This window comes from Pseudomonas sp. S30_BP2TU TE3576 (assembly GCF_050436025.1).
Lineage (GTDB): Bacteria > Pseudomonadota > Gammaproteobacteria > Pseudomonadales > Pseudomonadaceae > Aquipseudomonas.
The window spans coordinates 3619644-3674994 of sequence record NZ_JBNDLK010000001.1; the positions used below are offsets into that span (position 1 = coordinate 3619644).

The 55351-nt window shown below is 60.9% G+C and carries 57 protein-coding genes (1 of these 57 running past the window's edge); 28 read left to right on the forward strand and 29 right to left on the reverse strand.

The features are described from left to right. Positions 1 to 109: 109 nt before the first annotated feature. A complete protein-coding gene (gene mtgA / locus ABIA48_RS16440) occupies positions 110 to 832 on the reverse strand; it encodes a monofunctional biosynthetic peptidoglycan transglycosylase (protein ID WP_429489987.1) in 723 nt (240 codons plus the stop codon). A gap of 74 nt (positions 833 to 906) precedes the next feature. Between mtgA and ABIA48_RS16445 the strand changes: the two genes are divergently transcribed. From ABIA48_RS16445 to trmB, 4 genes are all read left to right on the forward strand, one after another. Further along, on the forward strand, positions 907 to 1287 hold the full coding sequence (locus tag ABIA48_RS16445) for a DUF423 domain-containing protein (protein ID WP_429489988.1): 381 nt from the start codon (positions 907 to 909) through the stop codon (positions 1285 to 1287). Positions 1288 to 1358: 71 nt separating this feature from the next. Further along, a complete protein-coding gene (gene thiS, locus ABIA48_RS16450) occupies positions 1359 to 1559 on the forward strand; it encodes a sulfur carrier protein ThiS (protein WP_007953386.1) in 201 nt (66 codons plus the stop codon). 60 nt (positions 1560 to 1619) lie between these two features. Further along, entirely contained in the window at positions 1620 to 2414 is a 795-nt protein-coding gene (locus ABIA48_RS16455; protein ID WP_204929478.1) for a thiazole synthase, read from the forward strand. Positions 2415 to 2423: 9 nt separating this feature from the next. Next, positions 2424 to 3149: a tRNA (guanosine(46)-N7)-methyltransferase TrmB gene (gene trmB, locus ABIA48_RS16460; RefSeq protein WP_007987828.1), complete on the forward strand. Its 726-nt coding sequence runs from the start codon at positions 2424 to 2426 to the stop codon at positions 3147 to 3149. A gap of 131 nt (positions 3150 to 3280) precedes the next feature. On the opposite strand, the gene ABIA48_RS16465 is transcribed toward trmB, so the two are convergent. The 10 genes from ABIA48_RS16465 to ABIA48_RS16510 all read right to left on the reverse strand — a co-directional run bounded on the left by ABIA48_RS16465 (position 3281) and on the right by ABIA48_RS16510 (position 10267). Then, entirely contained in the window at positions 3281 to 3604 is a 324-nt protein-coding gene (locus ABIA48_RS16465) for a DUF3392 domain-containing protein (RefSeq protein ID WP_008019970.1), read from the reverse strand. A gap of 9 nt (positions 3605 to 3613) precedes the next feature. After that, a complete protein-coding gene (gene hemW, locus ABIA48_RS16470) occupies positions 3614 to 4819 on the reverse strand; it encodes a radical SAM family heme chaperone HemW (protein ID WP_429489991.1) in 1206 nt (401 codons plus the stop codon). Beyond that, positions 4816 to 5412, reverse strand: a complete 597-nt coding sequence (rdgB, locus tag ABIA48_RS16475) for an RdgB/HAM1 family non-canonical purine NTP pyrophosphatase (RefSeq protein WP_429489993.1) — start codon at positions 5410 to 5412, stop codon at positions 4816 to 4818. The genes hemW and rdgB overlap by 4 nt, the downstream gene beginning before the upstream one ends. Further along, the gene (locus tag ABIA48_RS16480; protein WP_429489995.1) at positions 5409 to 5843 is read right to left on the reverse strand and encodes a DUF4426 domain-containing protein; all 435 of its coding nucleotides are present in this window, start codon (positions 5841 to 5843) and stop codon (positions 5409 to 5411) included. Before ABIA48_RS16480 ends, rdgB begins: the two co-directional genes overlap by 4 nt. Positions 5844 to 5869: 26 nt before the next feature. After that, the gene (metW, locus tag ABIA48_RS16485) at positions 5870 to 6490 is read right to left on the reverse strand and encodes a methionine biosynthesis protein MetW (protein ID WP_007987819.1); all 621 of its coding nucleotides are present in this window, start codon (positions 6488 to 6490) and stop codon (positions 5870 to 5872) included. Positions 6491 to 6497: 7 nt separating this feature from the next. Continuing rightward, positions 6498 to 7637: a homoserine O-succinyltransferase MetX gene (metX, locus tag ABIA48_RS16490; RefSeq protein WP_429489998.1), complete on the reverse strand. Its 1140-nt coding sequence runs from the start codon at positions 7635 to 7637 to the stop codon at positions 6498 to 6500. A 184-nt stretch (positions 7638 to 7821) separates the two neighbouring features. Next, positions 7822 to 8115 carry a DUF167 domain-containing protein gene (locus ABIA48_RS16495; protein WP_277532692.1) on the reverse strand — a complete coding sequence of 98 codons (294 nt, stop codon included), beginning with the start codon at positions 8113 to 8115 and terminating at the stop codon, positions 7822 to 7824. Then, positions 8115 to 8702: a YggT family protein gene (locus tag ABIA48_RS16500; protein WP_429490000.1), complete on the reverse strand. Its 588-nt coding sequence runs from the start codon at positions 8700 to 8702 to the stop codon at positions 8115 to 8117. The genes ABIA48_RS16495 and ABIA48_RS16500 overlap by 1 nt, the downstream gene beginning before the upstream one ends. A gap of 24 nt (positions 8703 to 8726) precedes the next feature. Continuing rightward, positions 8727 to 9545 (reverse strand): pyrroline-5-carboxylate reductase, encoded by an 819-nt coding sequence (gene proC, locus ABIA48_RS16505; protein ID WP_429490002.1) that lies wholly within the window; start codon positions 9543 to 9545, stop codon positions 8727 to 8729. A gap of 35 nt (positions 9546 to 9580) precedes the next feature. Beyond that, positions 9581 to 10267 carry a YggS family pyridoxal phosphate-dependent enzyme gene (locus ABIA48_RS16510; protein WP_007987811.1) on the reverse strand — a complete coding sequence of 229 codons (687 nt, stop codon included), beginning with the start codon at positions 10265 to 10267 and terminating at the stop codon, positions 9581 to 9583. 56 nt (positions 10268 to 10323) lie between these two features. Between ABIA48_RS16510 and ABIA48_RS16515 the strand changes: the two genes are divergently transcribed. After that, positions 10324 to 11358, forward strand: coding sequence for a type IV pilus twitching motility protein PilT (locus ABIA48_RS16515; protein WP_204929474.1), 1035 nt, complete (start codon positions 10324 to 10326; stop codon positions 11356 to 11358). A gap of 131 nt (positions 11359 to 11489) precedes the next feature. Here ABIA48_RS16515 and ABIA48_RS16520 read toward each other — a convergent pair whose 3' ends face one another. Continuing rightward, on the reverse strand, positions 11490 to 12110 hold the full coding sequence (locus tag ABIA48_RS16520; RefSeq protein ID WP_429490005.1) for a C40 family peptidase: 621 nt from the start codon (positions 12108 to 12110) through the stop codon (positions 11490 to 11492). Positions 12111 to 12361: 251 nt separating this feature from the next. Between ABIA48_RS16520 and ABIA48_RS16525 the strand changes: the two genes are divergently transcribed. Beyond that, the gene (locus ABIA48_RS16525; RefSeq protein ID WP_310056093.1) at positions 12362 to 12781 is read left to right on the forward strand and encodes an NINE protein; all 420 of its coding nucleotides are present in this window, start codon (positions 12362 to 12364) and stop codon (positions 12779 to 12781) included. A gap of 94 nt (positions 12782 to 12875) precedes the next feature. Here ABIA48_RS16525 and ABIA48_RS16530 read toward each other — a convergent pair whose 3' ends face one another. The 8 genes from ABIA48_RS16530 to gshB all read right to left on the reverse strand — a co-directional run bounded on the left by ABIA48_RS16530 (position 12876) and on the right by gshB (position 19899). Continuing rightward, positions 12876 to 13280: a hypothetical protein gene (locus ABIA48_RS16530; protein ID WP_429490007.1), complete on the reverse strand. Its 405-nt coding sequence runs from the start codon at positions 13278 to 13280 to the stop codon at positions 12876 to 12878. A gap of 628 nt (positions 13281 to 13908) precedes the next feature. Beyond that, positions 13909 to 15180 (reverse strand): dihydroorotase, encoded by a 1272-nt coding sequence (locus ABIA48_RS16535; protein ID WP_429490009.1) that lies wholly within the window; start codon positions 15178 to 15180, stop codon positions 13909 to 13911. Further along, positions 15177 to 16181, reverse strand: coding sequence for an aspartate carbamoyltransferase catalytic subunit (locus tag ABIA48_RS16540; protein WP_223460556.1), 1005 nt, complete (start codon positions 16179 to 16181; stop codon positions 15177 to 15179). The genes ABIA48_RS16535 and ABIA48_RS16540 overlap by 4 nt, the downstream gene beginning before the upstream one ends. Positions 16182 to 16208: 27 nt before the next feature. After that, positions 16209 to 16712 (reverse strand): bifunctional pyr operon transcriptional regulator/uracil phosphoribosyltransferase PyrR, encoded by a 504-nt coding sequence (gene pyrR / locus ABIA48_RS16545; RefSeq protein ID WP_429490011.1) that lies wholly within the window; start codon positions 16710 to 16712, stop codon positions 16209 to 16211. A 79-nt stretch (positions 16713 to 16791) separates the two neighbouring features. Then, positions 16792 to 17229: a Holliday junction resolvase RuvX gene (gene ruvX, locus ABIA48_RS16550; RefSeq protein ID WP_110660097.1), complete on the reverse strand. Its 438-nt coding sequence runs from the start codon at positions 17227 to 17229 to the stop codon at positions 16792 to 16794. Further along, positions 17229 to 17801, reverse strand: coding sequence for a YqgE/AlgH family protein (locus ABIA48_RS16555; protein ID WP_429490014.1), 573 nt, complete (start codon positions 17799 to 17801; stop codon positions 17229 to 17231). The genes ruvX and ABIA48_RS16555 overlap by 1 nt, the downstream gene beginning before the upstream one ends. Positions 17802 to 17980: 179 nt before the next feature. Continuing rightward, positions 17981 to 18880, reverse strand: coding sequence for an energy transducer TonB (locus ABIA48_RS16560; protein WP_429490016.1), 900 nt, complete (start codon positions 18878 to 18880; stop codon positions 17981 to 17983). A gap of 65 nt (positions 18881 to 18945) precedes the next feature. Then, positions 18946 to 19899 (reverse strand): glutathione synthase, encoded by a 954-nt coding sequence (gene gshB, locus ABIA48_RS16565; RefSeq protein ID WP_057712924.1) that lies wholly within the window; start codon positions 19897 to 19899, stop codon positions 18946 to 18948. 235 nt (positions 19900 to 20134) lie between these two features. On the opposite strand from gshB, the gene pilG reads away from it, so the two are divergent. From pilG to madM, 15 genes are all read left to right on the forward strand, one after another. Continuing rightward, positions 20135 to 20539, forward strand: a complete 405-nt coding sequence (pilG, locus tag ABIA48_RS16570; RefSeq protein ID WP_007987791.1) for a twitching motility response regulator PilG — start codon at positions 20135 to 20137, stop codon at positions 20537 to 20539. Between the two features lie 57 nt (positions 20540 to 20596). Continuing rightward, on the forward strand, positions 20597 to 20962 hold the full coding sequence (gene pilH / locus ABIA48_RS16575; RefSeq protein ID WP_007987790.1) for a twitching motility response regulator PilH: 366 nt from the start codon (positions 20597 to 20599) through the stop codon (positions 20960 to 20962). Between the two features lie 10 nt (positions 20963 to 20972). Then, complete coding sequence (locus tag ABIA48_RS16580) at positions 20973 to 21512, forward strand: chemotaxis protein CheW (RefSeq protein ID WP_429490019.1); 540 nt, start codon at positions 20973 to 20975, stop codon at positions 21510 to 21512. A gap of 153 nt (positions 21513 to 21665) precedes the next feature. Continuing rightward, positions 21666 to 23726 carry a methyl-accepting chemotaxis protein gene (locus tag ABIA48_RS16585; RefSeq protein ID WP_429490021.1) on the forward strand — a complete coding sequence of 687 codons (2061 nt, stop codon included), beginning with the start codon at positions 21666 to 21668 and terminating at the stop codon, positions 23724 to 23726. 37 nt (positions 23727 to 23763) lie between these two features. After that, entirely contained in the window at positions 23764 to 29670 is a 5907-nt protein-coding gene (locus ABIA48_RS16590) for an Hpt domain-containing protein (RefSeq protein ID WP_429490023.1), read from the forward strand. After that, complete coding sequence (locus ABIA48_RS16595; RefSeq protein ID WP_429490025.1) at positions 29663 to 30124, forward strand: chemotaxis protein CheW; 462 nt, start codon at positions 29663 to 29665, stop codon at positions 30122 to 30124. The genes ABIA48_RS16590 and ABIA48_RS16595 overlap by 8 nt, the downstream gene beginning before the upstream one ends. 222 nt (positions 30125 to 30346) lie before the next feature. Then, positions 30347 to 32017, forward strand: a complete 1671-nt coding sequence (mdcA, locus tag ABIA48_RS16600; RefSeq protein ID WP_007987781.1) for a malonate decarboxylase subunit alpha — start codon at positions 30347 to 30349, stop codon at positions 32015 to 32017. Beyond that, positions 32017 to 32892: a triphosphoribosyl-dephospho-CoA synthase gene (locus tag ABIA48_RS16605; protein WP_429490027.1), complete on the forward strand. Its 876-nt coding sequence runs from the start codon at positions 32017 to 32019 to the stop codon at positions 32890 to 32892. The genes mdcA and ABIA48_RS16605 overlap by 1 nt, the downstream gene beginning before the upstream one ends. Continuing rightward, a complete protein-coding gene (locus ABIA48_RS16610; RefSeq protein ID WP_008001147.1) occupies positions 32892 to 33191 on the forward strand; it encodes a malonate decarboxylase subunit delta in 300 nt (99 codons plus the stop codon). Before ABIA48_RS16605 ends, ABIA48_RS16610 begins: the two co-directional genes overlap by 1 nt. Then, positions 33184 to 34035, forward strand: a complete 852-nt coding sequence (locus ABIA48_RS16615) for a biotin-independent malonate decarboxylase subunit beta (protein ID WP_429490029.1) — start codon at positions 33184 to 33186, stop codon at positions 34033 to 34035. The genes ABIA48_RS16610 and ABIA48_RS16615 overlap by 8 nt, the downstream gene beginning before the upstream one ends. Further along, positions 34032 to 34835, forward strand: a complete 804-nt coding sequence (gene mdcE, locus ABIA48_RS16620; protein WP_429490031.1) for a biotin-independent malonate decarboxylase subunit gamma — start codon at positions 34032 to 34034, stop codon at positions 34833 to 34835. Before ABIA48_RS16615 ends, mdcE begins: the two co-directional genes overlap by 4 nt. Continuing rightward, positions 34829 to 35449, forward strand: a complete 621-nt coding sequence (locus ABIA48_RS16625; protein ID WP_429490033.1) for a malonate decarboxylase holo-ACP synthase — start codon at positions 34829 to 34831, stop codon at positions 35447 to 35449. Before mdcE ends, ABIA48_RS16625 begins: the two co-directional genes overlap by 7 nt. Next, on the forward strand, positions 35446 to 36357 hold the full coding sequence (gene mdcH, locus ABIA48_RS16630; protein WP_429490035.1) for a malonate decarboxylase subunit epsilon: 912 nt from the start codon (positions 35446 to 35448) through the stop codon (positions 36355 to 36357). The genes ABIA48_RS16625 and mdcH overlap by 4 nt, the downstream gene beginning before the upstream one ends. A 57-nt stretch (positions 36358 to 36414) precedes the next feature. Beyond that, positions 36415 to 36831, forward strand: coding sequence for a malonate transporter subunit MadL (gene madL, locus ABIA48_RS16635; RefSeq protein ID WP_310056150.1), 417 nt, complete (start codon positions 36415 to 36417; stop codon positions 36829 to 36831). Position 36832: 1 nt separating this feature from the next. Then, positions 36833 to 37597, forward strand: a complete 765-nt coding sequence (gene madM, locus ABIA48_RS16640) for a malonate transporter subunit MadM (RefSeq protein WP_429490037.1) — start codon at positions 36833 to 36835, stop codon at positions 37595 to 37597. Positions 37598 to 37708: 111 nt separating this feature from the next. On the opposite strand, the gene ABIA48_RS16645 is transcribed toward madM, so the two are convergent. Continuing rightward, a complete protein-coding gene (locus tag ABIA48_RS16645; RefSeq protein WP_007987761.1) occupies positions 37709 to 38623 on the reverse strand; it encodes a LysR family transcriptional regulator in 915 nt (304 codons plus the stop codon). 131 nt (positions 38624 to 38754) lie between these two features. Here ABIA48_RS16645 and trhA point away from each other — a divergent pair, with 131 nt between their 5' ends. Further along, on the forward strand, positions 38755 to 39372 hold the full coding sequence (gene trhA, locus ABIA48_RS16650; RefSeq protein ID WP_007987759.1) for a PAQR family membrane homeostasis protein TrhA: 618 nt from the start codon (positions 38755 to 38757) through the stop codon (positions 39370 to 39372). A gap of 121 nt (positions 39373 to 39493) precedes the next feature. On the opposite strand, the gene ABIA48_RS16655 is transcribed toward trhA, so the two are convergent. After that, positions 39494 to 40411, reverse strand: a complete 918-nt coding sequence (locus ABIA48_RS16655) for a LysR family transcriptional regulator (protein WP_429490039.1) — start codon at positions 40409 to 40411, stop codon at positions 39494 to 39496. Positions 40412 to 40520: 109 nt separating this feature from the next. Here ABIA48_RS16655 and ABIA48_RS16660 point away from each other — a divergent pair, with 109 nt between their 5' ends. Genes ABIA48_RS16660 through ABIA48_RS16670 form a run of 3 tightly spaced genes read left to right on the forward strand, consistent with a single transcriptional unit; the run spans position 40521 to position 43072 of the window. Next, entirely contained in the window at positions 40521 to 41762 is a 1242-nt protein-coding gene (locus tag ABIA48_RS16660) for a D-amino acid dehydrogenase (protein WP_429490041.1), read from the forward strand. Positions 41763 to 41789: 27 nt separating this feature from the next. Next, entirely contained in the window at positions 41790 to 42140 is a 351-nt protein-coding gene (locus ABIA48_RS16665) for a RidA family protein (RefSeq protein ID WP_007987754.1), read from the forward strand. A 29-nt stretch (positions 42141 to 42169) separates the two neighbouring features. Next, positions 42170 to 43072, forward strand: coding sequence for a transporter substrate-binding domain-containing protein (locus tag ABIA48_RS16670; protein WP_429490044.1), 903 nt, complete (start codon positions 42170 to 42172; stop codon positions 43070 to 43072). Between the two features lie 101 nt (positions 43073 to 43173). On the opposite strand, the gene ABIA48_RS16675 is transcribed toward ABIA48_RS16670, so the two are convergent. Both ABIA48_RS16675 and ABIA48_RS16680 read right to left on the reverse strand, forming a co-directional pair. Continuing rightward, positions 43174 to 43893 carry a 16S rRNA (uracil(1498)-N(3))-methyltransferase gene (locus ABIA48_RS16675; protein WP_429490046.1) on the reverse strand — a complete coding sequence of 240 codons (720 nt, stop codon included), beginning with the start codon at positions 43891 to 43893 and terminating at the stop codon, positions 43174 to 43176. Between the two features lie 144 nt (positions 43894 to 44037). After that, entirely contained in the window at positions 44038 to 45444 is a 1407-nt protein-coding gene (locus ABIA48_RS16680) for an adenosylmethionine--8-amino-7-oxononanoate transaminase (RefSeq protein WP_429490048.1), read from the reverse strand. Between the two features lie 223 nt (positions 45445 to 45667). On the opposite strand from ABIA48_RS16680, the gene ABIA48_RS16685 reads away from it, so the two are divergent. Continuing rightward, positions 45668 to 47434 (forward strand): flavin monoamine oxidase family protein, encoded by a 1767-nt coding sequence (locus ABIA48_RS16685; protein WP_429490050.1) that lies wholly within the window; start codon positions 45668 to 45670, stop codon positions 47432 to 47434. Positions 47435 to 47812: 378 nt separating this feature from the next. Here ABIA48_RS16685 and ABIA48_RS16690 read toward each other — a convergent pair whose 3' ends face one another. Further along, on the reverse strand, positions 47813 to 48091 hold the full coding sequence (locus tag ABIA48_RS16690; RefSeq protein ID WP_429490051.1) for a hypothetical protein: 279 nt from the start codon (positions 48089 to 48091) through the stop codon (positions 47813 to 47815). A 770-nt stretch (positions 48092 to 48861) separates the two neighbouring features. On the opposite strand from ABIA48_RS16690, the gene ABIA48_RS16695 reads away from it, so the two are divergent. Next, positions 48862 to 49413 (forward strand): cytochrome b, encoded by a 552-nt coding sequence (locus ABIA48_RS16695; protein WP_007981670.1) that lies wholly within the window; start codon positions 48862 to 48864, stop codon positions 49411 to 49413. A gap of 32 nt (positions 49414 to 49445) precedes the next feature. Beyond that, complete coding sequence (locus ABIA48_RS16700; RefSeq protein WP_310056186.1) at positions 49446 to 50039, forward strand: YceI family protein; 594 nt, start codon at positions 49446 to 49448, stop codon at positions 50037 to 50039. Between the two features lie 232 nt (positions 50040 to 50271). Here ABIA48_RS16700 and ABIA48_RS16705 read toward each other — a convergent pair whose 3' ends face one another. From ABIA48_RS16705 to ahcY, 4 genes are all read right to left on the reverse strand, one after another. Next, a complete protein-coding gene (locus tag ABIA48_RS16705) occupies positions 50272 to 52137 on the reverse strand; it encodes a DEAD/DEAH box helicase (protein WP_429490054.1) in 1866 nt (621 codons plus the stop codon). A 222-nt stretch (positions 52138 to 52359) separates the two neighbouring features. After that, positions 52360 to 53175, reverse strand: a complete 816-nt coding sequence (locus tag ABIA48_RS16710) for a substrate-binding periplasmic protein (RefSeq protein ID WP_429490056.1) — start codon at positions 53173 to 53175, stop codon at positions 52360 to 52362. Positions 53176 to 53367: 192 nt separating this feature from the next. Further along, positions 53368 to 54213 (reverse strand): methylenetetrahydrofolate reductase [NAD(P)H], encoded by an 846-nt coding sequence (gene metF, locus ABIA48_RS16715; RefSeq protein WP_007981661.1) that lies wholly within the window; start codon positions 54211 to 54213, stop codon positions 53368 to 53370. 160 nt (positions 54214 to 54373) lie between these two features. Continuing rightward, a protein-coding gene (gene ahcY / locus ABIA48_RS16720) for an adenosylhomocysteinase (RefSeq protein WP_007981660.1) crosses the window boundary here: on the reverse strand, positions 54374 to 55351 show its 3' portion. The gene runs 432 nt beyond the window's last position; only the last 978 of its 1410 coding nucleotides appear in the window; the start codon falls outside the window, past its right edge; the stop codon is at positions 54374 to 54376.

Genomic DNA, 55351 nt, shown 5'->3' on the forward strand with positions numbered 1-55351 from the left:
TTGCTCGCGATGAGGCCCGAACATTCAATATAAAAGTTGAATGTCAGGCCGTCATCGCGGGCAAGCCCGCTCCCACAGTGGTTTTCAGGGGCTGAAGAATTATGATCAGTTATTCGGCCCAAGGCGCCCGGCGCGAGTCGTTCAGCCCGACCAGATAGCTGTCCCCGCCCAACTGACTCATCTGCTGCCTGATCCAGCCAGCCCGACGTGAAACGTAGGTGGTCGGATGGCTCGCACTCCAAACCCGCGGGTTGGGCAGTACGGCGGCAAGCAGGCTCGACTGCTGGCGGCTGAGGCCTTTAGCGCTCACGCCAAAGTGATGCCGGGCCGCCGCTTCAGCGCCAAACACGCCGTCATCCCACTCGACACTGTTGAGGTACACCTCAAGAATCCGCTGCTTGGGCCAGAGCACTTCGATCAGTCCGGTGAACCAGGCTTCCAGGCCTTTGCGCAGCCAGCTGCGGCCAGACCACAGGAACAGGTTTTTCGAGACTTGCTGGCTCAGGGTGCTGGCGCCATGGATCGAACCGCCACGCTCGTTATGGGCAAACGCCGCTTGAATCGCGCCGATATCGAAGCCCCAGTGCTCGGAGAACTTCTGGTCTTCCCCGGCAATCACCGCAACTTTCAGGTCATCGGAGATCTCGTCCCAGGGTTTCCAGGTGCGTTGAAGGTCAATGGGTTCGCCGTCGAACCAGGATTCGATCTTGCGCTCGACCATCAGCGCCGTCCCCGGTGGCGGCACCACGCGAAAGATCAGCACCAGCAATACGCTGCCACCCATGAACCAGAGCACGGCCTTGGTGAAACGACGAAAATAGATACGCAGCATAGAGATGGCTTGGCCGAACCCGTTGAGCGGGCCATTATACAGACCCTTTAGATCGAAACTGACTGGAGTTCTGCATGCTGCGTGGCTTTCTGATGCTGGCCGCTTTTTTCGGCTTCACCGGTGTCGGTCTCGGGGCCTTTGCCGCCCATGGCCTGAAAAGCCGCCTGAGCGCCGAGTACCTGGCGATCTTCCATACCGGCGTCACCTATCAACTGGTGCATGCCCTGGCGCTGCTCGGTGTCGCCGCGCTGGCCACGCAAATTCCCGGTCGACTCGCCACCTGGGCCTGCGCATCGTTTGCGATCGGTATCCTGCTGTTCTCCGGCAGTCTTTACGTGCTGACGCTGACGGGTATCAGCAAGCTCGGCATCATCACGCCTTTCGGCGGTCTTGCGTTCCTCGTGGGCTGGTTCTGCCTGGGACTCGCCGCCTGGCGCTTGCAACCTACCGCTTGACGCTTGTTGCTGACCTTTAGGTCATGATCAAGCTAGAATGCCTGCCCCAAAAAATGATGGCGGCATCCGGCATGCGCATTCAGTTGAACGGCGAATCCTTTGAACTGCCCGACGGTGAAACCGTTGCGGCCCTGCTGACCCGTCTGGACCTGACCGGACGCCGGGTGGCGGTCGAACTCAATCTGGATATCGTCCCGCGCAGTCAGCATGCAGACACCACGTTGAACGACGGCGACAACGTCGAAGTGGTGCACGCCATCGGTGGCGGCTAGTAGTCTCGGCCGAGTGGTCACAGAATTCTGCAAGTACCTCACCCCTACAGAGGATTTCCCATGAGCATCGTTCGCAGCGACAAGCCTTTCGTCCTGGCCGGTCGTACTTACCAGTCGCGTTTGCTGGTCGGTACCGGCAAGTACCGTGACATGGAAGAAACCCGCCTGGCCATCGAAGCCTCGGGTGCCGAGATCGTCACCTTCGCCGTGCGCCGCACCAACCTCGGTCAGATCGAGGGCGAGCCGAACCTGCTCGAAGTGCTGTCGCCGGATCGCTACACCTTCCTGCCGAACACCGCTGGTTGCTACGACGCCATCGAAGCCGTGCGTACCTGCCGCCTGGCCCGTGAGCTGCTCGACGGTCACAACCTGGTGAAGCTGGAAGTGCTGGCCGACCAGAAAACCCTGTTCCCCAACGTGATCGAAACCCTCAAGGCCGCCGAAACGCTGGTCAAGGAAGGCTTCGACGTGATGGTCTACACCAGCGATGACCCGATCGTCGCCCGGCAACTGGCGGAAATCGGCTGCATCGCGGTGATGCCGCTGGCTGGCCTGATCGGTTCCGGTCTGGGGATCTGCAATCCGTACAACCTGCAGATCATCCTCGAAGAAGCCAAAATTCCGGTGCTGGTGGATGCCGGTGTCGGTACCGCTTCCGACGCCACCATCGCCATGGAACTGGGTTGTGATGCCGTGCTGATGAACTCGGCCATCGCCCACGCCCAGCAGCCGGTCATGATGGCTGAAGCCATGAAACATGCGATCGTCGCGGGCCGCCTGGCCTACCTCGCCGGCCGTATGCCGAAAAAACTCTATGCCAGCGCCTCTTCGCCGCTGGATGGTCTGATCAAGTAAGAGCCATTGATGACTGAATCGAACGACACGCCTATCCAGACGGAAGAAGGCGACGAGCGCCAACACCGCCGCATCAAGAGTTTCGTGATGCGTGCCGGGCGCATGACCGAAGGCCAGCAACGCGGCCTGGAGCAGGGCGCGCCGCTGTACGTGCTGCCGCTGGCCGATGCGCCGGTGGACTTCGACCAGGTGTTCGGTCGCTCGGCACCGCGCTCGCTGGAAATCGGTTTTGGCATGGGCCACTCGCTGCTGGAAATGGCAGCGGCTGCGCCGGATCAGGATTTCATCGGCGTCGAGGTTCACCGTCCGGGTGTCGGGGCGCTGCTCAATGGCGTGCTGACCCAGGGTTTGACCAATCTGCGGGTCTACGATTGCGATGCCATCGAAGTGCTCAACCGCTGCGTGGCCGATAACAGCCTCGATCGCCTGATGCTGTTTTTCCCGGACCCGTGGCACAAGAGCCGTCACCACAAGCGCCGTATCGTTCAGGCGTCCTTCGCCGAACTGGTACGCAGCAAGTTGAAGGTCGGTGGCATTCTGCACATGGCCACCGACTGGGAACCGTACGCCGAATACATGCTGGAAGTGATGAACGTTGCGCCGGGTTACCGCAACCTCGCCGAAGACGGCAAGTGCGTACCGCGCCCGGCCGAACGGCCGATCACCAAGTTCGAACGCCGTGGCGAACGTCTTGGGCATGGTGTGTGGGATTTGAAGTTCGAGAAGCAGTCTTAAGACTTACACAGTAAACAATGTGGGAGCGGGCTTGCTCGCGAAGGCGTCGTGTCAGTCGACATTAATGTTGTCTGATACACCGCTTTCGCGAGCAAGCCCGCTCCCACATTTGTTTTGTGTGTGGCTCGGGATTAGCGGCGATCAGCGACCACGCCAATCAACACCAACACCACCAACAGCACCGGCGCCAGGCTGTAGTTGTTGAACTGGCTCAAGCCGCGCACGACCCATGGCGTGGCGTAGATCAGCGCCGCGCCGCTGCCGATCATGCACAGCAGGGACATCAGCGGCACGCGCAAGGCGCCGGCGATGCTGCCCAGACGCTGCTCGACCCAGCCTTTGAAATCCGCACCAAACAGCACCAACAGGCAGCCCACCAGGGCCAGGGCGATTTCCGAGAGGTTGCTGCGACTCCAGCGGGATACTGTGGCCAGCAGGTCGAGTATCAGATCCATTCGATTTCCTTATGTCAGAAAAGTCTGCAGCAAGTCATTGAGAAAGAGTTGTCCGCGCTCGGTGGCTGCCAGGCGTGACGGTTCGACCTGCAACAATCCGCTTTGTTCGGCTTCGCGGCGACCTTTGGCGAGGCTGTCCAGGCTGAGCCCGGTACGTTCCGGATACAGCCGCGATTCGACACCCTCGGTCAGGCGTAGCGCATTCATCAGAAACTCGAACGGCAGTTCTTCGTTGGTCAGCGCTTTCTCGCCGGCCTGGAAGCTTTTCGCCGGATTCAGGTAATCCTTCGGCAAGCGGGTTTTCCAGGTGCGAACAATGCGCCCGTCCGGGTGACTGAGCTTGCCGTGGGCGCCGGCACCGATGCCAATGAAGTCGCCAAAACTCCAGTAATTGAGGTTGTGTCGCGCCGGACGTCCGGGCAGGGCATAGGCCGAGACTTCGTACTGGGCGTAACCGTGTTCGGCCAGCAGCGCTTGCCCGGCTTCCTGAATGTCCCACAACGTGTCGTCTTCCGGCAGCGTCGGCGGCTGGTTCCAGAACACCGTGTTCGGTTCCAGGGTCAGTTGATACCACGACAGGTGTGTCGGTTTCAGGGCGATGGCTGTGCGCAGATCGGCCAAGGCATCGTCCAGTGACTGATTCGGCAAGCCATGCATCAAGTCCAGATTGAAGTTGTCGAACCCGGCCTGCCGCGCCATGCCGGCGGCACGTACGGCTTCGTCGCCGTTGTGAATCCGCCCCAAGGCTTCGAGCTTTTCTTGCTGAAAACTCTGGATGCCGATCGACAGGCGATTGATGCCCAGCTTCCGGTATGCCACGAACTTGTCTTGCTCGAACGTACCCGGATTGGCTTCCAGCGTGATTTCGATGTCGCTGGCAAAGGGGATGCGTTGTTCGACGCCTCTGAGCAAGCGACCCAGCGAATCGGCACTGAACAGGCTCGGCGTGCCGCCACCAAAGAAGATCGAGCTCAGTTCACGACCATAGACGGCGTGCAGGTCCTGATCGAGGTCGGCCAGCAATGCGTCGACGTACTCTTCTTCCGGCAGCACCGGGCTGGCAGTGTGGGAGTTGAAGTCGCAATAAGGGCATTTGCGTACACACCACGGAATGTGGATGTACAGCGCCAGGGGCGGCAGCACTGGCAGGGCCGCCCGAGGCGATTGAACGTCGCCGCCGAAGATCAGCGGCGACGCAGATGATTCACGGGTCATTTCAAGCCCAGACGCTGGCGCAGCAGATCCATTGCACGGGCGCGGTGGCTGATCTGGTTTTTGTCGCCCGGGCTCAACTCGGCGCTGGAGCAATCGCGCTCCGGCACCCAGAACAGCGGGTCGTAGCCAAAACCGTGTTCGCCGCTGGCCTGGGTCAGGATTCGCCCGTGCCACAAACCTTCGCAGAGGATCGGCAATGGATCATCGGCGTGACGCACCAACGCCAGCACGCAGACGAACTGCGCACCACGCTCGGCTTCAGGCACCTCTTTCAACACGTCGAGCAGCTTGGCGTTGTTCGCTGCATCGCCCTTGCCGTCGGCATAGCGCGCCGAATAAATGCCTGGCGCACCACCGAGGAAATCCACCGCCAGCCCGGAATCGTCAGCCAGCGCTGGCAGGCCGGAAATGCGCGCGGCATTGCGGGCCTTGAGGATGGCGTTCTCGACGAACGACAGACCGGTTTCTTCGGGTTCCACGCTGCTGAACTCGCCGATCGAGCGCAGATGCACTGATTCGCCGAGCATGGCCTGAAGTTCCTTGAGCTTGCCGGCGTTATGGCTGGCCAATACGAGTTGCGTGAAATTGATCATTGGCCGGGGAAGAGCTCTTGGTTGAAATTGATGGTGTTGATTTTGTCACCGGTCTGCACCTTGATGTCGAAAGTGCGGACCTCCGGTTGATCTACCGGATATTGCGCGATGTAGTAGATCGCACCTTGTTCGGTGATCTGTTTGAACTTCAGTGGCACGATCTGGCTGGTCAGGTCTTTGACCGAGCCGCTCACCTGGGCTATCAATGGTTTGCCTTCCTTGAGCACCGAGATATTGATCACGCCCTGGTTCTTGCTGCGGATCAGTTCGGCGGACTTGGCAATGTCCGGGGTCAGGTAGGTGGAGTTGAAGGTGTTGTAGTGCACCGTCACGTCGCCGAAGGTTTCCTGGCGCTCGCTCTTGATGGGTTCGGCGCCCATGGCGGTGAGGCTCAGGCAGGCAGTGAGTAGAAGCAACGCTAGACGACCCATGATCGTTCTCCTTGAAATAGGGTGGATCAGACCGCGACCTTGTGGTCGGAAAGTCCCGGACTGCTGACGCGGTAGATTCCGATCTCACCTAACAGATTAGGCCATAGCTTACTGGCCCACCCGTGCCGATGCTGTTGATCCACCGCAAGCCGATCAATGACCTTCGCTTCACGTTCGCGACACAAGGCTTCAAAGTCCGCGAAGGTGCAGAAGTGAATGTTCGGCGTGTTGTACCAGGTGTACGGCAGGAACTCGGAAACCGGCATCCGGCCCTTGCTCGCCAGGTACCAGCGGCAGCGCCAGTGACCGAAGTTGGGGAAGGTGATGATGCACTGGCGACCGACACGCAGCATTTCGTCGAGGATCTTGTCCGGATAGTGCACTGCTTGCAGCGCCTGGGTCATGACCACGATGTCGAAACTGTTGCTGGCAAAGTTGCCCAGGCCCTTGTCCAGGTCTTGCTCGATGACGTTGATGCCCTTGGCCACGCACTCGGCAATGTTGTCGGCGTCGTTTTCCAGGCCATAACCGGTGACTTGCTTGTTGTCGCGCAGCCAGGTCAGCAGTTCGCCATCGCCGCACCCGAGGTCGAGCACGCGGCTGCCGGCGGGGATCCATTCCTGGATGATTTCCAGATCAGCTCTCATGGCTTTCTCACAACGTAATGCGGTTCATGTAATTGCTGAATGCCTGCAGGTAGCGCGGGATCGGAATCAGGAAGGCGTCATGGCCTTGCGGTGCGTCGATCTCGAGGTAGCAGACGTCCTTGCGCGCGGCCATCAGCGCGTCCACCAGTTCCCGCGAACGGGCCGGGGAGAAGCGCCAGTCGGTGGTGAACGACATCACGCAGAACTTGGCTTTGGCACCTTCAAAGGTTTTTGCCAGGTTATCGTCGAAGTTCGCCGCCGGATCGAAGTAATCGAGCGCTTTGGTCATCAACAGATATGTATTGGCATCGAAGCGCCCGGAGAACTCTTCGCCCTGATAACGCAGGTAGCTTTCAACCTGGAACTCGACGCTGTGGAAGTCGTAGTTGAGTTTTTCGCTCTTCAGCCCGCGGCCGAATTTCTCGCCCATGGAGTCATCGGACAGGTAGGTGATGTGCCCGACCATCCGCGCCAGCATCAGGCCGCGCTTGGGAATCACGTTGTGTTCCTGGAACGAACCGCCGTGGAATTCCGGGTCGGTGAGGATCGCCTGGCGCGCCACTTCGTTGAACGCGATGTTCTGTGCCGACAGCTTGGGCGCCGAGGCAATGGCCAGGCAGTGACGGATGCGGTCAGGGTAGGTGATGCTCCATTGCATCGCCTGCATGCCGCCGAGGCTGCCGCCGATCACGGCCGCGAACTGGGCGATGCCGAGGCGATCGGCCAGGCGCGCCTGACTGTGCACCCAATCCTCGACGGTCAAGACCGGGAAGTCGGCACCGAACGGCTTGCCAGTGTCCGGGTTGATGCTGCTCGGCCCGGTGGAACCGTTGCAACCGCCAAGGTTGTTCAGGCTGACAATGAAGAACTTGTTGGTATCGATCGGCTTGCCCGGCCCGATGCAACTGTCCCACCAACCGGGTTTGCGGTCGTCGGCGCTGTGGTAGCCGGCGGCGTGGTGGTGTCCGGACAAGGCGTGGCAGATCAGCACGGCATTGCTCGCCATGGCGTTCAACGTGCCATAGGTTTCGTAAATCAGGTCGTAGGCCGGGAGCGAACGTCCACAGGCCAAAGCCAGCGGCTCGCTGAAGTGCGCCACTTGCGGCGTCACCAGACCAACAGAATCGGGGGGAAAGGCAGCTGGCATCGACCCTGCTCTCATTGAAATGAGGCGTAAGTCTAAAGACCGCTGGGGTTAGCGGCAAGCAAAGGCCGGGCCTGATTTCATTCATTCAGACCGAGGTGCGCCATTCGCGAGCAAGCCCGCTCCCACAGGGGAATGCATTCCAATGTGGGAGCGGGCTTGCTCGCGAAGGCAGCACCTCGGTATATCAGTTCTGTCGCACCAATCCAGGCAAATCCGGCAACTTCTTCGGCGAACGAATTCGCACCCGTTTTTGCCGGTTCAACTCGCCGCTGATCAAACTGACCTGGCTCTTGGACACGCCAAAGGCCTTGGCCAGAAACGCCATCAGATACGCGTTGGCCTTGCCCTCGACCGGCGGCGCGGTCAGGCGAATCTTCAGGCGATCACCGTGCAGCCCGGCGAAGTCATCGCTACGGGCTGCCGGTTGCAGGTGACACTCCAGAATCAGGTCGTCACCGTCCCAGCGAAAGTAGCTCATCAGATCAGGCCGAGCAGCCCCTGCGGCATGAAGGCAAAGTACGCAAGGCGCGGGATCAGCCAGCTTTGCAGCAACTGGATCACGATGAACGCGAAGATCGGCGAGATGTCGAGCCCACCCAGGCTAGGGATGAACCGGCGGAACGGTGCAAGGACCGGTTCAGTGATCTGAGCGACCAGTTCTGCGCCAGGGTTGTGGCTACCCGGTGCAACCCAGGACAGAATCACACTGATGATCATCGCGTAGAACAGAACATTCAAAAACAGCGAGAAAAGGGCGATCAGAGCCCAAGGCACCAACAGCAGCAAGTCGACCTCGAAGCCTTTGAGCAGCAGGATGACCGCCATCAGCACTATCTGCACGATCAGCGCCAGTACCAGTGACGACATGTCCAGCCCGAACATGCTCGGGATGACCCGGCGCAGAGGCTTGAGCAGTGGTTGCGTGGCCTTGACGATGAACTGGCAGAGCGGGTTGTAGAAATTCGCCCGAACCAGTTGCAGGATGAAGCGCATCAGTACGATCAGCAGGTACAGGCTGCCAAGGGTTTTAATGATGAAAATGGCAGCGTCATTGAGTCCAAGCATCGTTGATTCCTTTGTAAGAGCTGATTAGCGACCGAGTTGCTCAGCCATCTCGGCCGAGCGATGCGCGGCAGCGCCGAGTGCTGTTTCTACCAGCGCTTCGAAGCCGCCGGCCTGGAATGACTTGATTGCAGCTTCCGTGGTGCCCGCTGGCGAGGTGACACGGCGGCGCAGCTCGGCCGCGTCGACGTCGCTGGAGACGGCCATGTGTGCGGCACCCAGTGCGGTTTGCAGGGTCAGTTGCGCGGCGATGTCCGCCGGCAGGCCGAGTTTCACGCCGGCGGCGGTCATGGCTTCGATCAGCAGGAAGAAATACGCCGGGCCGCTGCCGGAAACGGCGGTGACCGCATCCAGTTGCTGTTCTTCGTTCAGCCACAGGGCGATGCCGACTGCGGACAGCAGATCCTGGGCTTGCTGACGCTGTTCGGCGGTCACTTCGGCGGTAGCGAACAGGCCGCTCGCGCCCTGACGCACCAGCGCCGGGGTGTTGGGCATGCAGCGCACGATCGGTTGGGCACCGAGCCAGTTGTTCATGCTGGCGCAGGTGATGCCTGCGGCAATCGAAACCACCAGTTGATTGGGTTTGAGGCTAGGGCGGAGGGCTTCGCACACGGCTTTCATCGCCTGCGGCTTGACCGCCAGGACGACGACGTCGGCACCTTCGATGGCCTGGGCGTTGTCGGCGAAGGTTTCGATGCCGTGTTCAGCGCTCACGCGAGCGCGGGTTTCTTCGCCCGGATCGCTGGCGCGGATCTGCGCCGCTTCCAGACCCTTGGCCCGCAGGCCGCCGATCAGGCTGGCGGCCATGTTGCCGGCACCGATAAAGGCAATACGCGTCTTGCTCATGTCAGGTCCTTATTCAGATGTGTGTCAGCCATGGTTCATGGTTGACCGTAGTCGCGGGCACCAAACAGGGCCGTACCGATACGGACCCAGGTGGCGCCTTGGGCGATGGCCGATTCGAGATCGTGGCTCATGCCCATGGAAAGTGTGTCGAGTGGCAGGTTCAGGCTGGCTTGCAGGCTTTGTACGGCAGCAAACGCGGCATCCTGGGCGGCGCGATCTTCAGTCGGCTCAGGGATAGCCATCAACCCGCGCAACTTCAGGCGTGGCAGGGCGCTGATGGCGTTGGCCAGAGCCGGCAGGTCGGCCGGGGTGCAGCCGGATTTGCTGGCTTCACCGCTGACATTGACCTGAATGCAGATGTTCAGTGGCGGCAAACCGGCGGGACGTTGTTCGGACAGGCGTTGTGCGATTTTCAGACGATCCACGGAATGCACCCAGTCGAAGTGCTCGGCGATAGCACGAGTCTTGTTCGATTGAATGGGGCCGATGAAGTGCCAGATCAAGGGCAGGTCGGCCAGTTCGAGTTGCTTGCCCAGCGCTTCCTGCAGGTAGTTCTCGCCAAAGTCGCGCAGGCCGGCGGCGTAGGCTTCACGCAGGTCTTGTGCGGGTTTGGTCTTGCTCACGGCTAGCAGTTGAACGCTGTTTTCGGCGCGGTTGGCGGCGAGTGTTGCGGCGTTTATGCGCGAACTAACTTCGAGAATGTTGTCTGCTATGGTGGACATCAAGAGGCGCCAGCGGTCTGAAGGTTCGCGGCATTCTACTGGAATTGAGAGGCGCTATGGATATCACCGAACTGCTGGCATTCAGCGCCAAACAGGGCGCATCCGACCTGCACTTGTCCGCCGGCCTGCCGCCGATGATTCGGGTGGATGGCGATGTACGGCGCATCAACCTGCCGGCCATGGACCACAAGCAGGTGCAGGCGCTGATCTACGCCATCATGAATGACACCCAACGGGCGGACTTCGAGAAACACCTGGAAACCGACTTTTCCTTTGATGTATCCGGTGTCGCGCGTTTTCGGGTCAATGCGTTCAACCAGAACCGTGGCGCGGGTGCGGTGTTTCGCACCATCCCGTCGAAAGTGCAGAGCATGGACGAACTGGGCATGGGAGAAGTGTTTCGCAAAATGACCGATGCTCCCCGTGGCCTGGTGCTGGTGACCGGTCCGACCGGTTCCGGCAAATCCACCACACTGGCGGCGATGATCGATTACCTGAACACCCATCGCCATCACCATATCCTCACGATTGAAGACCCCATCGAGTTTGTCCACGAATCGCGCAAATGCCTGATCAACCAGCGTGAAGTCCACCGCGATACCCGCAGCTTCGCCACGGCCCTGCGCTCGGCGCTACGGGAAGACCCTGACGTGATTCTGGTGGGCGAGATGCGTGACCTGGAGACCATTCGCCTGGCATTGACCGCCGCCGAAACCGGCCATCTGGTGTTCGGCACGCTGCACACCACGTCGGCGGCGAAAACCATCGACCGAGTGGTGGATGTATTTCCGGGGGACGAGAAGGCGATGGTGCGTTCGATGCTTTCCGAGTCGCTGCTGGCGGTGGTGTCCCAGACACTGGTGAAGAAGGTCGGTGGCGGGCGCGTTGCTGCCCACGAAATCATGCTGGGGACCTCGGCGATCCGCAACCTGATCCGCGAAGACAAGGTGGCTCAGATGTACTCGGCGATACAGACGGGAGGGGCGTTGGGCATGCAGACGCTGGATATGAGCTTGAAGAACCTGGTGACCAAGGGGCTGATCAGTCTTGATCATGCGCAGGAGAAAGCGCGGTCGCCGGAAGGTTTTTGAGGAGGATGTGTGGTGCTTTCAAGGGCCTCTTCGCGAGCAAGCCCGCTCCCACAGGGGAATGCATTCCAAAGTGGGAGCGGGCTTGCTCGCGAAGGGGCCATTATGTTCGATACAGATTCAGGGCACTGAAATCAGCGCTGAACCACACGCAACTGATTCGGTTCTTTCGGCAGAACCCGTTTGGCAACCACGTAGTGGTTTTCCCAGTACGGTTTATTCAAAGTGTCGATGGACACCGACTTGCCACGACGAGGCGCGTGGATGAAGCGGTCGTTGCCCAGGTAAATGGCAACGTGATTGACCCGACGACTCTTGATGTTGAAGAAAATCAGGTCGCCTGGTTTCAGGTCGTTGCGATCGACTTTCTCCCCATGACCGCTGGCCATGGCGTTGGAGGTGCGTGGCAGGTCGAACGTGGCGTCGTTGAACGCGTATTTCACCAGGCCGCTGCAATCGAAGCCTTTGCTTGGGCTACTGCCGCCCCAACGATAGGGCGTGCCGAGGACATTCACCGCGCGACTCAGCACGTTGCTGCTTTCCTTGGTGCCCATCGGTGGAACCAGGCCGCTTTTGTCGCTGGCCAGGGTTGGAGCATATTTAGCGGATTTTTTGTCTTTGCTCGAAGGAGCAGAGGCATGGGATTTTGGGGTGTAACCATTAACGTTAGGAAGACGTTGCTCACGATTGGTGGCGTGGGCGGCCAGTGGCATCAAAAGGCAAATGGTTAGCCATGTCTTGAAAAATGAACGCATTAGGCAAGGCTCTTAATAAGTTAGCGCGCAACTTTATAACAGCTTTTTTGCCGCTTCCGAGGCCGTTGGTCGATTCAACCTGGGGGGCAATGGTGGCAAAAATGCGGCAAAATGGCGCAATTGTCGGACAGGAGTCCGGTGTTACAAGGCTTTGGCGGGGGTGAAGGTAGCACCTGCCATACGTCGGGTGCCTGTAAAAAAGTCACAAAGAATTAAAGAATATTTATCTATCGTGTGATTCGAGGCCATTCATGAACCCCTATCAACAGGCTGTCCCGCAGCAAGACACCCACAGCAAAGTGATCGGTTACCTGCTGTGGATTTTCGGTTTTACCGGCGCTCACCGCTTCTATTACGGCAAGCCGGTGACCGGGACGATCTGGTTCTTCACCTTTGGCTTGCTGGGGATCGGCTGGCTGATCGACCTGTTCCTGATCCCGTCCATGGACCGCGAGGCTGACCTGCGGTTTACCGCTGGCCCCATCGAATACAACGTGGCGTGGATTCTGCTGACGTTTCTCGGGGTATTCGGCGTGCACCGGATGTATCAGGGGAAATGGATCAGCGGGCTGCTGTACCTGCTGACGGGCGGGTTGTTCTTTATTGGCGTGTTGTATGACTTCTGGACGCTGAATGACCAGGTTTCGCTGCGTAACGCGCAGAGTCGCTGATTTCTGCGGCGAGGGGCAGGCCCTCTCGCCGCAGGGTTTTACGTTTGGTGACTGATCCAGTTATCCGTCTGCTTGAGTTGCGGCCTATGAGTGGCTACTGAAATATTTTCAGTAATTGAAGTTGAAGTGTTAAAAATGCCATTGTGCTGAAGCTGTAGAAGATTGAAATGATGAAGTGGTTTGGGGTGGCCCAGTAAGCTATGCAGTCGGCGAGTACTACAAGTGATGCAACTGCAATTATCAACGCTGATACTTTTATCAGGATTCCATTAGTATCGTATTTGCGGGCTTTTCTATATAAGTATATTTGCATTAGGTGAAATATGAGTAGCATTAGGCCTGCGATCAGGATTGCACCTATTGGTATTCCGATTGAGTCTCGATCTATGTCGTAAATGCCTGCGCTCAAATTTCTTTCTATGGTAAATATTGCTACGCTGGAAGTGATCGCTAAAAGCGCTGGGTAGCTGTAGTTCAGGTGTTTGTAAAGAGTCTTCATGTGGGCTCTTCCTGAATGCAGAAGCTCATAAGTAAGGGCTTTTATGCCACTTTTCATTTTAACCAATCATGGAACATATCCATTTCTTCTGAGGAAATTATGGGGCATCGCATAGTGGCAGTGAGTAAGTTTGCCCGTCGTTGGAGAAGATGGCTTCAACGGCTCCCGCCAATCTGCAGTCGCCTAGGCTCTCCAGTTGAACCCAGGGTTAACTGTAAAGCCGCCTGATTTCCCTTGTGCTGTTTTTATACTAAATGATGGGTATTGAATCTGCATTCAATAACTTTGTAGGCTATTTCTGTATGTTGCGAAGCTATTTTCGCACAGATGAAGAGAGGTCAGAAATTTCTGTTCGTTGGGTAATTTTATTCGCCATCGTTTATAGAAATTTTCTTGATGCGGCTGTGCTGTTTGGGGAAGGTAGTGGAGGATGGGGCAGGAGGGTTGTATGACTTCTGGACGTTGAATGACCAGGTTTCTGTGCGTAACGCACAGAACAGAGGCGCCTTCCAGTAAGCCTTCGCGAGCAAGCCCGCTCCCACATTTGATCTTTGGTGTTCACAAATACTGTGTTCATCGCAGAACTAATGTGGGAGCGGGCTTGCTCGCGAATGCAGGCGATGCGGTCTTACGCCTGGTGGCTGATCCGCCCGTCCACCAAGGTGTAACGCACCACGCCTGGCAGGCTGTGGCCAATGAACGGGCAGTTTTCGCCCTTCGATAGCCAGTTTTCACCCGCGACGGTTGAGGCTGCCGGGTCGAACAGCACGATATCTGCCGCACCACCCACCGCCAGGCTACCCGCTGGCAGGCGCAAGGCCTCGGCAGGGCCGGCGCTCAGGCGTTTGAGCAGCGTCGGCAGGTCCAGCAAGCCGTCTTCAACCAGGGTCATCGCCAGCGGCAGCAGTAGTTCAACGCTGCTGATGCCTGGCTCGGTCGCGCCGAACGGTGCCAGCTTGGCGTCACGCTCATGGGGTTGGTGATGACTGGAGATGGCCGAGATCACACCGGATTTCACCGCTGCGCGCAGGCCCTCGCGGTCGGCGCGGGTGCGTAGCGGCGGCTGGACGTGATACAGGCTGCTGAAGTCGATCAGGGCTTCGTCGGTCAGGATCAGTTGGTACAGGGCGACATCCGCCGTGACCTTCAGGCCCCGGGCCTGGGCCTGGGCGATCAGTTGCACGCCGCGAGCACTGGTGAGCTGGCTGAAGTGCGCACGCACGCCAGTCTGTTCAACCAGCAGCAGATCCCGGGCCAGGGCGACGGTTTCGGCGCTTTCCGGGATGCCCGGCAAGCCAAGGAAGCTGGCAGTCGGGCCTTCGTGAGCCAGGCCACCCTCGGCCAGGTCGTGATCCTGGGAGTTGAAAATCACCGTCAGGTCGAAAGTCGCGGCATAGTCCAGTGCCCGGCACAGGGTGCGGGTGTTGCGGAAACTCTCCAGGCCATTGCCGAAGGCCACGCAACCGGCGTCGCGCAAGGCAACCAGCTCGGCCAGCTGTTCACCGTCCAGGCCTTTGCTCAGGGCGCCAATCGGGAAGACTTTGGTGTTGCCGGCCTCACGGGCGCGGTCGAGGATCAGTTCGGCCACCGCGGAGGTGTCCAGTACCGGCTTGGTCTTCGGCGGGCAGCACAGGCTGGTGACGCCGCCAGCTGCCGCCGCGCGGGTTTCGCTGACAATCGTGCCTTTGCGGCTGTAACCCGGCTCGCGCAGGGCAACGTTGAGGTCGACCAGGCCGGGAGCGGCCACCAGGCCTTTGGCGTCGATCGTGTCGACGGCGACAAAACCGGCAGGCGCCGCGCCAAGGGCGACGACTTTGCAGGCTTCAATGTGGATATCAGTCACTTGATCCAGGCCAGTGGCCGGATCGATCACGCGGGCGCCGAGAATGCTGAGTTTCACTGGGCGTTCTCCTGCTCGAGTTGGCGCTGGGCAGTTTGCCCGCTCATGGCCATGGACAGCACGGCCATACGAATGGCGATCCCGTAGGTCACCTGGTTGAGGATCACCGAGTGCGGACCGTCGGCCACCGCTGACTCGATTTCCACGCCACGGTTGATCGGTCCCGGGTGCATCACGATGGCATCGGGCTTGGCGCCGGCCAGGCGCGCGGTGGTCAGGCCGAACAGGCGATAGAACTCGCCTTCGCTCGGCAGCAGGCCGCCGGTCATGCGTTCACGCTGCAGGCGCAACATGATCACCACGTCGACGTCTTTCAGGCCTTCGGTCATGTCGGTGTAGACCTTCACGCCGTATTGCTCGATGCCGATCGGTAGCAGGGTTTTCGGTGCGATCACACGGATGTCCGGGCAACCGAGGGTTTTCAGGGCCAGCATGTTCGAGCGCGCAACCCGCGAGTGCAGGATGTCGCCGACGATGGCCACCGAAAGGTTTTCGAAGCCGCCCTTGTGCCGGCGGATGGTCAGCATGTCGAGCATGCCCTGGGTCGGGTGCGCGTGCCGGCCGTCACCGCCGTTGATGATCGCCACTTGCGGGCAGACATGTTCGGCGATGAAGTGCGCGGCCCCCGAATCGCCGTGGCGCACGACAAACATGTCGGCGGCCATGGCTTCCAGGTTGCGCAGGGTGTCGAGCAGGGTTTCGCCCTTGCTCGCCGACGACGTGGACACGTTGAGGGTGATCACGTCCGCCGACAGGCGTTGAGCCGCCAGTTCGAAGGTGGTGCGGGTGCGGGTCGAGTTCTCGAAGAACACGTTGCACACGGTCTTGCCGCGCAGCAACGGGACTTTCTTGACGGCCCGGGCGCCGACTTCGAGGAAGGAGTCGGCGGTGTCGAGGATTTCCGTCAACAGCTCGCGGCGCAAACCGTCGAGCGAGAGGAAATGGCGCAGCTGGCCCTGATCATTGAGCTGCAGCGGGCGCTTGGTTTCTAGAGGCGTCATCGCAAGGGGGACTCTCAATAGGGCGAATTAAAGGGCGAGGTCTTGCAGTTCGAGCGCTAGCTCGGGGCCAGACAACTTCACGCGTTCGTGGGCCGCCAGTGACAGGGTGGCGCCGACCACGTTCGGGCGGATCGGCAGTTCGCCGGCGTCCAGGTCCAGCAGGCACACCAGCGTCACGCTGGCCGGGCGGCCGTAGTCGAACAATTCGTTCATGGCTGCGCGGATGGTGCGACCGCTCATCAGCACATCGTCGATCAGCACCAGGTGCTGGCCTTCGATCTCGAACGGCAGCGCCGAAGGGCGAACCTGCGGGTGCAGGCCGCTCTGGCTGAAATCGTCGCGGTAGAAGGACACATCCAGGGTGCCGAGGGGCTCATTGCTGCCCAGTTCCTTGAGTAGGGCCTGGGCCACCCAGACGCCGCCGGTACGAATACCGATGAAACGCGGGTCGCTGATGCCACGGTGTTCCAGATGGACCTTGAGACGGGTCGCCATCTGACTGATCAGTTCGACGGGATTGGGCAGGCTCATGGTTGCTCCTTCTTGGGCCCGAGTCGGCCTGTGCAGGAAGTGGCTCGGGTTGTAGCTAAGAGAGACGCACAGCGGTTCTTCAGGATTCAAACAGTGCGGTGTTTTCGTCAAGCCAGCCTTGCAGCAGCAGGGCGGCAGCGATGGCGTCGACGGGGTTATCGCGATAACTGCCCTTCTGGCCGCCCCGGGCCAGGCGTTCGCCCTTGGCCTCGAAGGTGGTCAGGCGTTCATCGTGGGTATAAAAGGGCAGGTTGAAGCGGCCGTTCAGGCGTCGGGCGAACTTTTCCGCGCGGGCGCACATGTCACTGGGCGTGCCGTCCATGTTCAACGGCAGGCCGACCACCACGGCATCGGGTTTCCACTCTTTGATGAGGGCTTCGACCTGATTCCAGTCGGGAATGCCGTTTTGCGCTTTCAGGGTGCACAGCTCGCGAGCCTGGCCGGTAACCACCTGGCCGACCGCAACGCCGATCTGTTTGGTGCCGTAGTCGAATCCGAGAATCAGCCGCAGGGCCATCAGGCGTGCCCCGCCTGGCTGGTCAGCAGGCTGAGGTTGACGCCCAGGTGCCTGGCCGCCGCTTCCAGGCGCAGTTCGCTGCTGGTGTTGAACAGGATGTCGGCGTCATACGGGCAGGTCAGCCAGGCGTTCTGGGCCAGTTCGGCTTCAAGCTGCCCGGCTTCCCAACCGGCGTAGCCGAGGGCGATCAAGCTTTTCGCCGGGCCGATGCCGTCAGCGATGGCGAACAGCACATCCTGGGACGTCGACAGCGACAACTCGCCTTCCAGATCAACGGTTGCCTGGAAGCTCAGCCCCTTGGGGTGCAGGACGAAGCCGCGATCGGTCTGCACCGGGCCGCCGATAAAGATCGGCACATGCTGGCAGAGTGCAGGCGGTTCGATTTCCGGGCGCAATTGCTCAAGGATATCGGCCAGGTTCAGCTCTTGTGGGCGGTTGACCACCAGCCCCATGGCACCATTGGCCGTGTGCTCGACGATGTAGGTCAAGGTGTGCGCAAAGTTCGGGTCGGCCATGTGGGGCATGGCGATCAGGAATTGATGCTTGAGGTAGCTGGGAATGACGTTTTTCATGTGCGCTAGTGTGGCGTTCGGGGGGCGAACTGACAAGCTGGGGATGCCGCAAATTGGTTGTCGACACCGAACAAATGTGGGAGCGGGCTTGCTCGCGAAGGTGTCGTGTCAGTCGACATCAATGTTGAATGAATGACTGCTTTCGCGAGCAAGCCCGCTCCCACAGGGGATTTGTGGGGTCAGTTGCTGGAAAGGCGATCGCCGCGGGCAAATTTCCAGGTGCGGATAATTTCCAGCCGGTCGATATCTGACAAATCCCCGGTAAAGGGTGCAAACGGCGCCGCCAGTCGGACGATCCGCTGTGCCGCCTGGTCCAGCAGCGGCTGGCCTGAAGATTCCAGCACCAGCACCTCATACAGCGAGCCGTCGCGATTGATCGACACCATCAAACGCAAATTGCCGTAGATCTGCTTGCGCCGCGCTTCGTCGGGGTAGTTGAGGTTGCCGATACGCTCGACTTTCTTGCGCCATTCGTCTTTGTACCAGGCGCCCTTGTCGCGCATGGTCGAGGCCGCGCTCAAGCGGTGAATACGCGGACGTTTGGCGTACAGCTGTTGTTCGGCGGCCAGTTCCGCTTCGAGGCTGGCGATGTCGCTGGACAGTTGCTCGCTGTCGAACGTCGGCGCCTGGACCTGGGGTTTGACTTGGGTCTTGGGCTCCTCGGTCTTGGCCGGGGCTTTTTTCGGCTTTGGCGCCACGGTGGTCACGGCAGCCTTCGGCGGGGCTTCCTGCACTTCAGGCTTGGCGGCCGGCGGTGGCGTGACTTTTTGCACCTTGTTGTCCTGGAACGGCGCAACCTCGGTGGTCTTGGGAATCGCCTTTTTATCCAGGGTGCCGCTGCCTTGCTGATTCTCTTGCGCGAGGAAGTCAGCCTTTTCAGGCTTCTTTTCGCTTTTGAAGGTGGCGAGGGTGATTTCCAGGGTTTTGCTGATCTGCCTGGGCTCGACCACTGCGAATCCGACGCCCAGCAGCAAGGCCAGGTGGATCAGTGCCGCCAGAAACAGGGTAAAACCGAGGCGATCGGCCGGGCGCACGCCACGGTGGGCGAGTTCGGCAGGCAGATCGGACGGGAGGGTCATGACAAGGAAACCAACATCGCGTTTTTCACAGGCCGCGCATGATAACGCAATGTTGGTTTAGCTAATCAACGTGCCTTGAGCTTCTGATCGATGGCATCCATGAGCATGCCGCCGATGTCGGTGCCGAATGCGTTATCAATCTCGCGAATGCAGGTCGGGCTGGTGACGTTGATCTCGGTCAGGTGCTCGCCGATCACATCCAGGCCAACGAACAAAAGGCCTTTTTCCCGCAGGGTCGGGCCGACTTGCGCGGCGATCCAGCGGTCCTTGTCGGTCAGCGGACGGGCTTCGCCACGGCCACCGGCGGCGAGGTTGCCACGGGTTTCACCCTGGGCCGGAATCCGTGCCAGGCAGTAATCCACGGGCTCGCCATCGATCATCAGGATGCGCTTGTCGCCATCGACGATGGCCGGCAGGTAACCCTGGATCATGATTTGCTGTTGACCATGCAGGGTCAGGGTTTCGAGGATCACCGACAGGTTCGGATGCCCTGCGGTGTGGCGGAAGATCGAAGAACCGCCCATGCCGTCCAGCGGCTTGAGGATCACATCGCCATGATGGTCGGCGAATTCGCGCAGCACGTCAGGGCGACGGCTGACGATGGTCGGCGGCGTGCACTGCGGAAACAGCGTGGCAAACAGCTTCTCGTTGCAGTCGCGCAGGCTTTGCGGCTTGTTGACCACCAGCACGCCAGCGCGCTCGGCCTGTTCCAGCAAATAAGTGGAGTAGACGAACTCCATGTCGAACGGCGGATCCTTGCGCATCAGGATCACGTCCAGATCGCTCAGCAACGCGTCGCTTTCGGCGCCCAGTTCGAACCATTTTTCAGGGTTGGCGAACACCTGCAGCGGACGCATCCGGGCCCGGGCCTGGCCTTCACCCTGATACAGGTCGCGCTGTTCCATATAGAACAATTCCCAGCCACGCTTCTGCGCGGCCAGCAGCATGGCCAGCGAGCTATCCTTTTTATAGGAAATGCTGGCGATAGGGTCCATGACAATCCCGACGCGAACGCTCATTGGGTTTTCCTCGAAATTTGGCTACCGGATCGGTATGAAAAAAGTGGCGTCAGAGTGGCGCTGAGTGTGTTCCCGGTCAAGGAAAAACCATCGCCCCGGTCGGCCGATAGATTGGTTCTGGAGACTGTGCTAAAAAGGCTGCCATGCCGTGCTGGCCCTTGAGTATCAAGGGTTTCGAGCCGCCAATTACCCGCAAGCGGACAATTTGATTCGTAAAGGCGACGCAGAGCATCTTATGGAACAGCACCCCAGCGCCTTGAAAGTCATGGTGATCGACGATTCGAAGACGATTCGTCGCACTGCCGAAACGCTGCTCAAGAACGTCGGGTGCGAGGTCATTACGGCCATCGACGGCTTCGATGCCCTGGCCAAGATTGCCGACAACCACCCCGGCATCATTTTTGTCGACATCATGATGCCGCGCCTGGATGGTTATCAGACCTGCGCCTTGATCAAGAACAACAGCGCGTTCAAGTCCACGCCAGTGATTATGCTGTCATCCAAGGACGGGCTGTTCGACAAGGCCAAGGGGCGTATCGTCGGTTCCGACCAGTTTTTGACCAAGCCTTTCAGCAAGGAAGAATTGCTTGATGCGATCCAGGCCCATGTGCCTGGTTTCGCCGCCGTTTTGCCGCAGTAGGACACGCACAGTGACGCTCGGCCATCGGGCCCGGCGCCGACAAGAATGGGGAAGACCATGGCACGAATTCTGATCGTCGATGATTCGCCGACCGAAATGTACAAACTGACTGGCATGCTGGAAAAGCACGGTCATGAAGTGTTGAAAGCCGAAAACGGTGCCGACGGCGTGGCCCTGGCCCGCCAGGAAAAGCCCGACGCAGTGCTGATGGACATCGTCATGCCAGGCCTCAACGGCTTCCAAGCGACCCGCCAGCTGACCAAAGACCCGGAAACCGGGCACATCCCGGTGATCATCATCACCACCAAGGATCAGGAAACCGACAAGGTCTGGGGTACGCGCCAGGGCGCCAGGGACTACCTGACCAAGCCGGTCGATGAAGACACCCTGATCAAAACCCTGAACAACGTGCTGGCCGGTTGATCGTCAGGCCATGAACGAAGCGCTGACGGCTTTCGAACTGCTGCTGCAAATCGACCAGCGCTGTCGTTTGCTGGCGGCGGACTTGCCGTCCCAGCCGGCCCGGCGGGACAGCTGGAGCGGCATCGGTTTTCGCCTGGGCGAGCACTGGTACGTCGCGCCCATGAGCGAAGTCAGCGAAGTCTTGCACGAGCCGCGCTTTACCCAGCTACCGGGGGTCAAACCCTGGGTCAAGGGTGTCGCCAACCTGCGCGGGCGTTTGCTGCCGGTCATGGATTTGTGCGGCTTCTTCGGGCACGAGCTTTCGGCGGTGCGCCGACAGCGGCGGGTGTTGGTGGTGGAACATGAAGAGGTGTTTGCCGGGTTGCTGGTCGATGAAGTCTTCGGCCTCCAGCACTTTGCCCAGGACAGCCTGGAACCGGTGCCGGCAGACGAGTTGAAGGGGGCGATGGCGGCGTTCGTCAAAGGCCGGTTTCAACGTGAGCAGTGCTGGCAGGTGTTCAGCCCGTTTGCGTTGATGCAGTCCCAGGGATTCATGAACGTCGCGGTTTAACCGGAACAACACAGATCCAATGTGGGAGCGGGCTTGCTCGCGAAGGCGGTAGATCAGCCAATATCAATGTTGAATGGACTGCCGCCTTCGCGAGCAAGCCCGCTCCCACAGGGTTCCGGGCAGGCCCGGAAATGGGCAAACAGGCGAGGACCGATGATAAAAGCAAAAGCAGGCAAGCCAGTCGAAGGGTCGCGCAGCCGGTCGCAGATTATCGTGCTGTTCATCGCGCTGATCGTCTTCATCATGCTGCTGTTCGCCAACTTCGCGTACCTCAACACCCAGGCGATCTACGACAAACAGTACATCGGCCACGCCGGCGAACTGCGCGTGCTGTCCCAGCGTATCGCCAAGAACGCCACCGAAGCCGCCGCCGGCAAGGCTGCCGCGTTCAAGTTGCTCAGCGATGCGCGCAACGATTTTGCCCAGCGCTGGGGTTATCTGAAGAAGGGCGACCCGGCCACCGGTTTGCCGCCGGCCCCCACCACCGTGCGTCCAGAGATGCGCGCGGTGCAACAGGACTGGGAACGCCTGCTGAAAAACACCGATGCGATTCTTTCCAGCGAGCAAACCGTACTGTCGCTGCATCAGGTCGCCGCGACCCTGGCCGAAACCGTGCCGCAATTGCAGGTCGAGTACGAAAAAGTCGTCGAGATCCTCCTGCAAAGGGGCGCCCCGGCGGCCCAGGTGGCGATGGCCCAGCGCCAGTCGCTGCTGGCCGAGCGGATCCTCGGCGCGGTCAACACGGTATTGGCCGGCGACGAAAATTCACAGCAGGCCGCCGATGCGTTCGGACGTGACGCGACGCAGTTCGGCAAGGTGCTCAATGGCATGCTCCAGGGCGACCCGGCACTCAAGGTCAGCCAGGTCGAAGACCGCGACGCCCGTGCGCGGCTCGCGGACATCGCCGAATTGTTCGAGTTCGTCTCGGGCTCTGTGGACGAAATCCTCGAAACCTCGCCGGAGCTGTTCAAGGTCCGCGAATCGGCGTCGAACATTTTCAGTCTGTCGCAAACCCTGCTCGACGAAGCCTCACACCTGGCCAGCGGTTTCGAAAACATGGTCGGTAGCCGCACCACCGACACCATTGGCGGTTATGTACTGGGCTTGTTGGCGCTGGCTTCGATCATCCTGATCGGCCTGGTGATGGTGCGCGAAACCAATCGTCAGCTGCGGGAAACCGCCGAGAAAAACGAGCGTAACCAGAACGCGATCATGCGTTTGCTCGACGAGATCGAAGACCTGGCCGACGGCGACCTCACGGTGACGGCCTCGGTGACAGAAGACTTTACCGGCACCATCGCCGACTCGATCAATTACTCCGTCGACCAGTTGCGCGATCTGGTCGCGACCATCAACCTCACTGCCGGTCAGGTCGCCGCCGCCGTGCAGGAAACCCAGGCCACCGCCATGCACTTGGCCCAGGCTTCGGAACATCAGGCCCAGCAGATTTCCGAGGCCTCGATGGCGATCAACGACATGGCCGAGTCCATCGACCAGGTGTCGGCCAATGCCGCTGAATCTTCGGCGGTTGCCGAACGCTCGGTGGAAATCGCCAACAAGGGCAACGAGGTGGTGCACAACACCATCCACGGCATGGACAACATTCGCGAGCAGATTCAGGACACCGCCAAGCGCATCAAGCGTCTGGGTGAGTCATCCCAGGAAATCGGCGACATTGTCAGCCTGATCGATGACATTGCCGACCAGACCAATATCCTTGCCCTCAATGCGGCCATCCAGGCCTCCATGGCCGGTGACGCCGGTCGCGGTTTTGCCGTGGTGGCCGATGAAGTGCAGCGGCTGGCCGAGCGCTCGTCTGCCGCCACCCGGCAGATCGAAACCCTGGTGCGGGCGATCCAGACCGACACCAACGAAGCGGTCATCTCCATGGAGCAGACTACGACCGAGGTGGTGCGTGGCGCCCGTCTGGCGCAGGATGCCGGTGTGGCCCTGGAAGAAATCGAAGGTGTCTCCAAGACACTCGCGGCGTTGATCCAGAGCATTTCCAACGCTGCACAACAGCAGACGTCGTCGGCCGGTCAGATTTCCCTGACGATGAACGTGATCCAGCAGATCACCTCGCAGACGTCGTCGGGTTCCACCGCCACGGCCGACAGCATCGGCAACCTGGCGAAAATGGCCAGCCAGTTGCGTCGTTCGGTGTCCGGTTTCACCTTGCCGGATGCCAAGGCGCAGGTTGTGGATAAAGCTTGAACCGCCCATGGGTATCTGAATTGTGATTGGAGTGGTTATGGGTGATCGGCACGACTATGTGGCCCTCGAGTGGGTCAAGGGCGAGATTGCCGAAACGCTGAAACAGGCTCATCACGCGATCGAAAACCTGCTCGATGACCCGCAGGCGACGCAGGCGCTGGATGAATGCCTGGCGTGCATCCATCAGGTCCACGGCAGTTTGCAGATGGTCGAGTTCTATGGCGCGGCGTTGCTCGCCGAAGAAATGGAACAACTGGCCGTGGCCTTGCGGGGCAACCGTGTCAGCCATCGCGACGAGGCGTTGCACCTGTTGATGCAGGCCCTCGGGCAATTGCCGATCTACCTTGACCGGGTGCAAGGCGCGCGCCGCGATTTGCCACTGGTGGTGTTGCCCCTGATCAACGACCTGCGCAGCGCCCATGGCGAAAGCCTGCTGTCGGAAACCAGCCTGTTCAGCCCGCAATTGCTCGAGTTGCCAGCATTGGATGCAGAAACGCTGGCGCAGCTGGAACCGGACGAATTACCCAATGTGCTGCGCAAGTTGCGGCAGATGCTGCAAATGGCGCTGGTCGGGTTCCTGCGTGAACAGGACAGCGACACCAACCTCGATTACCTGGCCAAGGTCTTCGCCCGCCTCGAAGCACTGTGCGGCAACGCCCCCCTGAGCCCGTTGTGGCAAGTGGCTTCGGCCCTGGTCGAAGGCATGCAGGGCGGTGCGATTGCCAACAGCCCGGCCTTGCGCAGCCTGTTCCGGGATGCCGACAAGGAACTCAAGCGCCTGCTCGAAGAAGGCATGCGCGGCATCAATCAACCGGCACCGCCGGAGCTGCTCAAGAGTTTGCTCTTCTATATTGCCAAGGCCGAACATCCCACCGGGCAGATGCTGACCATGAAAGAACGCTACTCACTGGACGACGCGCTGCCCGACAGCGCGATGGTCGATGAAGAACGCGCGCGGCTGGCCGGTCCCGACCGTGACGCCATGCGCTCGGTGCTGGCAGCGCTGTGCGAAGAGCTGGTGCGGGTCAAAGAGCGCCTGGATCTGTTCGTGCGCAGTGACCGCCAGCACACCTCTGACCTCGACAGCCTGCTGGCGCCGCTGCGGCAAATCGCCGACACCCTGGCGGTCCTGGGCTTCGGCCAGCCGCGCAAGGTGATCATCGATCAATTGGCCGTGGTGCTCAGCCTCGCTCAGGGCCAGCGCGAACCCAACGATGCCATCCTCATGGACGTTGCCGGGGCCTTGCTGTACGTCGAGGCGACGCTGGCCGGCATGGTCGGAACCGTGGAGCCGGAGAGCCAGGATGACAACCGCCTGCCGACCACCGACCTGACGCAGATCCATCAGATCGTGATCAAGGAGGCTCGCATCTGTTTGCAGCAGGCCAAGGACATGATCGTCGACTACATCGACGCCGATTGGGACCGCCAGCATTTGCAGGCGCTGCCGGCCTTGCTGACCCAGGTGCGCGGCGCGCTGGCGATGATTCCGTTGAGCCGGGCGGCGAGCCTGGTCGAAACCTGCAATCACTTTATCCGCGAGCACCTGCTGCTCGAACCGGGTCAACCGGGCTGGCAGGAACTGGACAGCCTGGCCGACGTGATCACCAGTATCGAGTACTACCTCGAGCGCCTCAGCGATGACCCGCAAGCGCAGGGTGAAAACCTGCTCGATGTCGCGGAAAAAAGCCTGGCGAGCCTCGGGTTTTTCCCCAGTGAGCAGCATGTGCCAGTGCTTGATGAGGTGCTCAGCCCGAGCGAAGCGCAGGTCATGCAGATGATGCAGGAACTGGATGATCCGCAGATCGTCCAGACCCTGGCCGATGTGCTCGCCAGCCCGGTCTCGAGCCTGAACCCGCCGGCCCTGAACACCCCGGGCAGCCTGCTGCCGCCGCCCGCCGGCGAAGAGCCGGTGGACGAGGAACTGCGCGAAGTGTTCCTCGAGGAAACCGACGAAGTCCTGGAAATCCTGCGCGAATACTTGCCACGCTGGTCGGTCAACCCCGACAACCGCTCGGCCCTGAGCGAACTGCGCCGGGCCTTCCACACCCTCAAGGGCAGCGGCCGCATGGTGCGCGCCCTGGTGCTGGGGGAGCTGGCCTGGGCTGTGGAAAACCTGCTCAACCGCGTACTGGAAGACAGCGTGGAGCCAGGCGTTACGGTGCAGCAATTGGTCGGCGATGTGCTGCAACTGTTGCCGGAGCTGGTGGCGGAATACGCCGCCAATGCCCAGCGTCAGCGCAACGATGTCGACCAGTTGGCCGCCCGTGCCCATGCCTTGGCCAAGGGTGATGAACCGGTGTCCGATGAGGATACGCAAGACGTCGCAGCCCTCGACCCGTTGTTGCTGGAGATCTTCCGCAAAGAAGCCGAAACGCACCTCGCCACGCTGCACCGCTTCCTTGATCAGGCCGCCGAACATGTGCCGTTGCAGGCCAGCGACGAGTTGCAGCGCGCCTTGCACACCCTCAAGGGCAGTGCCTCCATGGCCGGTGTCTTGCCGATTGCCGAGCTGGCCGCACCGCTGGATCAACTGGCCCGGGAATACAAGGCGCACCTGATTGCGCTGGATCTGGATGAAGTCGAACTGTTGCTGGAAGCGGAGGGGCTGTTTCGCCTCGGTTTGCGTCAGCTCAAGCGCGATCCGCTGGCGGAAATTCCCGGTGCCCTGCATTTGATTGAGCGAGCCAAGGCCCTGCAGGCCGAGCGTCTGGAAACCCTCCTGAGCACACCGAACACCGGGCTGCGGATCAAGCGCGATCCGCAGTTGATCAACAACTTCCTCGCCCAGGGCATGGACATCCTGCTGGACGCCGAAAGCCTGTTGCAGCGTTGGCAGCAACACCCCGGCGAACGTCAGGAACTCAGTGCGCTGCTGGACGAATTGACCACCCTCGGCGAAGGCGCCCATCTGGCCGACCTGCATCCGGTGGATGAGCTGTGCGAAGCGTTGCTCGACCTGTACGGTGCAGTGGAAGAAAGCAGCCTGGCGGTCAGCGAGCGGTTTTTCCATGAGGCACAGAATGCCCACGAAGCGCTGATCAACATGCTCGACGAACTGGCCGCCGGCCAGGAAGTCAGCCCGCAACCGCAACGGATCAGGGCCTTGCGCGAACTGCTCGACGAGAGCCTTGACCCGTCGGCCATGGGCCTGATCCGCAGTGATGGCAGCCGCACCCTGAACATCCGCGAATTGGGGGCTGCCACCGAGGAACTGGCCCAGGCCTCCACGGCCACGGGGCTGGACGATGAAATCGTTGCGATCTTCCTTGAAGAAGCGGTGGATATCCTCGAAAGCGCCGGCCAGGCCTTGCAGCGCTGGTTGCGCGACTCGGACAACGCCGCGCCGCTGTCGTCCCTGCACCGGGATTTGCACACCCTCAAAGGCGGCGCGCGCATGGCCGAGGTCGGGCCGGTCGGCGATCTGGCCCATGAACTGGAAAGCCTTTACGAAGGCCTGGTGGATCGTCGCTACGCCTACAGCGAGTCATTGGCGGTGCTGTTGCAGCAGAGCCATGACCGCTTGGCGCAGTACCTTGACCAGGTACAGCACAACCAGCCCCTGGGCGATTGCGCTGAGCTGATCGAGGCCATTCGCGCCTACCGGCAGGGCCACTCGGGCGCCGCCGAGGTTAGCGAACTGGCCGCCACTAATGACTCGGCCGCCCATGATCCGGAGTTGCTGGAGATCTTCCTCGAGGAAGGTTTCGACATCATCGAAAGCTCCGGGGCGGCGCTGGAGCGCTGGCAGGCCCAACCTTCGAATCGCCAGGAAGTGGAAACCCTGCTGCGCGACCTGCATACCCTCAAGGGCGGTGCGCGCATGGTGGAAATCGCCGCGATTGGCGATCTGGCCCATGAGCTGGAGTTCCTCTACGAAGGCCTGTCCACTGGCGTGCTGCAACCGACGGTGCCGTTGTTCGCGCTGTTGCAGCGCAGCCATGACCGCCTGGCGCAGATGCTCGACGCGGCCCGCGCCGGTGAGCCGATTCCGCCGGCCGACCGCCTGATCGATGCGATCAAGAACTTCAGCCACCCGGCCGTGCCTGAAGCGCCCGCGCCGGTTGCGCCGCCGGCCACGCCCAAGGCCGAGCCGCTGGCACCGCCGCCCGATGCCGGCGCCGACATGGTCAAGGTCTCGGCGGAGCTGCTCGACGATCTGGTCAACCTGGCCGGTGAAACATCGATCTTCCGTGGCCGGATCGAACAGCAGGTCAACGATGCGCACATCGCCCTGAGCGAGATGGAAACCACCATCGAACGGATGCGCGACCAGTTGCGCCGACTCGATACCGAAACCCAGGGGCGGATCCTCAGTCGCCAGCAAGTCGACGCCGAACGCCTGGGCTACGAAGAATTCGACCCGCTGGAAATGGACCGCCATTCACAGTTGCAGCAACTGTCCCGGGCGCTGTTCGAATCGGCCTCCGACTTGCTCGACCTCAAGGAAACCCTCGAGCGACGCAATCAGGATACGGAAAACCTGCTGCAACAGCAGGGCCGCATCAACACCGAGTTGCAGGAAGGGCTGATGCGCACGCGCATGGTGCCGTTCGAGCGCATGCTCCCGCGTTTGCAGCGCATCGTCCGCCAGGTGTCCAGCGAGCTGGGCAAGGACGTGGATTTCATCGTCGATAACGCCGAAGGTGAAATGGATCGCAACGTGCTTGAACGCATGGCCGCGCCGCTGGAACACATGCTGCGCAACGCCGTCGACCATGGCCTGGAGTCCGTCGAAGCGCGGCTGGCGGCGGGGAAACCGGCCAAGGGCAAGATCACCCTCGATCTGCTGCGTGAAGGCGGCGACATCATTTTCGACATTCGCGACGACGGCGCCGGTGTGCCGCTGGACGCGGTGCGGCGCAAGGCGATCAAGCGCGGCCTGCTCGCCCCGAACAGCGTCATCAGTGATCACGATGTGTTGCAGTTCATCCTGCAACCGGGGTTTTCCACCGCCGAGAAAATCACTCAGATCTCCGGGCGCGGCGTCGGCATGGACGTGGTGCACGAAGAGGTGCGGCAACTGGGCGGCACCATGAGCATCGACTCGGTCCCCGGGCAGGGCGTGCATTTTCGCATTCGCCTGCCGTTTACCGTATCGGTCAACCGGGCGCTGATGGTGCAGTGCGGTGAAGACCAGTATGCGATCCCGCTCAATACCATCGACGGCATCGTTCGCGTCCTGCCCAATGAGCTCGAAGGGTATTTCCGTTTCGATGCGCCGACCTACGAATACGCCGGGCAACGTTACGAGCTGTGCTATTTGGGTGAGCTGCTGAAAACCAGCCCGCGTCCGAAACTGTTGGGCCAGAGCCTGCCATTGCCGGTGTTGCTGGTGCAGTGCAACGAACGGCACGTCGCGGTGCAGGTGGACGCCATGGCCGGTACTCGCGAAATCGTGGTCAAGAGCCTGGGGCCGCAGTTTGCGGCGGTGCAAGGGGTGTCCGGGGCGACGATTCTCGGGGATGGCCGGGTGGTGCTGATTCTGGATTTGCTGGCGCCGATCCGCGCCATGCAGGCCCGTGTACCCCAGCGTCCGGCGGGGCAGGAGGTCGAGGTTGAACCGCATCGGCCGTTGCTGGTGATGGTGGTCGATGACTCGGTCACCGTGCGCAAGGTCACCAGCCGCTTGCTCGAACGCCATGGCATGAACGTGCTGACCGCCAAGGACGGGGTCGATGCCATGCTGCTGCTGGAAGAGCACATGCCCGACCTGATGCTGCTGGATATCGAGATGCCGCGCATGGATGGCTTCGAAGTCGCGACGCAAGTGCGCAACGACGAACGCCTGCAGCACCTGCCGATCATCATGATCACCTCCCGCACCGGACAGAAACACCGCGACCGCGCCATGGCCATCGGCGTCAACGACTATCTGGGCAAGCCGTACCAGGAATCGGTGCTGCTCGAAAGTATCGCCTTGTGGAGCAAGACCCATGCTTGAACACCGCACCAGCAACCTCACCGGCCTGCTGCTGCCGTTGGCCGACCGCAACCTGATCCTGCCCAACGTCGCCGTGGCCGAGCTGATCGATTACCAGCGACCGGGGACTTTCGACCTCGACACACCGCCGTGGTACCTGGGGCTGGTGACGTGGCGCGACCGGCAGATTCCGCTGCTGAGTTTCGAGTCGGCCTGTGGGCAGAAAACTGTCATTGGCGAGCGTGCGCGGATTGTCATTCTCAATGCCCTTGGCGGGAGGCCCGAGCTGAAATTCATCGCACTGCTGGTGCAGGGGATTCCGCGCTCGTGCAAGCTCGACAGCCAGTTGAGTTACGTGGACGTGCCGTTGTGTGCGCTGGAACAGGCGGCGGTGCAGGTGGGGGAGCAGGTGGCGAAAGTGCCGGATCTGTTGGCGCTGGAGGCGTTGCTGGTGGATGCCGGGTTGGTCGACTGATTGCGGTTTTTGTATTGATTGTGCTGGCCTCTTCGCGAGCAAGCCCGCTCCCACACTGGAGTTGTGTTCGCCGCGGATCCAGTGTGGGAGCGGGCTTGCTCGCGAAGGCGTGAGTCCAGACATCCATTACTCCAAGCGTAACGATCCGCCACTCTGCTTGATTGATGCTCCCACCCAACACTCCTAAGGTGACCCACACGACAGCGAACCCGTGGAGTGGTCATGACAACAACAATATCCCCCGACTCGCGATGGACGCGGCGGCGCAGCGAAAAGCAGCGGCGCCTCGAGCTGGTGCGAGGTCTTGCCGACGGTGTGGTGTTGCCCACCGATAACATCGTCGCGGCGCTGGAAGCGTTGATCCTGCCGGGCGACCGTGTGGTGCTCGAAGGCAACAACCAGAAACAGGCGGATTTCCTCTCGCGCTCCCTGGCCAAGGCCGACCCCGCGAAGCTGCATGACCTGCACATGATCATGCCCAGCGTCGGGCGCGCCGAGCACCTGGACCTGTTCGAACGCGGCATCGCCCGCAAGCTCGACTTCTCCTTTGCCGGTACCCAAAGCCTGCGCATCAGCCAGTTGCTCGAAGACGGCCTGCTGGAAATCGGTGCGATCCACACCTACATCGAACTCTACGCGCGGCTGGTGGTGGACCTGATTCCCAACGTCGTGCTCTCGGCCGGGTTCATGGCCGACCGTGCCGGCAACATCTACACCGGGCCGAGCACCGAAGACACCCCGGCACTGATCGAGCCGGCGGCCTTCAGCGACGGTATCGTCATCGTCCAGGTCAACCAGTTGGTGGACGACGTCAGCGACTTGCCACGGGTGGACATCCCGGCGTCCTGGGTCGACTTCGTGGTGGTGGCCGACAAGCCGTTCTACATCGAACCGCTGTTCACTCGCGACCCACGGCACATCAAGCCCGTGCACGTGCTGATGGCGATGATGGCGATCCGCGGCATCTACGAAAAACACAACGTGCAATCCCTTAACCACGGTATCGGTTTCAATACTGCGGCCATCGAACTGATCCTGCCGACCTACGGCGAATCCCTCGGCCTCAAAGGCAAGATCTGCCGCAACTGGACGCTCAACCCGCACCCGACGCTGATTCCGGCGATTGAAAGTGGCTGGGTCGAAAGCGTGCATTGCTTCGGCACCGAGCTGGGGATGGAAAACTACATTGCGGCGCGGCCGGATGTGTTCTTTACCGGGCGCGACGGTTCCCTGCGTTCGAACCGGATGTTCAGCCAACTGGCCGGGCAGTACGCCGTGGACCTGTTCATCGGCGCGACGCTGCAGGTCGATGGCGACGGTCATTCTTCCACCGTGACCCGTGGACGCCTGGCCGGTTTCGGCGGAGCACCGAACATGGGTCACGACCCGCGCGGGCGTCGCCACGGCACACCAGCCTGGCTCGATATGCGCAACACCGACGTGGCCGAACCGATGCTCGAACGCGGCAAGAAGCTCGTGGTGCAGATGGTCGAGACCTTCCAGGAGGGCGGCAAACCGACTTTCGTTGAAACCCTCGATGCGGTCGATGTGGCGAAGAAAAGCGGCATGCCACTGGCGCCGATCATGGTCTACGGCGACGACGTGACCCACCTGTTGACCGAAGAAGGCATCGCCTACCTGTACAAGGCGCGCTCGCTGGAAGAACGTCAGGCGATGATCGCCGCCGTCGCCGGGGTGACCGCCATCGGCCTGCGCCACAACCCCAAAGACACCGCGCGCATGCGCCGCGAGGGCTTGATCGCCTTGCCCGAAGACCTCGGCATTCGCCGCACCGACGCCACCCGCGAATTGCTCGCGGCGAAAAGCGTGGCCGATCTGGTGGAGTGGTCCGGTGGCCTCTACAACCCGCCCGCCAAGTTCAGGAGCTGGTAATGCACGCACTCAACCTGCAACCCAAAACCCTGAGCCTGGCCGAGCGGCTGGCGGACCTGGCGGTGGACGCGCTGATCGACGAGGCTGATCTGTCGCCGAAGCCGGCACTGGTCGACCGTCGCGGCAATGGCGCCCACACCGATTTGCACCTGGGGCTGATGCACGCCTCGGCGCTGTCCCTGTGGCCGGCCTTCAGGGCGATGGCCGATGCCGCGATTGCGTTCGGTGAGATCGGCCTGCCCCTGCGCGAGGCTGTCGGCTGGATCGGTCGTGAAGGCGAGCAAGCGATGCTCGACACCACGGGTGGCGTGAATACTCATCGCGGGGCGATCTGGGCCTTGGGCCTGTTGGTGACGGCCGCGGCGCTGGACCCTGAATCCACGGCTGCAAGCAGCGTATCGATTCGTGCGGCGCGCCTGGCTCTGCTCGACGACCGTTACGCACCGCGCCCACTCAGCCACGGCGCTCAAGTCGCCCAACGCTACGGCGCACGGGGCGCCCGTGAGGAGGCGCAACTCGGTTTTCCGGCAGTGACCCAACGCGCTCTGCCGCAACTCTTGCGCAGTCGTGCAGCCGGCCATGGCGAACAGAACGCCCGGCTCGATGCGCTGCTGGCGATCATGACGAATCTGGCCGACACCTGCGTGCTGTTCCGCGCCGGGGAACAAGGTCTGCAAACCATGCAACTCGGCGCCCAAGCAGTGCTCGATGCCGGAGGTAGCGCCAGCCTCGCCGGACGTCGCCGCCTGCATGAGCTGGACCAACAACTCATCGCGTTGAATGCCTCGCCCGGTGGTGCTGCGGACTTGCTCGCAGCCTGCCTGTTCATCGACCGTATCGCGTCGGGCGACAGCCTCAAACAGGGAGCTTTCTGATGGAAACCTTATCCTTTGAATTCCCCGCCGGGCAGCCGCCGCGCGGTCGTACCCTGGTGGGTTGTGTCGGCTCGGGTGATCTGGAAGTGCTGATCGAACCGGGTCAGGCCGGCAAGCTGACAATCAACGTGCAGACCTCGGTCAATGGCAGTGAACAACGCTGGCAGCATCTGTTCGCACGGATGTTCGACGGCCAGACGCCACCGGCGATGGCCATCGACATCCACGATTTCGGCGCGACCCCCGGCGTGGTGCGCCTGCGTCTGGAACAGGGCTTCGAGGAGATTGGCCATGACTGACAGCGCATCCCTGCTCAACAAACACAGCTTCGTCGAACTCGGTGCGCGGCAACGGGCCAAGGCCCTGCTCGACGCCGGCACCTTCCGCGAACTGCTCGATCCCTTTCAACGGATCATGTCGCCGTGGCTGTCGCGCCAGGGCGTGGTGCCGCAAGCCGACGACGGCGTGGTGATCGCCAAGGGCAACCTCGATGGTTTGCCGGTGGTAATCGCGGCCATTGAAGGGGCGTTTCAGGGTGGCAGCCTCGGTGAAGTCGGCGGGGCAAAAATTGCCGGTGCGCTGGAACTGGCCGCCGAAGACAACCGCAACGGCATCCCGACCCGCGCCGTGCTGCTGCTGGAAACCGGCGGCGTGCGCTTGCAGGAAGCCAATCTCGGTCTGGCGGCGATTGCCGACATCCACGCGGCGATTGTCGATTTGCAGCAGTACCAACCCGTGGTCGGAGTCGTGGCGGGCAGCGTCGGTTGTTTTGGTGGCATGTCGATTGCCGCGGGGTTGTGCAGCTATTTGCTGGTGACCCAGGAAGCGCGGCTGGGCCTGAACGGACCACAGGTAATCGAGCAGGAAGCCGGACTCGAGGAATACGACTCCCGCGACCGGCCCTTCATCTGGAGCCTGACCGGTGGTGAGCAGCGTTTCGCCAGTGGTCTGGTGGATCGTTATGTTGCCGACGACGTGGCGCAGATTCGCCAACAGGTGGGTGAGTTGCTCCAGCAAGGTTTGCCGGCGCAATCACGCAGTCGTCAGGCCGAACTGTTCCTGCAACGCCTGGCGCGTCTGGACGCCGAACCGCAAATCGAGCCGTCCGTGGTTCGCGATCTGTACCAAGGAGAATGCCCATGAGCTCGTATTCCCTGCGTGGTTTGAACTGGTTCAACGCCTTGAGTGCCGGGGCAAAAGCGGTCGAGGGTTTGCCGGCTTCGCTGAAGGTCGCGGACGGTGCGCTGGGCGATCAGCCGGTGCGTTTCATCGCGGTGGTGGCCGACCCGGAAAACCGCTTCGTCCGTGCACGCAACGGCGAAGTGGGTTTGCTTGAAGGCTGGGGCCTGGCCAAGGCCGTGGATGAAGTCATCGCCGCCGATCAGAACAAGACGCAGAAACGCGCCTTGGTCGCCATCGTCGACGTGCCGAGCCAGGCTTACGGTCGACGCGAGGAAGCCCTCGGCATTCATCAGGCGCTGGCCGCAGCGGCGGGCAGTTACGCCCGTGCCCGTCTGGCCGGCCATGCAGTGATCGGTTTGCTGGTGGGCAAGGCGATGTCCGGGGCGTTTCTGGCCCACGGCTATCAGGCCAATCGCTTGATTGCCCTGCGCGATCCGGGGGTGATGGTGCATGCCATGGGTAAGGCGTCGGCGGCGCGGGTGACCTTGCGCAGTGTCGAAGAGCTCGAAGCCTTCGCCGCCAGCGTGCCGCCGATGGCTTATGACATCGACAGCTATGCCAGCCTCGGGCTGCTGTGGGAAACCTTGTCGGTGGAACAGATCGAGCAGCCGACTGCGGCGGATCTGGCGCGGGTGACCGAGTGCCTGCATCAGGCGATTGGCGATGTGGCCGCCGGTGGTCGTGATCTGAGTGGTCGCCTGGGTGCGAGTAATCGTGCAGCGTCGAGCAAGGTTCGCCAATTGCTGAGGGCGCAGTGGTGAATACGTTTCTGGCCCATGACCTGCTGTGGGGCATGACCGTGCAGCAGTTGCCTGCGGATGCGCCTTCGTGGGTGATCGAGTCGATCAGTGCCGGGCAGCCGGTGGTGGTCCGTCGTGCCTTGTGCGCAGCGGGACAGGTGGCAGTGGGCGTGCGTGGGCCGCTGCGTGAACAGCGCTTTGCGACACGGATGGAAGTCGCCGCCATTACACGACGAGTGCGGCCGGAAGAACTCTGCCATGTTCAAGGCCTGCGTGACTTCCCGGCGCTGCGTGCCTTGGCACAACTGCGCTCGCACCTTGATGAGAGTGGCTGGGTTTGGGGTGTCAGCGGCAGCGCCGGATTCGAATTGGCCAGCGGGTTTGCCGCGTTGCACGAGGACAGCGACCTCGACCTGATCCTGCGTACGCCACGTCCGTTGAGTCGCGTCGACGCGCAGGCGTTGGTGGCCGTTCTCGACACGGCCGTGTGCCGGGTGGACCTGCAATTGCAGATACCGTTGGGCGCCATTGCCTTGCGCGAATGGGCCGGTGCTTCGTCGCGGGTCTTGTTGAAAAGTGCCACTCAGGCCAGTCTGGTCACTGACCCGTGGAATCCACAGGAGCAGGCAGCGTGAGCAGCTTGCTGGTGTTCCCCGGCCAGGGTGCGCAGCAGCCGGGCATGCTGGCGCGCTTGCCTCGGGAAACGCTGAACGAGGCGAGCGATCTGCTCGGTGAAGATGTCTCGCGGCTGGACTCTGCCGAGGCGTTGCAGTCGACGAGGGCGGTTCAGCTTTGCCTGCTGATCGCTGGCGTCGCCGCTTCACGCCAGTTGACCATGGCCCCGGACTATGTGGCCGGCTTGTCAATCGGCGCTTATCCGGCGGCAGTGGTGGCCGGTGTCTTGAGTTTCAACGATGCGTTGCATCTGGTCAGCCTGCGCGGTGAGCTGATGCAGCAGGCTTATCCACAGGGCTACGGCATGACCGCGATCATCGGTCTGGACCTGGCCACGGTGGAGGCACTGCTGGCCCGGGTGCATAGCACAGAAACGCCGGTTTATCTGGCCAATATCAATGCTGATAATCAAGTGGTGATTGCCGGCAGCGATGCGGCGATGCAAGCGGTGGCCGAGTTGGCGAAAGGTTGCGGAGCGGGCTTGGCCAAGCGTCTGGCAGTGAGCGTGCCGTCCCATTGCCCATTGCTTGAGGCCCCCGCGCAACGACTAGCCGAAGCCTTCGCCAAAGTGCCGCTGCACACACCGAAGATGGGTTACCTGAGCGGCAGTCGTGCGCGTCCGCTGATCAAGCCCGAAGCCCTGCGTGACGACCTGGCCTTCAACATGTGCCGCATCGTCGATTGGCGCGGCACAGTACAAAGCGCCTACGAGCGCGGCGTGCGTCTACAGATCGAACTGCCGCCCGGTGCGGTGCTGACCGGGCTGGCACGCCGGGTGTTCGAGCAAGGCACCGTGATTGCCTTCGACGGTGCGCGGCTCGATACCTTGCAGGCGCTGATGCGAGAGGAGGGAAGCCGCCACTCCTAAAACTCAGGCTTCGAACAACAAAAACAACATTCGAAATGCACTTTGAGGACTACAACAATGATTATTTACGGTGTGGCGCTGTTGGCGATTTGTACGCTGGCAGGGGTGATCATGGGTGACATGCTCGGTGTGTTGCTGGGTGTGAAATCGAACGTTGGCGGCGTCGGGATCGCGATGATCCTGCTGATTTGCGCACGGCTGTGGATGCACAGGCATGGCGGCATGACCAGGGATTGCGAGTTGGGCGTCGGCTTCTGGGGCGCCATGTACATTCCAGTGGTGGTCGCGATGGCGGCGCAACAAAACGTGGTCACGGCGCTGCACGGTGGTCCGGTGGCGGTGCTGGCGGCAATCGGTTCGGTGGTGGTTTGCGGTTGCACCATTGCCCTGATCAGCCGGACCCATAAAGGCGAACCCTTGCCCGATGAATCGGTGGAAGTGACACCGACCGGCGCACCGGCAGGAGGTCGCTGATATGTGGGAACTCTTTGAGAAAGGCCTGGCAACTAACAGTCTGGTCACCGCATTCGCTTTCGTTGGCATCATCATGTGGGTGTCGGTAATTCTCTCCAAACGCCTGACCTTCGGACGGATTCACGGCTCTGCCATTGCTATCGTCATCGGCCTGGTACTGGCCTGGGTCGGTGGCACGATGACCGGCGGGCAAAAAGGCCTGGCCGACTTGACGCTGTTTTCCGGCATCGGGTTGATGGGCGGCGCGATGCTGCGGGACTTCGCCATCGTCGCCACGGCATTCGAGGTGCAGGCCACCGAAGCGAAAAAGGCCGGTTTGATCGGCGTGATCGCGCTGCTGTTGGGCACGGTGCTGCCGTTTATCGTCGGCGCGTGCATGGCTTGGGTGTTCGGTTACCGCGACGCGGTGAGCATGACCACCATTGGCGCGGGAGCCGTGACTTATATCGTCGGCCCGGTGACTGGTGCGGCAATCGGTGCAACCTCGGATGTGATGGCGTTGTCGATTGCCACCGGCCTGATCAAAGCGATTCTGGTGATGGTCGGTACACCGATGGCGGCGCGCTGGATGGGCCTGGATAACCCGCGCTCGGCGATGGTGTTTGGCGGGCTGGCCGGCACTGTGAGCGGCGTGACGGCGGGGCTGGCGGCGACGGATCGGCGCCTGGTGCCTTATGGCGCGTTGACCGCGACTTTTCACACCGGGCTTGGGTGCTTGCTCGGGCCTTCGCTGTTGTTCTTCATTGTTCGTGGGATTGTGGGCTAGGTTCAGGGGCTGAGTTGTCGGGCCTGACGCTTTCGCGAGCAAGCCCGCTCCCACATTTGGAACGCGGTCGAATGTGGGAGCGGGCTTGCTCGCGAAGGGCGCGACCCGGTTTCAAGCCTGGCGATTGGCATACATCCGACACTCCGCCAGCAACGCCAGCAGGTTCGGATCACGCTCCTTGGCCTTGAGGAACACCACGCCAATGTGTTGCTGCAAGCGGTACTTTTCCTGCAACGGGATCAGCTTCACCCGGTTCTCGTACACCGCCGCAATCCGCCCCGGCAGCAACGCATAACCCACACCTGAACTGACCATGCTCAGCAGGGTGAAGATGTCGTTGACCTGCATCGCCACCTTCGGCTCGAACCCCGCCTGCTCGAAAACCCGCTTGCCGTCCTGATGGGTGGCGAAGCCCTGGGTCAGGGTGATGAAGGTTTCGTCGCGGACCTCGGCCAGGTCGACTTCGGTTCGCTGGGCAAACTTCGAGTCGGCGGGTGTGGCGAGGAAAATGTCGTCGGAAAACAGTGGGATCTGTTCGCAATCCGGGTCATTGACGGTGTCGTCCAGCGACACCAGGATCGCATCGACTTCCATGTTCTTGAGCTTGTAGAGCAGGTCGATATTGGAGCCCAGAATCAGGTCGATGTTGAGCTCGCTGCGGCGGATCTTCAAACCCATGATCAGCTGTGGCACGGTCTTCACCGTCAGGGAATACAGTGAGCCCAGTTTGAAACGTTCGGCCGAAAACCCGGCGGCTTCGCGGGTCAGGCGCACACTTTCGACGACGTCCTGAATCAGCTTCTGCGCCCGCTCTTCCAGCACATAAGCGCTTTCCAGCGGCGTCAGGCTGCGGCCTTCGTGCTTGAACAACGGGCAGCGCAGGGCGCTTTCCAGGGAATGGATCGCCCGATGCACGCTGACGTTGCTAGTCTGCAACTCGGCGGCCGCCCGCGCCAGGTTGCCGGTGCGCATGAAGGCCAGGAACACCTCGAGTTTTTTCAGGGTCAACTCTTCATCGATCAGCATGGGGCGGACTCTTTTTGGAATGACTCGATTGTGCCCAATTACACCGGGTGCGTCGTACAGAAACATTGCGCTTTTACACTTGAAGCCTGAGCCTTGCGCTCTGCAGCAATGAAATTCGAGGTGAGCAACGCATGTATCACGGGGAAAAACTGAACGCCTGGACGCATTTGGTCGGGGCAGTGGCGGCGTTTGTCGGAGGGGTGTGGCTGATTGTGCTGGCCAGTCTCGACGGCAGTCCGTGGAAGATTGTCAGCATGGCGATCTACGCCTTTACCTTGCTGGTGCTTTACAGCGCTTCGACCGTGTACCACAGCGTGCGCGGGCGCAAGAAAGAGATTATGCAGAAGGTCGATCACTTCTCGATCTACCTGTTGATCGCCGGCAGCTACACGCCGTTCTGCCTGGTGACCCTGCGCGGGCCATGGGGCTGGACGTTGTTCGGGATTGTCTGGGGTCTGGCGCTGATCGGCATCCTGCAAGAGATCAAGCCGCGTTCCGAAGCGCGGATTCTGTCGATCGTGATCTACGCGGTGATGGGCTGGATCGTACTGGTGGCGGTCAAGCCGTTGCTCGCGGCGCTGGGCACCGCCGGGTTTGCCTGGCTGGCCTCAGGCGGCGTGCTGTACACCGTGGGGATCATCTTTTTCGCCCTCGACCATCGGTTGCGACATGCCCACGGGATCTGGCACCTGTTCGTGATCGCCGGGAGCCTGCTGCACTTTGTGGCGATCCTGTTCTACGTCCTGTAAATCACCACAGTCCTCTGTGGGAGCGGGCTTGCTCGCGATGACGGCGTGTCAGTCGCTCGAAATGTTGATTGATCCACCGCCATCGCGGGCAAGCCCGCTCCCACAGGTTGTTCATCAGGCTTCAGGGTTGCGCAGGACTCAGGTTCTCCAATTGCTCCCGGGCGCGGCGGCTGAAGATCTGCAACAGGTCATTGAGCGTGTGCGGCAGTGGTTCGCTGGCGCGAGTCACGGCGTACAGGGTGATCGGCAGTGGCGGGGCCAGCGGGCGGATGGTCGTGGTGCCCGGTGATGCGCCGAGGGCGGTGAACGGGTCGATCACCGCCAGGCCGGCACCGGATTCCACCATGGCCCGGGCCAGTGAATAGGTCTGTACGGCGATGCGTATCCGGGGCGGCGGCTCGACGGCTTCCAGATAACTGTCGAGCCGCGCGGCCAACGGATCGGCGCTGGACAGCCCGATCAGCGGCGCATTCGCCAGGGCCATCAACGGCAGTGGCTGGCCGGCGTCGGCCGCCGGCCAGAAACCGTCGGGCGCCAGCGCCACCAGCACCCCCGAGGCCAGCGCCTGGGCCTTGAGCCCTGGGTGATCCGGGCATTGCAGGGTCAGGGCGACATCCACTTCGCGCATTAACAGGTTCTGCACCAGTTCGCGACTGTGGGCGCTGGAGAGTTCGCAGACGATGTCCGGGTAACGCCCGGTCCATTCGTGAATGGCCGGCGGCAGTAATGACAGGGCCAGCGCCGGGGTGGCACCGATGCGCAAACTGTGGCCGGGCTCGCGGCGCAGGCTCTGCGCCAGGCGTCGCACGCCTTGCAGGCTTTCGCTGACCTTGTCCACTTCGCGCTCCAGCTCCAGCGCTTCTGGCGTCGCCTGCAATTTGCCGCGTACTCGCAGGAACAGCGCAAAGCCCAATTGTTGCTCGGCGTGCTGCAACACCTTGCTCACCGCCGGCTGCGAGACGTGCAGCAATTGCGCGGCAGCGCTGATCGAGCCGGTTTGGCGGATGGCCTGGAAAATCTCGATGTGACGAAGGCGCATGGCAAGTCCATAACCTTTGTTTATGGGTTTGCCATCTTTATGCATTGTTCAACGCCTGTCACCTGGCTCTAACCTTGGCCTCGTCTTCACAACGCTTTTAAGGACGGACATGGCTCAGCGTGTGTGCATCATCGGAGGCGGCGTGATTGGCCTGGCAACGGCCTATGCGCTGGTGCGCGACGGCCTGGAGGTGACGGTGGTCGAGGCCCGGAACTCGCTGGGCAGCGAAACCAGTTTCGCCAACGGCGGTCAGTTGTCCTATCGCTATGTCGCGCCCCTGGCCGACGCCGGTGTGCCTTTGCAGGCCATCGGCTGGATGCTGCGCGGCGATTCACCGCTGAAGCTGCGTCCGCGCTTCGACCCGGCCCAGTGGCGCTGGATGGCGTCGTTCCTCGGCGCCTGCCGGCGTTCGGTCAACCGTGAGAACGCCGCGCACTTGCTGCGTTTGGCGCTGTTCAGCCAGGACACCTTGAAGTCCTGGCGCGAGGACGATGGACTGGCAGGATTCCAGTGGCGGCGCAATGGCAAACTGGTGACTTTCCGCCAGAACAGCAGCTTCGAGCGTGCGTGCCAGGGTTTGGCCGATCCGCAGCAACAGCAGGTGTTGTCGCCGGCCGAATGCGCACAACTGGAACCGGCGCTGATCGATGCGCCCTTTGTCGGGGCGATCTACACCCCGGACGAAGAGGTCGGCGATTGCCACGGTTTCTGCCAGCAATTGGCCGCCCGGCTGCAAGCGTCCGGCCGTTGCGAGTTTCGTCTCGGGCAAGCGGTGACTGGCATTCGTCACAGTAACGGCAGCGTCAACGCCATCGAACTGGGCGAGCAAGTAGTGCCGGTCGATCAACTGGTGATCGCCGCCGGCCACCGCAGTCCGCTGTTGGCGCTGCCCGGACTGCAACTGCCGCTTTATCCGCTCAAGGGCTACAGCCTGACCGTGCCGATCGGCGCCGGTCACCGGGCACCCGACGTAAGCATCACCGACTACGACCGCAAGATCGTCTATGCGCGCTTCGGCGAGCAATTACGGGTGGCGGCGATGGTCGACATTGTCGGCTTCGACCCTGCCTTGGACCCCAAGCGCCTGGCGCTGATCAAGCGCCAGGCCCATGACACCTTTCCAAATGCCGGCGCCTATGGCGAAGCCGTCGAATGGGCCGGCATGCGCCCGGCCACCCCCAACGGCGTGCCGTTGCTGGGCGCGACGGCGTACCGCAACCTGTGGCTCAACCTCGGCCACGGCGCACTGGGTTTCACCCTGGCATGCGGCAGCGGGCGTTTGCTCAGTGAGCTGATCGGCGAGCGCCGGCCTTCCATCGACCTGCAGGGTTTCAACCACCGGGCTGCCTGAATTCTTATTTCTGAGGAGGACACTGCAATGACCATTACCCGACTGCACAGCAACTCGCGCCTGTCTGGCGCCGTGACCTTTGGCGACCTGGTGTTTCTCTCCGGGCAGGTGCCGGGCGATGCTCTGGATGCCAGCGGCCAGACCCGCGAAGTACTGGCGAAAATCGAGACCTTGCTGGCCGAGGCGGGCAGCGACAAGGATCATCTGCTCAGCGCGACCATTTACCTGAAGAACATCACCGAGGATTTCGCCGCGATGAACGAGGTCTGGTCGGCCTGGCTATCGCCGGGACAGGCACCGAGCCGCACCACTGTGCAGGCTGAACTGGCCCGCCCGCAGGTGCTGGTGGAAATCACCGTCATCGCTGCACGCGTCTGATAAACCAACACCCACAACGGAGAATAACAATGCAAAAAGTCACGTTGCTCGCTTGTACGCTTGGCCTGTTGCTCGGCAGTCAGGTTCAGGCCAATGAAGCGCCGCTGACCGGCACCCTGAGCAAGATCGCCAGCGCCAACAGCATCACCCTGGGTTATCGCGATGCTTCAGTGCCGTTCTCCTACGTGGGTGATCACAGCGGCACGCCGATGGGTTACTCGGTGGATCTGGCGGGCAAGATCGTCGAGCGCATCCAGCAGCAACTGGCGCTGCCGGACTTGAAGGTGAAGTACAACCTGGTGACCTCGCAGACCCGCATTCCACTGGTGCAGAATGGCACCGTTGACCTGGAATGCGGCTCCACCGGCGTGACCGCCGAACGGCAGAAACAGGTGGCGTTCTCCTACGGCTTTATCTACGTCAAAGGCCAGTTGCTGACCGCGAAGGACAGCGGGATCAAGAGCTTCGCCGACCTGCGCGGCAAGAACGTGGTGACCACCGCCGGCACCACCAACGAGCGCTTCTTGAAAAGCTACAACGTCGATCACAAGATCGACATGTTTGTGATCAGTGCCAAAGACCACGGCGAAGCTTTCCAGATGCTGCAATCGGGCCGGGCGGCGGCATTCTACATGGACGATGCGCTGCTCTACGGCGAGCGCGCGAAGGCCCATGACCCACACAAGTGGGTGGTGGTCGGGGAGGAGCAATCACGGGAGATCTACAGCTGCATGGTGCGCAAGGATGATCCGCAGTTCCTGGCGCTGGTCAACGGCGCATTGGCGGATCTGTACAGTTCGGGCGAGATCAATGGCATCTACAAACGCTGGTTCGAGCAGCCGATCCCACCGAAGGGTTTGAACCTTGAATTCCCGATGACCAGCGAACTCAAGGCGATCATTGCCAAGCCGGTGAGCGATCCGGTGCAGTAGCAGCCAGATCGGCCTCTAGGCCGTGTCGCGGCCATTCGCGAGCAAGCCCGCTCCCACAGAATGCGTTCCAATGTGGGAGCGGGCTTGCTCGCGAAGGCGGCTTAGAAATCACCCCATAGTTGCTGGGCCACAGCCAGTGCAACAACCGGCGCCGTCTCGGTACGCAACACCCGCGGACCCAGCCGTGCTGCATGGAATCCGGTCGACTTGGCCTGATCGACTTCGGCATCGGACAAACCACCCTCCGGACCGATCAGGAATGCCAGACTTGAAGGTTTGGCGTGGCTCACCAGCGGCTCGGCCACCGGGTGCAGGACCAGCTTCAGCCCGGCTTGCGTCTGCTTCAACCAGTCAGCCAGCAACAGTGGCGGATGAATCACCGGTACCCGTGAACGGCCGCACTGCTCGCACGCGCTGATCGCCACCTGGCGCCAGTGCAGCAGGCGTTTGTCGGCACGCTCGTCCTTGAGCCGGACTTCGCAGCGTTCGGTGAAGATCGGGGTGATTTCGTTGACGCCCAATTCCGTGGCTTTCTGAATCGCCCAGTCCATGCGCTCGCCTCGGGACAGGCCCTGGCCGAGATGGATTTGCAGCGGCGATTCGATTTGCCCGGCGAAGCTTTCATCGATCTGCACCACGACGCGCTTTTTACCGACCTCGACCAGCCTGGCGCGAAACTCCTGGCCCGAGCCGTCGAACAACTGCAACGCATCGCCTTCGGCCATGCGCAGCACACGGCTGATGTAATGGGCCTGGGCTTCGGGCAATTCGTGCTCGCCGGTGCTCAAGGGGGCGTCGATGAAGAAGCGGGACAGTCTCATGCTGGGTCTCTGTAATTCGTGTGTAGGTCTTATGGGCGCCTTCGCGGGCAAGCCCGCTCCCACAGGGTAATGCGGTCAACTGTGGGAGCGGGCTTGCTCGCGAAGGCGTCAGCCCTGACACCACAACAGTGCAGATAAAAACAATCAGCCCGGATCACGGAACCCCGGATGGAAGTCTTTCGGCACCGCCACGCTGACACTGTCACGGGTGGCGATGTCGATCCCTTCGCTTGCCACCTCGGCAAGGAAATCGATTTGCTCCGGGGTGATCACATACGGCGGCAGGAAATACACCACACTGCCCAATGGACGAAGCAAGGCTCCGCGCTCCAGGGCGTGCTGGAACACCTTCAGGCCACGGCGCTCCTGCCATGGGTAGGCTTCTTTGGTGGCCTTGTCCTTGACCATCTCGATGGCCAGTACCATGCCGGTCTGACGCACCTCGGAGACATTCGGGTGATCGACCAGGTGCGCAGTGGAGGAAGCCATGCGTTGCGCCAGGGCTTTGTTGTTCTCGATGACGTTGTCTTCTTCGAAAATATCCAGCGTCGCCAGGGCCGCCGCACACGCCAGCGGGTTGCCGGTGTAGCTGTGGGAGTGCAGGAAGGCGCGCAGGGTTGGATAGTCGTCGTAGAACGCGCTGTAGACCTCGTCGGTGGTCATGCACGCCGCCAGCGGCAGATAGCCGCCGGTCAGGGCCTTGGACAGGCACAGGAAGTCCGGGCGGATACCGGCCTGTTCGCAGGCGAACATCGTCCCGGTGCGGCCGAAGCCGACGGCGATTTCGTCGTGGATCAGGTGCACGCCGTAGCGGTCGCAGGCCTCACGCAGCAGCTTGAGGTACACCGGGTGATACATGCGCATGCCACCGGCGCCCTGGATCAACGGCTCGACGATCACCGCTGCGACCGTGTCGTAGTTTTCGGCCAGGGTCTGTTCCATGGCCGCGAACATGTTGCGCGAATGCTCCTCCCAGCTCATGCCCTCGGGACGCAGGTAGCAGTCCGGGCTCGGCACCTTGATGGTGTCCATCAGCAGCGCTTTGTAGGTCTCGGTGAACAGCGGCACGTCGCCCACCGACATCGCCGCCATGGTTTCGCCGTGGTAGCTGTTGGTCAGGGTGACGAAGCGTTTCTTGTTCGGCTGACCGCGATTGAGCCAGTAGTGAAAGCTCATTTTCAGCGCGACTTCGATGCAGGATGAGCCGTTGTCGGCGTAGAAGCACCGGGTCAGGCCTTCCGGCGTCATCTTCACCAGGCGTTCGGACAGTTCGATCACCGGTTGATGGCTGAAGCCGGCAAGGATCACATGTTCGAGCTGATCGACCTGGTCCTTGATGCGCTGGTTGATCCGTGGGTTGGCGTGCCCGAACACATTGACCCACCAGGAACTGACCGCATCGAGGTAGCGTTTGCCCTCGAAGTCTTCCAGCCACACGCCTTCACCGCGCTTGATCGGGATCAGCGGCAGTTGTTCGTGATCTTTCATCTGGGTGCAGGGATGCCACAACACGGCGAGATCGCGTTGCATCCACTGATTATTCAGGCCCATTTTCACTCTCCTGGAGGCGGTCCGTGAGACGCGCGGACAAACAATCGCGCAAGCCTATGCAATGCGTGCCACGGGAACAACCCATTGTGTCGAATGAGCTGCTTTGTCCAGGCCGATAGACGTTGCTGGCGGGCGTCTGAAGGCTAACGTATCCTTCGCGGCTCTTGGGCCGTCTGGCTCGCAAAAACTGCTGTTTTCCTCGTGTAATTCCGGAGTTCGCTGAATGTCTGTCGGTTGGCTGCGCGCCTGTGCGCTGGTGATGTTGGGGCTGTTCAGCGTGTCTGCGCTGGCCAAGGATAAAACCGCGATCGTGGTCGGCGGCGGCCTGTCGGGCCTGACTGCCGCGTACGAGCTGCAGAACAAGGGCTGGCAGGTCACCCTGCTGGAAGCCAAGTCGAGCCTGGGCGGTCGTTCCGGCATGGCCACCAGCGAGTGGATCGGCAATGACAAGACCCAACCGGTGCTGAACAAGTACGTTTCGAACTTGAAGCTGAGCACCACGCCGGCACCTGAATTCGTGCGCACCCCTGGCTACCTGATCGACGGCGTGTATTACAGCGCTGCCGATCTTGCCACCAAGGAGCCGGCCACTGCCGAAGCGCTCAAGCGTTACGAGAAAACCCTCGACGACCTGGCGCGTTCGATCGATGACCCGCAGAACCCGGCCGCCAACAACACCTTGCACGCGCTGGATCAGGTCAACGTGTCGAGCTGGCTCGACAAGCAGAACCTGCCGGCCACCGCGCGCCAGCTGATCAACCAGGAGATCCGTACCCGCTACGACGAGCCTTCGCGCTTGTCGCTGCTGTATTACGCGCAGCAGAGCCGCGTTTACCGTGGCGTTTCCGATCGTGACCTGCGTGCTTCGCGTCTGGTCGGTGGCAGCCCGGTGCTGGCGCAGGCCTTCGTCAAACAACTGAAGACCATCAAGACCAGCTCTCCGGTCTCGGCGATCATTCAGGACAAGGACGGCGTGACCGTCAAAGTCGACAGCGTCAGCTATCAGGCTGACTACGTGGTGCTGGCCGTACCCTTGCGCGCCCTGAACAAGATTCAGATGACCCCGGCTTTGGACGCCCAGCACCTGGCGGCGATCAAAGGCACCAACTACGGCTGGCGTGACCAGATCATGCTGAAGTTCAAGACGCCGGTGTGGGAAAGCAAGGCGCGCATGTCCGGCGAGGTCTACAGCAACACCGGCCTGGGCATGTTGTGGATCGAGCCTGCCCTGAAGGGCGGTGCCAACGTGGTGATCAACCTGTCCGGCGACAACGCGCGGGTGATGCAGGCGTTCGGCGACAAGCAGATGGTCGATCAGGTGTTGATCCGCCTGCACACGTTCTATCCACAGGCACGCGGTTCGTTCACCGGTTATGAAATCCGTCGTTACAGCACCGACCCGTCCACTGGCGGTGCCTACCTGGCCTTCGGTCCGGGCCAGATCAGCAAATTCTGGCGCCTGTGGGAACGTCCGGTCCAGCGTGTAACCTTCGCCGGCGAACACACTGACACCCTGTACCCGGGCACCCTGGAAGGTGCATTGCGTACCGGTCAGCGTGCAGCCAGCCAGGTTGAAGACCTGGCGGCCGGCAAGTCGTTTGAACCGGCGAAAGTGCTTCCGGCAGCTGCCGCAGCGGCGGGTGCTGGCGCGGTGGTGGCGAAGAAGGGCAACTTCTTCAGCAACCTGTTCGGCGGCTCGGATGACGAGAAGAAGCCGGAACCGGTCAAGGCACCTGAGCCTGTTGCACCGCCTGCTCCGGCGCCAGCCCCAGCCCCGGCCGCCGCGCCGGCACCGGTGGAAGCACCGAAGCCTGCGACACCGGTAAAAGCCGAGTCAGCCAAGAAGGCTCCGGCCAAAGCCCCGGCGAAACCGGCAGCCAAGACCGAAGCGAAAAAAGCCCCGGCCAAGACACCGGCCAGGAAAGCCGAGCCGGTGAAGAAACCAGCGGCTAAACCTGCGGCGACTCCGGCAACGGATGCCAAGGCGTAGTAACGTTCAGGCGTAAAAAAGCGCGACCCCAGGGCCGCGCTTTTTTTTTGCCATCGAACATGAAACATCCGGTTTTTACTGCGCGGTCCTACATGCTGCGGCGATGCATCAGAAGCTTCCCACAAAAGATTCGGAACTAAATGATAGCTGGGCCCTGATCTTTAACTTTATGTTCTTCAGATGACGGGAGAATATATGAAATCACTAGCAGTAATAATCATGTTGATAGTACTTTCTGGCTGTGTAAGTAGCGAATGGTTTCCTAAGGGATACGGCCATGAGCTGGCCTATAAATGCCAGATAAATCCGTACGATCCTGATTGTTTACAACCACCTCCGGTTTTCAAAAGTTCTTAAGGGTGTAAATGGTTTGCATGGTTAAAGAGGGCCTAATGAGAATTTCAAAGTTTTTATTTCCTTATCTTCAAATAAAATCTTGACCGGATTTGGTTTTGGAATGCGGCCAGGGACGAATCCAAAGCGAGCCCAGCACAGACTGCCCGTCCGCCCATCGTAAATGACTAGATTTCCGTCATCTTGCATGACCATACAAGCGTTGTACCAAAGCGATTTATCAATACTGTGCGTGCTTTCAGCAATCCATAAGCGCCTTCTGGACGGTTCATAGAGAAAGCTACTATTACTGATTGCAAACATCAGAGGCTCCCGCATTCTTTTGGGGTATGTAGTTCGGCTATAAGGCTAATTGCTATCTACAACCCAGACTACAGTCTTCATCATTTTTAATGACCAGATTTCCATCAGCTTGCAATACCAATCTAAAGTGTCCGTTCGCGGACATAAGGTACTGCCCCGGTGACATCCTTTGATTGGGAGGCAGCAACGGCGAGCCGCTTGCTTGAAAGGGGGGTGTAAGTAACAGCCATATTTTTACCTTAGTCAATGAGTTGTTGAGCCCTCATTCAATCAGGTTAAAAAACGGAAGTGGCTATACATATTTATATCTTTGCTAAAAAACCTACATCACAGGTTCGCGTGAAACAGAAAAGGCGACGGCCGCCATCAAGGGTTCCGGTTCGGTGAAGGTTGCGCCGTCACTCATTGTAGGAGCGAGCTTGCTCGCGATGGTCGTTAACGATGATGCAGACCCACTGGGTACCTGCGGTGTTCTTGAGCCCATCGCGAGCAAGCTCGCTCCCACAAAATCCTTAACCGATCAGCATTCGGCTCAAGAGCCGCGTTTTTTTGCCTGGAGAAAAACCGGGACCAGAAATCGAATAAAGCTTTTGATATAGGTGTTCTCTGGTTTGTATTCACTTTTTCTCACAATTTCGACTTTAATCTTTCCTTAACCTGCCTATTTCAGACTCTTGATCGTATTTCTCGATATTTCAAAGCGAAATTTTCGGCTTTAATTCGATGGATAACTCGATAGTCTTGGGCCAGCACTTACAGGGATCTAGGCAATGCAGCTACGTAACTCTACCTCCCGCTACGGCTGGGTCAGTATCTTCATGCACTGGGGCGTGGCACTGGCCGTATTCGGTTTATTCGCCCTCGGGCTGTGGATGGTCGGCCTCGGCTATTACGACCCATGGCGCAAGACCGGGCCGGATCTGCACAAGAGCATTGGTTTGATCTTGCTGGGCGTCATGGTGCTGCGGGTGTTGTGGCGTTTCATCAGCCCACCGCCACCCACTTTGCCCAGCTACAGCCGCATGACGCGTCTGGGCGCCAAGTTCGGCCATGCCTTTTTGTATCTCTGTCTGTTCGCTGTGATGATTGCCGGTTACCTGATTTCCACCGCAGAAGGTGCCGGGATTCCGGTGTTTGACTGGTTTGAAGTGCCTGCCCTGATTTCCGGACTACCGGACCAGGCAGATAACGCCGGTGCGATTCACCTCTACCTGGCGTGGGTGCTGGTAATTTTTTCCGTACTCCATGCGTTGGCAGCATTGAAGCACCACTTTATCGACCGTGATGTGACCCTCAAGCGAATGCTGGGTCGCAAAGCCTGAAGTTCAACCTCGACTCCCTAGGAAAACAAAGCATGTTGAAAAAGACTCTCGCCGCCCTGGCAATCGGTTCGGCCCTGCTGTCCGCTAATGTGATGGCTGCGGACTACGTTGTAGACACAACAGGCCAGCACGCCTTCGTCAACTTCAAGATCAGCCACCTGGGCTACAGCTACATCACCGGTACCTTCAAGACCATGGACGGCAAGTTCAGCTTCGACGCCGCCAAGCCTGAAGACAGCAAGATCGAGTTCAACGTGAACCCCGCCAGCGTCTTCACCAACAACGCCGAACGTGACAAGCACGTCTCCAGCAAAGACTTCCTGAAAGTGGCTGATTTCCCCAAGGCCACGTTCGTGTCCACCAGCGTTAAAGCCACCGGTAAAAACGCTGCTGGCAAAGACACGGCCGACGTGGCCGGCGACCTGACGATTGCTGGCGTAACCAAGCCAGTCGTGATCAAGGCCACTTTCCTGGGTGAAGGCAAGGATCCATGGGGCGGCTACCGTGCAGGCTTCGAGGGCACTACCAGCATCAAGCGTTCCGATTTCGGCAAGATGATGGACCTGGGTCCACAGTCTGACGCCGTCGATCTGTACGTCAGTTTTGAAGGTATCAAAGCGAAGTAACTATCGCCTCGACACAGAAACGCCCCCTATCGAAAGGTCCGGGGCGTTTTTTATTGCCGAACACAAACCCATTGTGGGAGCGGGCTTGCTCGCGAATACGGTGGGTCAGTTACCGCAGATGCTGAATGTACTACCGCTTTCGCGAGCAAGCCCGCTCCCACAGGGTTTTGTATCGTTCATAAAAAATGCCCCGGACCTTTCGGTTCGGGGCATTTTTTATTGCGGCGATAACTCAGCGATTGCGGGTCAGCAACGCTGGTTTCTCACCACGCGGGCGGCTTGGCAGTTGATCCAGTTGCTCAGGTGTCGGGAAGCGGTCAGCCTTCGACTCCTTGTGCATGATCTTCGGTGCTGGGCCACGCGGGTTTTGCACGGCCGGTTCCGAACGAGGTTGATCGTCACGGGCCGGGCGGCGATTGCGCGAGTCTTCGCGGCGGGCCTGGCCGTCGCGCGGTGCGCCACTGCGTGGGCCGTTGCGCTTGGCCGGTGGGGTGCCGGTGGTGGCGCCGTCGCTGTTGCGCGGACCGTTCTGGCGACCTTGTGGTTTGCCGGAACGGGGAGCGCCCGAACCTGCCGCGGTGCCTTGTGCCGGAGCACCCGGACGGCGACCACGGCCTTGAGCCGGCTTCTGCTGCGGCACGTAGTCGACGCGGTTACCGAAGTTATCGATATCGTCGTCCAGGAACTCGTCCGGGGCACGATCAGCGGCTGCGCGTGGTGGCTGGCTCGGCTGACGCTGTTCGCGGGCCGGGGTACCTTCGCGAGGTTTTTGCTGACGGGCCGGGCGCTCACCGCGCTCACCCGCCGGTTTTTCCTTGCCCTTGTCTTTGCCTTTGTCCTTGCGACCGCCACCGCTGCCGTTCGGACCGTCGCCGCGCGGGCCACGTGGATTGCGCGGGTTACGCATGTCCGGACGCTCGCGCACTTCAGGTTTCTCGGCTTCCACGGCACTCGCATCGAAGCCCATCAGGTCGCCGTCGGCGATTTTCTGTTTGGTCATGCGTTCGATGCTTTTCAGCAGTTTTTCTTCGTCCGGGGCTACCAGCGAAATCGCCTCGCCCGAACGACCGGCACGGCCGGTACGACCGATACGGTGCACGTAATCTTCATCGACGTTTGGCAGTTCGAAGTTGACCACGTGGGGCAACTGGTCGATGTCCAGGCCGCGAGCGGCGATGTCGGTGGCGACCAGGATGCGCACAGTACCGGCCTTGAAATCGGCCAGGGCTTTGGTGCGGGCGTTCTGGCTCTTGTTGCCGTGGATGGCGACGGCGCTCAGGCCGTGTTTGTCCAGGTACTCGGCCAGACGGTTGGCGCCGTGCTTGGTGCGGGTGAACACCAGCACCTGTTCCCACGCGCCGGCGGTGATCAGGTGCGCCAGCAGGGAGCGCTTGTGGCTGGCGGCCAGGCGGAACACGCGCTGTTCGATACGCTCGACCGTGGTGTTCGGCGGCGTGACTTCGATGCGTTCCGGGTTGTGCAGCAGCTTGCCGGCGAGGTCGGTGATGTCTTTGGAGAAGGTCGCCGAGAACAGCAGGTTCTGCCGTTTGGCCGGCAGACGCGCCAGGACTTTCTTCACGTCATGGACGAAGCCCATGTCGAGCATGCGGTCGGCTTCGTCCAGCACGAGGATTTCCACGTGGGACAGGTCGACGCTGCCTTGGCCGGCGAGGTCGAGCAAGCGGCCAGGGCAGGCCACCAGCACGTCCACGCCACGGGACATGGCCTGAACCTGAGGGTTCATGCCGACACCGCCGAAGATGCAGGCGCTGACGAACTTCAGGTCGCGGGCATAGACCTTGAAGCTTTCATGCACTTGCGCGGCGAGTTCGCGGGTCGGGGTCAGGACCAGCACGCGCGGCTGGCGCGGACCGTGACGCTGGGATTTGTCCGGGTGACCGTTAGGGAACAACCGCTCCAGGATCGGAAGGGCGAAACCGCCGGTTTTACCAGTACCTGTCTGTGCCGCGACCATCAGGTCGCGACCTTGCAACACGGCGGGAATGGCCCGCTGTTGCACCGGAGTAGGCTCGGTATAGCCCGCCGCCTCGATGGCGCGGACTAAAGCCTCGGAGAGACCGAGGGAAGCAAAGGACATGAGAAATCCTGTTTTAGTTAGGGCTTGGCCCAATGGGAGTCTTGCCTGGCGCGAATGGCGTTTAAGGAGACGCTATCCCGTCCGGTCCTGCTGGGTCTCGAAGGCTCGTCTGCAAGCGCTCGCGCGGGCTGAAAGCTGCGCAGTAGCGGGGTCGAGATGCCTTTAACGATTCCGAGCGTCCGGGCGTGAGCCTGGCGGGAAGGCCGGAGTATAACAGAGCAATCACTGCGCGCTGCTTTCATGCTGCTCAACGGTTTTTTCCGAGGTCGCCGCGGTCTTTTCAGCCTTCACGCTGGCGGCCGGTTCCGCGCCGTAGCGGGCACTCAGTTCAGCGTAGGCGGGCTCGCGCTTGAAACGCTTGAGTTCGGCACCGAAACGCTGCACCAGCAGATCCATGCCTGCATTGCGCCGTACCGCGAGAAACTGGCTTTGCTGGCTGATGATCGTGGGGTTTTCGGTGATTTTGTCGCGGATTCCCAGTTCGTCGAGCAAATGCTGGCCGACCCGGCGGTCGGTAATCAGCAGGTCAATCCGCCCGCGTACCAGTTTGCCGAAGTTGGCTTCATGGGTGGGGGCCGGCTCGCGGGTGAACAGCGTAGAGTCGCTGAAGTCCTTGCTGTACAGATAACCCGGCGAGGTGCCGATAGTCAGGCCGCGCAATTGATCAAGAGTGCGAAACGGATGGGGCCGGGCATTGGCGTAGAACATCACGAACTGGACTTCAGACAGGGGTTCGCTGGGGTAGAGCAGGGTCGCATCACGCTCGTCGCTGTGAAAGATGTCCAGCGCGCCATCGGCCTGACCCGATTCAAGCATCGACAGGCAGCGTTTCCAGGGCAGGAACTGCCATTCCACGTCGATGCCCAGGCGATTGAAGACAATCGCGGTGGTTTCGTAGTCCAGGCCCAGTGATTTGCCGTTGTCTTCGTATACGTAAGGCGCCCACGGTTCCGTGACAATGCGCAGCTTCTCGCCCCGGGCGGCGAAGCTCAGGCAAGTGAAGACAAGCACGGCGATTAACTGCGTGATCAAAGGCATGGCTTGAGATTACGACGAGAAACCGGAAAGAGCCAGAAACTGACCGCAGATGCTCTAACTCCGTGGGTTGCCGCACATTAATAGTGCGTTGAAAGCAAAAGATCGCAGCCTGCGGCAGCTCCTACAGGGAATACACATTTCTCTGTAGGAGCTGCCGCAGGCTGCGATCTTTTGTTCTTGCTTTAACGACTTTTAACGCGGCAGCTTCAGGTTTTTCCACACCGCCAGGCTCGCTTCAGCCTGGTTCAGCGTGTAGAAGTGCAGCCCTGGAGCGCCGCCCTGCAGCAGTTGTTCGCACATCTCGGTGATGACCTGTTCGCCAAAGCGCTGAATGCTCTGGGTGTCGTCGCCGTAGGCTTCCAGTTGCTTGCGGATCCAGCGCGGGATTTCCGCACCGCAGGCATCGGAGAAACGCGCCAGCTTGCTGTAGTTGGTGATCGGCATGATGCCCGGCACGATCGGGATGTTCACACCCAATGCCCGCACACGCTCCACGAAGTAGAAGTAGCAGTCGGCATTGAAGAAGTACTGGGTGATCGCGCTGTCGGCGCCAGCGTTGGCTTTACGTACGAAATTGGCGACATCGTCTTCGAAGTTGCGTGCTTGCGGATGCATTTCCGGGTAGGCGGCAACTTCGATGTGGAAATGATCGCCGGTTTCTTCACGAATGAATTCAACCAGGTCATTGGCGTGGCGCATTTCACCACTGGCCATGCCCATGCCCGAAGGCAGGTCACCGCGCAGGGCAACGATACGCTTGATGCCGGCGGCCTTGTACTGGGCCAGCAGGCCGCGCAGGTCAGCTTTGCTATCACCCACGCAGGACAGGTGCGGGGCGGCAGGGATTTTGACTTCGCTTTCGAGCTGCAACACGGTGTTCAGCGTGCGATCACGGGTCGAGCCGCCGGCGCCGTAGGTGCAGGAGAAGAAATCGGGGTTGTAGCTGGCCAGCTGGCGAGCAGTGGCGAGCAGCTTTTCTTGCCCAGCATCGGTCTTCGTAGGGAAGAACTCGAAGCTGTAGCGACGATCTTGGGACATGGGAATACCCTTGAAAACGCGTAAGCCTGTGAGGCTTGCACATCCCATGTGGGAGCGGGCTTGCTCGCGAAAGCGGTGGGTCAGTCGACATTAATGTTGAATGATAAACCGCTTTCGCGAGCAAGCCCGCTCCCACAGGGAGAGCAGGCAGCAGAACCGATCAGTAGCGGTAAGCGTGCGGCTTGAACGGACCTTCGACGGTCACGCCGATGTAGTCGGCCTGGGTCTTGGTCAGTTGAGTCACAACGCCGCCGAAGCCACGGACCATTTCCAGGGCCACTTCTTCGTCGAGTTTCTTCGGCAGCACTTCAACGGTCAGGCGCTCGGCTTTCTGGGCTGGCGACAGGTCGGCGTACTTCTGGCCGAACAGGAAGATCTGCGCCAGAACCTGGTTGGCGAACGAACCGTCCATGATGCGGCTTGGGTGGCCGGTTGCGTTGCCCAGGTTAACCAGACGGCCTTCGGCCAGCAGGATCAGGTAGTCGTCGTTATGCGGGTCGAAATCACCAGCGCCGGTACGGTGGATCTTGTGCACCTGCGGCTTCACTTCTTCCCATGCCCAGTTCTTGCGCATGAAAGCGGTGTCGATTTCGTTGTCGAAGTGGCCGATGTTGCAGACAACAGCACGCTTCTTCAGGGCTTTGAGCATGTTCGAGTCGCAAACATTGACGTTGCCGGTGGTGGTCACGATCAGGTCGATCTTGCCCAGCAGGGCCTTGTCGATGCTGGCTTCAGTACCGTTGTTGATACCGTCGATGAACGGCGAAACCACTTCGAAACCGTCCATGCAGGCTTGCATGGCGCAGATCGGGTCGACTTCGGAAACCTTGACGATCATGCCTTCCTGACGCAGGGACTGAGCGGAACCCTTGCCCACGTCGCCGTAGCCGATGACCAGCGCCTGCTTGCCGGACAGCAGGTGGTCGGTGCCGCGCTTGATCGCATCGTTCAGGCTGTGACGGCAGCCGTACTTGTTGTCGTTCTTGCTCTTGGTTACCGAGTCGTTGACGTTGATGGCCGGGATTTTCAGCTCGCCCTTGGCCAGCATGTCCAGCAGACGATGAACGCCGGTGGTGGTTTCTTCGGTCACGCCGTGGACGCGGTCCAGAACCTGTGGGTACTTCTTGTGCAGCAGCTC

Coding starts and splice junctions, on each gene's coding strand:
- mtgA (WP_429489987.1), bottom strand. CDS start 832: ATGCTGCGTATCTATTTTCGTCGTTTCACCAAGGCCGTGCTCTGGTTC.
- ABIA48_RS16445 (WP_429489988.1), top strand. CDS start 907: ATGCTGCGTGGCTTTCTGATGCTGGCCGCTTTTTTCGGCTTCACCGGT.
- thiS (WP_007953386.1), top strand. CDS start 1,359: ATGCGCATTCAGTTGAACGGCGAATCCTTTGAACTGCCCGACGGTGAA.
- ABIA48_RS16455 (WP_204929478.1), top strand. CDS start 1,620: ATGAGCATCGTTCGCAGCGACAAGCCTTTCGTCCTGGCCGGTCGTACT.
- trmB (WP_007987828.1), top strand. CDS start 2,424: ATGACTGAATCGAACGACACGCCTATCCAGACGGAAGAAGGCGACGAG.
- ABIA48_RS16465 (WP_008019970.1), bottom strand. CDS start 3,604: ATGGATCTGATACTCGACCTGCTGGCCACAGTATCCCGCTGGAGTCGC.
- hemW (WP_429489991.1), bottom strand. CDS start 4,819: ATGACCCGTGAATCATCTGCGTCGCCGCTGATCTTCGGCGGCGACGTT.
- rdgB (WP_429489993.1), bottom strand. CDS start 5,412: ATGATCAATTTCACGCAACTCGTATTGGCCAGCCATAACGCCGGCAAG.
- ABIA48_RS16480 (WP_429489995.1), bottom strand. CDS start 5,843: ATGGGTCGTCTAGCGTTGCTTCTACTCACTGCCTGCCTGAGCCTCACC.
- metW (WP_007987819.1), bottom strand. CDS start 6,490: ATGAGAGCTGATCTGGAAATCATCCAGGAATGGATCCCCGCCGGCAGC.
- metX (WP_429489998.1), bottom strand. CDS start 7,637: ATGCCAGCTGCCTTTCCCCCCGATTCTGTTGGTCTGGTGACGCCGCAA.
- ABIA48_RS16495 (WP_277532692.1), bottom strand. CDS start 8,115: ATGAGCTACTTTCGCTGGGACGGTGACGACCTGATTCTGGAGTGTCAC.
- ABIA48_RS16500 (WP_429490000.1), bottom strand. CDS start 8,702: ATGCTTGGACTCAATGACGCTGCCATTTTCATCATTAAAACCCTTGGC.
- proC (WP_429490002.1), bottom strand. CDS start 9,545: ATGAGCAAGACGCGTATTGCCTTTATCGGTGCCGGCAACATGGCCGCC.
- ABIA48_RS16510 (WP_007987811.1), bottom strand. CDS start 10,267: ATGTCCACCATAGCAGACAACATTCTCGAAGTTAGTTCGCGCATAAAC.
- ABIA48_RS16515 (WP_204929474.1), top strand. CDS start 10,324: ATGGATATCACCGAACTGCTGGCATTCAGCGCCAAACAGGGCGCATCC.
- ABIA48_RS16520 (WP_429490005.1), bottom strand. CDS start 12,110: ATGCGTTCATTTTTCAAGACATGGCTAACCATTTGCCTTTTGATGCCA.
- ABIA48_RS16525 (WP_310056093.1), top strand. CDS start 12,362: ATGAACCCCTATCAACAGGCTGTCCCGCAGCAAGACACCCACAGCAAA.
- ABIA48_RS16530 (WP_429490007.1), bottom strand. CDS start 13,280: ATGAAGACTCTTTACAAACACCTGAACTACAGCTACCCAGCGCTTTTA.
- ABIA48_RS16540 (WP_223460556.1), bottom strand. CDS start 16,181: ATGACGCCTCTAGAAACCAAGCGCCCGCTGCAGCTCAATGATCAGGGC.
- pyrR (WP_429490011.1), bottom strand. CDS start 16,712: ATGAGCCTGCCCAATCCCGTCGAACTGATCAGTCAGATGGCGACCCGT.
- ruvX (WP_110660097.1), bottom strand. CDS start 17,229: ATGGCCCTGCGGCTGATTCTCGGATTCGACTACGGCACCAAACAGATC.
- ABIA48_RS16555 (WP_429490014.1), bottom strand. CDS start 17,801: ATGAAAAACGTCATTCCCAGCTACCTCAAGCATCAATTCCTGATCGCC.
- ABIA48_RS16560 (WP_429490016.1), bottom strand. CDS start 18,880: ATGACCCTCCCGTCCGATCTGCCTGCCGAACTCGCCCACCGTGGCGTG.
- gshB (WP_057712924.1), bottom strand. CDS start 19,899: ATGAGCGTTCGCGTCGGGATTGTCATGGACCCTATCGCCAGCATTTCC.
- pilG (WP_007987791.1), top strand. CDS start 20,135: ATGGAACAGCACCCCAGCGCCTTGAAAGTCATGGTGATCGACGATTCG.
- pilH (WP_007987790.1), top strand. CDS start 20,597: ATGGCACGAATTCTGATCGTCGATGATTCGCCGACCGAAATGTACAAA.
- ABIA48_RS16580 (WP_429490019.1), top strand. CDS start 20,973: ATGAACGAAGCGCTGACGGCTTTCGAACTGCTGCTGCAAATCGACCAG.
- ABIA48_RS16585 (WP_429490021.1), top strand. CDS start 21,666: ATGATAAAAGCAAAAGCAGGCAAGCCAGTCGAAGGGTCGCGCAGCCGG.
- ABIA48_RS16590 (WP_429490023.1), top strand. CDS start 23,764: ATGGGTGATCGGCACGACTATGTGGCCCTCGAGTGGGTCAAGGGCGAG.
- ABIA48_RS16595 (WP_429490025.1), top strand. CDS start 29,663: ATGCTTGAACACCGCACCAGCAACCTCACCGGCCTGCTGCTGCCGTTG.
- mdcA (WP_007987781.1), top strand. CDS start 30,347: ATGACAACAACAATATCCCCCGACTCGCGATGGACGCGGCGGCGCAGC.
- ABIA48_RS16605 (WP_429490027.1), top strand. CDS start 32,017: ATGCACGCACTCAACCTGCAACCCAAAACCCTGAGCCTGGCCGAGCGG.
- ABIA48_RS16610 (WP_008001147.1), top strand. CDS start 32,892: ATGGAAACCTTATCCTTTGAATTCCCCGCCGGGCAGCCGCCGCGCGGT.
- ABIA48_RS16615 (WP_429490029.1), top strand. CDS start 33,184: ATGACTGACAGCGCATCCCTGCTCAACAAACACAGCTTCGTCGAACTC.
- mdcE (WP_429490031.1), top strand. CDS start 34,032: ATGAGCTCGTATTCCCTGCGTGGTTTGAACTGGTTCAACGCCTTGAGT.
- madL (WP_310056150.1), top strand. CDS start 36,415: ATGATTATTTACGGTGTGGCGCTGTTGGCGATTTGTACGCTGGCAGGG.
- madM (WP_429490037.1), top strand. CDS start 36,833: ATGTGGGAACTCTTTGAGAAAGGCCTGGCAACTAACAGTCTGGTCACC.
- ABIA48_RS16645 (WP_007987761.1), bottom strand. CDS start 38,623: ATGCTGATCGATGAAGAGTTGACCCTGAAAAAACTCGAGGTGTTCCTG.
- trhA (WP_007987759.1), top strand. CDS start 38,755: ATGTATCACGGGGAAAAACTGAACGCCTGGACGCATTTGGTCGGGGCA.
- ABIA48_RS16655 (WP_429490039.1), bottom strand. CDS start 40,411: ATGCGCCTTCGTCACATCGAGATTTTCCAGGCCATCCGCCAAACCGGC.
- ABIA48_RS16660 (WP_429490041.1), top strand. CDS start 40,521: ATGGCTCAGCGTGTGTGCATCATCGGAGGCGGCGTGATTGGCCTGGCA.
- ABIA48_RS16665 (WP_007987754.1), top strand. CDS start 41,790: ATGACCATTACCCGACTGCACAGCAACTCGCGCCTGTCTGGCGCCGTG.
- ABIA48_RS16670 (WP_429490044.1), top strand. CDS start 42,170: ATGCAAAAAGTCACGTTGCTCGCTTGTACGCTTGGCCTGTTGCTCGGC.
- ABIA48_RS16675 (WP_429490046.1), bottom strand. CDS start 43,893: ATGAGACTGTCCCGCTTCTTCATCGACGCCCCCTTGAGCACCGGCGAG.
- ABIA48_RS16680 (WP_429490048.1), bottom strand. CDS start 45,444: ATGGGCCTGAATAATCAGTGGATGCAACGCGATCTCGCCGTGTTGTGG.
- ABIA48_RS16685 (WP_429490050.1), top strand. CDS start 45,668: ATGTCTGTCGGTTGGCTGCGCGCCTGTGCGCTGGTGATGTTGGGGCTG.
- ABIA48_RS16690 (WP_429490051.1), bottom strand. CDS start 48,091: ATGTTTGCAATCAGTAATAGTAGCTTTCTCTATGAACCGTCCAGAAGG.
- ABIA48_RS16695 (WP_007981670.1), top strand. CDS start 48,862: ATGCAGCTACGTAACTCTACCTCCCGCTACGGCTGGGTCAGTATCTTC.
- ABIA48_RS16700 (WP_310056186.1), top strand. CDS start 49,446: ATGTTGAAAAAGACTCTCGCCGCCCTGGCAATCGGTTCGGCCCTGCTG.
- ABIA48_RS16705 (WP_429490054.1), bottom strand. CDS start 52,137: ATGTCCTTTGCTTCCCTCGGTCTCTCCGAGGCTTTAGTCCGCGCCATC.
- ABIA48_RS16710 (WP_429490056.1), bottom strand. CDS start 53,175: ATGCCTTTGATCACGCAGTTAATCGCCGTGCTTGTCTTCACTTGCCTG.
- metF (WP_007981661.1), bottom strand. CDS start 54,213: ATGTCCCAAGATCGTCGCTACAGCTTCGAGTTCTTCCCTACGAAGACC.